Origin of the sequence: Hyphomonas sp. L-53-1-40 (assembly GCF_000682775.1) — a bacterium.
GTDB lineage: Bacteria > Pseudomonadota > Alphaproteobacteria > Caulobacterales > Hyphomonadaceae > Hyphomonas.
This window is the reverse complement of record NZ_AWFI01000015.1, coordinates 1-57,078: the sequence shown is the minus strand read 5'-3', so window position 1 is coordinate 57,078 and position 57,078 is coordinate 1. Positions and strand designations below refer to the sequence as shown.

Genomic DNA, 57,078 nt, shown 5'->3' with positions numbered 1-57,078 from the left:
GGGAGTTGAACAATTGTCTCAGATAGGGCGCCGCCGGCCCGCGCCACGGAAACTCTTTCAGGCAATCACGAAACAATTGATAGCACGGGCGATAGTCCCGGCGTTCAAAGTCGCGGATATGCCAGCCTGCTCCGGAATGTGTGTACATGTGAAAAGAGTGGGCCCGATACATGATCGGGTCCACTCTTTATCTCAGACACATTTCAGCAAATTGCCGAATGCCTACATTTGCATCGTCCAGCCTTCGATACCCATCGCCGCCTGACGGACCGCTTCCGACAGAGTGGGGTGAGCATGACACGTGCGGGCAATATCTTCCGAGGCCGCACCGAATTCCATGGCGACACAGATCTCGGCGATAAGTTCGCCAACGCCGACACCAACCATATGGACCCCAAGGATTCTGTCGGTCTTCTTGTCCGCCAGCATTTTGACGAACCCGTCTGTTTCATGGTTCGTGCGGGCGCGCGAATTGGCCATGAAGGGGAATTTGCTCTTCACATATTCCACGCCTGCTTCTTTCAGCTGCTCTTCCGTTTGACCGACCCATGCCATTTCCGGCTTGGTATAGACCACGCTTGGCACAAGGTCGTAGTTCACATGGCCTGCCTTGCCAGCGATCAACTCAGCAACGGCCGTGCCGTCGTCCTCAGCCTTGTGCGCCAGCATCGGCCCGTGAATGCAATCGCCCACAGCCCAAACGCCATCAGCCACTTTGAAGTGCCCATCGGTCACTTGCACAACGCCGCGCTTATCGGTTGTCCCTCCAACCGCTTCGAGGCCAAGGCCTTCCGTGTACGGCTTGCGACCAATCGCGACAATTACGACATCGGCGTCAAGCACCTCAGTTTCACCGCCTGCGGCCGGCTCCATGCTCAGCTTCAGTTTGGATTTGAGTTTCTCGACGCCGGTCACTTTCATGCCGAGACGGAAATTCAGGCCCTGCTTCTTAAAGATCTTCTGGGCTTCCTTGGCGACGTCCGCATCGGCACCCGGCATCACGCGGTCGAGATATTCCACCACAGTCACTTCCGAGCCGAGACGTGCCCAGACCGATCCCATTTCGAGACCGATCACCCCGGCCCCGATCAGGACGAGACGTTTGGGAATTGAGGTCAGCGACAGCGCACCGACATTCGTCACGACGCGTTCTTCATCGATCTCAATGCCTGGAAGGTTGGCTGGCTCGGAGCCCGTCGCGATCACGATGTTCTTCGTGTTCAGTGTCTGGGTCTTGCCATCGTGTCCTTTGACTTCGACTTTCCCTTTGCCAAGGATCTTGCCGCGACCTTTGATATAATCGACCTTGTTTTTCTTGAAGAGAAATTCGATGCCCTTGGTCAGGCCGTCAACCGCTTCGGTTTTCTGAGCCATCATCTGCTCGAGATCAATTTCCAGCTTGCCGGTCTTGATGCCCATGCCTTCAAACTCGTTCTGCGCTGTTGCGTAGAGTTCGGAAGCATGCAGAAGCGCCTTAGACGGGATACATCCGACATTCAGGCAGGTGCCGCCCAGCACGCCACGATCCTCGATGCACACGGTCTTCAGGCCGAGCTGTCCGGCACGAATTGCGCAATTGTAGCCGCCGGGGCCGCCACCGATAATGACGACGTCGTATGTCTCAGCCATGGGGAAATCTGCCTTGCTTAGAGGGCCCAGTAGGATTGAGCCGCCAAACTAGGCATTTTGCTTCTGAAATCAATGCGGCAGGGTCTGCTAGTTTGGATTAGCTGCGTTTCGTTACGACAAGCCCAGCGAAAAGCAGCCAAAACACACCGGTTATAACGACTTCATCCGTCCAGAGGATCGGATCAGCGCCTGACAATACCATCAGACCCGCTAGCAGGGTGAATACGAGGATTCCTGCCAGTGCGACCCAGCGTCCAAAACCTTTTCCAGCCATGATAGCGAGCCCGCCGAGCAGAATGAGCCCCGTTGCAACCAGTCGCACCAAGCTTGTAGGCGGTTGCATAAGCGCGTCCGACAGGCCACTGCCCCGATTAACCAGCATGTTGACGGTTGCTGCGCCGCCCCAGAACAGCCATCCCCCCAGCAGCGCCAGAACTAGTCCAATGATACGCCTTGCGCTCATCATGTTTGATCCTCATCCCTTTTATTGGAGAAGGTACGGCCATGACGGCACGACAGCAAATGCTATCTGGCTTTGGAACGCTCAGACGGCGCGGCGACGACGCGCATTCATCTTGCGGCCATGGGCGGCAAAGCTCGCGCGCTGACGAGCAATCGCAGCAGGCACAATGGCCGGCCGGACCGGTTTTGCCGGAACCGACCGCTTGCGCTGTTCCGGCAAGGGCTCACTGACAAGCACTGGCTGGGAAAGGACCAATGGAGCCACTTGCTCAGCGGATTCCGCCTTGCGCTGTGTCCGCAATCGCAATTCCCACACGGCGAGCATCAGAAGCACCGCACCAGCGCATGCCCCCGCAATGGCGCCTTCGGCTGCGCTGGGATCATTCCACCAACCGGGCTCGAACGTCACGAGATAAAGACACGGGATTCCCGCGACGACGCCCATAAAATACCACAGCACACCGCCCGGGCGACGCGCGGCAATCATTGCAGCCGAGCAATAGAAACACAGCGCCGCGAGCAGATAAGGCCCACCATGAGCAATGCCGAGCTGGCGCCAGTCCACGCTCTCCAAACCAGACGCGATATCATCCTGCACCACCCAGCTGAGCGCCATCATGATTGACGGCCACCGCACAGCCGTCAGCGCGCCGAAGGCAAAGGCGATGGCATATACTGTCAGCAGGATGGCAATGAGGCGGCGGAGCATCCCTCTCGCGTAACACGGCTACGGTAACTACCCGCTGAACGCGATGTTGCGAATTTGATCTATCTCGGGTCGTCGGACGGCTCGTCATTTCCTGTCCCGCAGATCCGCGAGTCGATGCAATAGTTCAGCACGCCCATGGCCAGCTTCGGTTCCGGCGGGACCGTCTCGGAGCGTACCTCGGGCTCAGCTAAGGCCACTTCGCCCGCCTCCGCAGCAGCAATGCGGAACAGCCCACGCACCGTTTGCTGTTGGCGCAATGCAGTCCGCACCAGACGGGTAATGTAATCCACCGGAGCATCAATCTGCTGAAAGCCCTGCTGGGGCGAAACCGGCAGGCGCGCATCTTCGGGCACGACCATGGCAATCATGGATTGAGGACCCAGCGGCGGCCCGGCCTGCAGGCCCGGTTCGCCGAAGATATCCTTTGCCAAGAACACGGTTTCGCCCGCCTCTCGCACCGGCCAGCGCCCCGCTGCTTCAACCGGGTTCGGATAGAGCTGGGTCAGGACTTCATCGGCATTGTAATCGAACAGAACCAGTTTTCCCCGCACGGGCAAGGTTACTTTCAGGTCGACCATTTGGCCGTTCTCGACAACAGACACGGGGTGGCCTGCCGCATTAACCAACGTGACCGGCATATCTTTGACAATAGAATCAAAATCGTGCTGCACGCTGGACACAAGGTCAGGTACGCCGCGCGTCGGCGGTGGCACCTGTGCATACTGAACAAAATTCGCATCAGGCACATAGGTGCGAATCCAGTCCGCATACGCAGATACCCGCGTATAGGCGCCGGGGCTCTCCTGCCGTCCGCACCCGACACCCCAACTGACAACGCCGATCTGGTAGGGACAACCATTCTTGTCGTATTTCACCAGCGGCCCGCCACTGTCGCCCTGACAGGCATCCTGTCCGCCCTGCTCCAGGCCGGCGCAGACCAGCGTGTTATCCACAATCAGCGACTGGTAATCCGCGGGATATCCTTCCAGCATGGAGGCCTTGCGAAGGCGCGACTGACACACCGATGCTGCCACGGTTGGGGCCGAAGTTTCCTGCAAGACGAGGCTCGGCGCAGCGAGTGCGAAATTGCGCGCATTCTGCCATTTGGTGCGTTGGCCCGGCTCCAGTTCCAACAAATTACCAAACCCGGCCACCCAAGCCTCCTCACCCGCCTTGGACAATCTGTCCGTCGTCGCATCTGTCGACAGGGTCGCAAGTGGTCCCTCCCATAGCGTGTCGAGTTTCATGAGCGCAATGTCCGCACCCTTGTAGATGTCTTCGGCGCCCGCATAAGCCGGGTGCGTGACAACCTCCGTTACGAATGAAGCTTGTGACCCTTCCGGGGTGCGCCCGAGATCGCCGGTGCCAAGCTGGACCCGAATGGCTGCGATCTTCCGCTCCGGCCCACCATCTCCTGCATCCTCGAAGGCGAAAACGCGTCCGCTCTGTTCCGAAACCCTGAAGCCTTCGACGCAATGTGCGGCGGTCAGGATCCATTCTTTCGAAATTGCTGCCGCGCCACAGACATGGAAGGCGCCCCGTTGCGTGTTCAGCTGGATCGACGCGATGCCCGGCCAGTTGGCAAGATGCGCGTTGACGCCGCCAACCACCTTGGCGCCAGTGGGCGTGTCCTCCACGCGACAGGCGCGATCCTGTGCAGATGCGCTAAAACCGGAAGAAATGGCGGCGGCCAAAAGCCCCACAGTCAAACTTGAAACTCTACGCATGTCGCTACGTCCTCCCGTACAGGAAGATTAACCATGCCAGCGCAAAAGCGCCAATATGCTTGTCGGGTCAGGCTTAGCCCGCAAAGGCCTTTTCGATGACGAATTCTGCTGGCGACGCGTTCGAGCCCTCGGTCAAGCCAGCCTTGATCATCAGATCCTTCACATCCTGGATCATCTCCATCGAGCCACAAATCATGACACGGTCGGTTTCCGGGTCCAAGGGCGGCACGCCGAGATCGTCGAACAGCTTCCCGCTTTCAATCAGGTCCGTGATGCGGCCCTTGTACTCATAGTCTTCACGGGTGCAGCTGCCATAGCGGCGCAGCTTGCCCTGAGCCAGTTCGCCGAGGAATTCATGATTCAGCGTCTCTTCCACGATTTCCTTGGAATAGTCGAGTTCAGCAGCTTCACGACAGGTATGGGTGACGATGACTTCGTCAAACTTCTCGTAAGTCTCTGGATCGCGCACAACGCTGGCGAAGGGCGCAAAGCCCGTCCCAGTCGAGAAACAATAGAGTCGCTTGCCCGGCACCAGCGCGTCATGCACCAGGGTGCCAGTCGGTTTCTTGCCCAGCAGAACCTTGTCGCCAGGCTGAATCGCTTGCAAGCGAGACGTCAACGGGCCGTCGGCGACCTTGATCGAATAGAATTCAAGCTCCTCATCCCAGCTCGGGCTGGCAATGGAATATGCGCGGAGCAATGGACGGCCGTCATCCTTGTATAGCCCGATCATCACGAACTCGCCTGACCGGAACCGGAAGGTCGACGGCCGGGTCAACCGGAACCGGAACAGCCGCTCCGTATAGTGTTTCACCTCGAGGACGGTTTCCTCGGTCGGCGCGTTCGGGTTGACCTTCTTGGCGGCAACAGGCGTCGCATCTGCAGTCATATCAGGGCATCTCGCTCTTGCATTATCTCGCGGCGTCACATGACGTCAGGCCGCACTGAATGCAATGCGTCAGATGAACAGTTGAGTTTTACTGAAGAGTTGGCGCTCTGGAAAGCCTAGAGCGGAGAGACCTCTCCCACCCAATGAATGGTGGGTTCCGCCAATGGGTAGGCTCCGTCCAGTTCATATATATTCTCGTAGCCATAGCCATAGAGATTGATGAAGGTCGGCACGTTCAACGCCAGCTCGATCCGTTTGACAGGAACAGGCGCGATATTGTCCGTGAAATTGTTGTTGCAATAAATCAGGATGCGCGTGTCTTTTGACGGGATCAGTTGTGCGAGCTTGTCATCGGTGAAGTCGGAGAAATTCAGATGAGCAGCACCGTCGATGTGTCCCAAGCGATAAGCTTCAGCGCTGCGCGTATCCAGGATAATCGTATCGCTATCGGTTTTCATTTCGCTGAACGTGTCGAGATCAATCAAACGCGAAGACCGGTAATCTGAGATTTCAGCTGAAAGGTCCACAAAGCCATCATAATCGACCTGGCTTTCCTGCGCCTGAGCCATTAGTCCGCACCCGATAAATGCGGCCAGCGTGATGAGCCCGAGAATTGCGTTTCCTTTGACACCCATGGCGTCAGTCCTCTCTGCGTACCTCTCGACAGTATCGCAGTAAGATTACCTCAAATTGAGGCGGGAATGGGCAATTTGAAAGAGTTTCCTAAGGCTATTCAGGCTCTTGGATGGGCGGCGGCATACACATCGCGCAAGCGCTCGGCATCCACGCCTGTATAGACTTGAGTGGTGGAAAGCGATGCGTGGCCCAGCAAAGTCTGGATCGCACGGAGGTCTGCGCCAGCCGCCAGAAGGTGCGTCGCGAAGGCGTGGCGTAGCGCGTGTGGCGTCGCCGTATCCGGCAAGCCGAGCACCGCGCGGAGCTTCTGCACCAACCCTTGAATCAGGCGCGGATTGAGCGCCCCACCCTTTGCGCCCCGGAACAACGCATCGTTGCGACCCAAATTGTATGGGCAAAGACTGGCATAGGTATCAACGGCCTCTCGCACTGCCGGTATCAGGGGGACGATCCTCACCTTGCCACCCTTTCCCGCAATTCTCAGTCGCTCCGGCGCCGGAACGTCTGCTCCGGTCAGCCTGAGTGCTTCAGAGATCCGCAGGCCCGCACCATAGAGCAGTGACAGTACTGCCGCGTCGCGCGCATTTATCCAGGCTTCGGAATCAGGGTCGGTCCCCGCTTCCTCAATCAAATCCTTCGCGGGCCAGCCGCTGTGGACGCTTGGGGCCCTGCAAATAGGCGATCTCCGCATTCTCAATGTCATGTGTGCGGCCCAGCCAGCGATACAGCGCCTTGATAGAGGACAGGAGCCGCGCGATTGAGGCATCTGACAATCCGTCCCGCCGGCGCTGGGCGAGGAAACTTCGCACGTCGCGAGCCTTCAGTTTGCCCAACCGGTGCGGCGTCGGTGCTTCGCCAAGATGCGTGTTCAGGAATCCCAAAAAGCCCGCAAGATCACTCTGATAAGCCTCGACCGTCTTGTCCGCCATACGGCGTTCGTCGGTCAGGTAGGCAGTAAAGGCGGCCAAGGTTTCCATCCTGCCACTCTGGCAGGCCGGTCTTAACTTTGCCTTGCGTCAGGGCATTGCGGAAACAGTCAAGGCTGGATGAGTTTTCCCGCCCAATCAAACACCTTGCCGGAATCATCTGGGTTCAGCGCGTCTACGACATCAAGCAGATGCCCTGCTGATTGCGCCGGGGAGAACAATTGCCTATCCGGAACATTGGCCTGGAACGGCTCGGACAATCCCGTCTCAACCGTGCCCGGATGGAGCCCAATGCAAATCGACTCCTTGTTTGTCCGACCACATTCAATGGCATAGTTGCGAACCAACATGTTGAGCGCGGCTTTCGATGCGCGATAGGCGTGCCAGCCGCCGAGACGGTTGCCGCTGATAGAACCGACCCGGGCTGACAGTGGCGCAAACACCCACCGGCCGGACCGAGGCATTCGACCCAGCATGTGTTTGGCAATCAATGCAGGCGCAATCGTATTCGCGGCGAATATCCGTTCGAAGGCATCCCGGCTCTGATGGCGATAGGATTTTTCGGGCTGGAGGCTCTCGCCCTCATGTAGTCGCCCGATAGCAACCATGCAGAGCCTGACATCTCCAGCTGAAGCCACCTCCTGTACGGCTGCTTCAACTGCGGCTTCATCCAGTGCGTCGGCCTTCAGGCCCTTTGCCCCCGCAGAGGCATCGCCGGAACGGGAAACACCAAATACGGTTTGATAGACCCCGCGCGTCAACAGGGCGTCCACCAAGGCGCGGCCTACACCACCTGATGATCCAAATACGACAGCATTCATGCCATTCAATCTAGGGCGAGGTGATGTGCAGGCAAAAAAGAAGGGCGACCAAACAGGCCGCCCCTCAATACTCTACCAGTTACTCTACTATCCATGAAGGTACACGAACTGTGCTTAACCTTTCATGAATATGTTGACGCACGCCTAGCTTTGTTTGGCCAGCAGGTTGCGAATTTCTTCCAGCAGCACTTCCTGGCGCGGTGGCGCAGCGGGCGCAGCCTCTTCTTTTTTCTTCATGTTGTTCATGCCCTTGATAATCATGAACATGACAAACGCCACAATGATGAAGGAGATGATCGCGGCGATGAAATTGCCCAGTTCGACGACTGCGGCTTCTTTTACCACTTCACCAGCGGCATTCACTTCAGCTGGCGTAATCGTATAGGCGATGGAGGCGAGATCAATGCCGCCCATGATGGGGGCGAGCAGGGGCAGGAATACGCCCTGAATGAAAGCCGTTACGACCGTTGCGAACGCGCCGCCCATGACGAAGCCTACGGCCATGTCGACCAGATTGCCTTTCAAGGCGAACTCTTTGAATTCCTTCAGCATCCCTATGCCCCTTTTTGCTAGGATCTTTCAATTAAGAGCGCGAACTAGGCCGTATATTTGCCAAGAGCGTCAAGTCGTCACACTCAGTGGAATAACAGTCGCAACCTAACGGGCTTCAGGATCCTCGCCGCCATTCACCCGGGCGCGCAGCTCCTTGCCAGCCTTGAAGAAGGGCACCGATTTCGCCGGAACTTCAACAGATTCCCCGGTGCGCGGGTTTCGACCTTTGCGCGCATCCCTATGGCGAACAGAGAACGCCCCAAATCCACGTAACTCGACACGATCTCCACGCGAGAGAGCGGATCCGATCTCTTCCAGAATAACATTGACCACACGCTCCAAGTCTTCCTGGCGCAGGTGACTGTATTCCACAGCGAGTTTTGCAATCAATTCGGACTTCAGCATGTCTTTGATATTACACGCATTTGCGGCGGGAGCGCTAGGCCCCCGCCGCAAACATTTCATCAATTTTAGAATACTGATCCGGAGACCGGATCAGTCGCCTCAGGCGTTGGCCAGTTCTTCCGACTGGGCCTTCCACTCAGCGCCTTTGCCGGATGTCCCGACTTCCTCTTCGAGGGTGGCGATCTGAGCATCCGTCAGCGCGGCAATCTGCCAGAAGTGGTAGATACCAGCTTCATTCAGCTTCTTCTCGAACGCCGGACCGACGCCCTTGATCTGCTTCAGATCGTCAGCATCGCCCTGAGGAGCGGACAGGCGGCCGCTCTCGTCCAGCGCAGACGCGTCGGCCGTAGCCACGCCATCCGTGCTCGGCGGGGTCGGGGTGACCTTTTCCGAGGTTTCCTTGGAGGTTCCGGACGAGGCCAGCGCTGCACCAAGGATATCGCCGAGCGACGCACCGGCATCTGCCGATCCGTACTGTGCAACGGCTTCTGCCTCTTCTGCGATTTCGAGGGCCTTGATGGACAGGGAAACACGGCGGGACGAACGGTCCACCGACATTACTTTTGCGTCAATCTTGTCGCCAACAGCAAAGCGTTCAGGACGCTGGTCTGCACGATCACGAGACAGATCGGAGCGACGGATGAAGGATTTCATCGCCGGGGAGCCGAACTCGATTTCGATACCGCCCGAGGTGATCTCGGTGACAGTACAGGTGACAATCGTGCCGCGCTTCACGCCGGAACCGCCATCTGCAGGTGCTTCGATCGGATCGCCGGACAGTTGCTTGATGCCGAGCGAGATGCGCTCTTTATCAACATCAACATCCAGGACTTTCGCCTTGACCATGTCACCCTTGTTGAAGGCTTCAATGGCTTGCTCGCCGGACTTGTCCCAAGCGATGTCGTTGATGTGCACCATACCGTCGAGGTCCGGGCCGAGGCCAACGAACAGACCGAATTCCGTGATGCCACGAACTTCGCCTTCGATTTCCGTACCGATCGGGTGCTCTGCGAGGAATGCGGTCCATGGGTTGTCCATGGTCTGCTTCAGGCCGAGCGAGATGCGGCGCTTCTCGGAATCGACGTCCAGAACTTCCACGTCGACTTCCTGAGAGGTCGAGAGGATTTTGCCCGGATGGACGTTTTTCTTCGTCCAGCTCATTTCGGAGACGTGGATCAGGCCTTCGACACCATCTTCCAACTCCACGAAGGCGCCGTAATCGGTGATGTTGGTAACCTGGCCCTTGAGGCGCGCACCAACCGGATAACGGATGTCGATGCCATCCCACGGGTCGGAACCAAGCTGCTTCATGCCGAGCGAGATACGCTGGGTGTCAGGGTTGATCTTGATGATCTGGATTTCGACTTCCTGACCAACTTCCACAACCTGCGACGGATGATTGATCCGCTTCCAGCTCATGTCGGTGACGTGCAGGAGGCCGTCGATACCACCCAGGTCAACGAACGCACCATAATCGGTGATGTTCTTGACGATACCCTTGCGGACGTCGCCCTCTGCCATGTCGGAAACGATCTCTGCGCGCTGTTCGGCACGGCTCTCTTCGAGGATTGCGCGACGCGAGACAACGATGTTGCCGCGAGCACGGTCCAGCTTGAGGATCTGGAATGGCTGGATTTCGCCCATCAGTGGGCCAACGTCGCGAACCGGGCGGATGTCCACCTGGCTGCCAGGAAGGAAGGCATTCACACCGCCAAGGTCGACCGTGAAGCCACCTTTGACGCGGCCGGAAATAGCACCTTTGACAGGCTCTTCGGCGTTGAAGCATTTTTCCAGTTTGATCCAGCGCTCTTCGCGGCGGGCCTTGTCGCGGGACAAGACAGCGTCGCCAAGGGCGTTTTCGATGCGATCAAGGTAGACATCAACGATGTCGCCGGCTTCCGGCTCCTTGTCTTCCATCGAGAATTCTTTGACCGGGATGCGGCCTTCGGTCTTCAGACCGATATCAACCAGCACGGCGTCATTGTCGATACGAATGACGGTGGCCGGAATGACCTGGCCTTCCTGCATTGCGCTGGCGGCCGTGGACGATTCAAACATTGCTGCGAAATCGTCGGTCGAGGGATTGAAGTTATCTGACATTTGGGTTCCTTCGGGCGGGTCGAACGGCTCAAGGCAGGCGTGCACTATTGCAGCCTGCTCAGAACGACCCGAGAGCGTGGTCTCTTGCATTTGAAGTGGTGCGGCCTGTTTGGATTTGAGGTCTCTCAAATGTGAGAGCAGCCCCTTCAGGCGCGGTTTCCACGGGCCATCGCCGCCTCAACAGCCGCAATCGCCTTTTCCACTGCGGCTTCTATAGTCAGGTCGGTCGTATCTATCAAGACAGCATCTGCCGCCATTTCGGCCGGGGCGTCCTTGCGAGACTGGTCTCGTTGGTCGCGAACGCGCAATTGCTCGATCACCGTTTCGAGGGCGATATCGCTTCCCTGCCCACAAAGCTCCTTCCAGCGCCGCGCACCGCGCACTTCCACGCTGGCATCCACCCAGAGCTTCGCATCCGCTTCCGGCGCAATGACCGTCCCGATATCCCGGCCGTCAAGCAGGGCACCTATCGGCTGGGTTGCAAAAGCCCTTTGCAGTTCAAAAAGAGCCCGGCGCACTTCCGGAATCGCCGCTACCACGCTCGCTGCCTTGCCAGCCTCAGCTGTGCGGAGGTCGGCCTCGTCGAAATCGGCAAGATCCAGGCTGCGGGCAACCATGGCGACGCCGTCTGCATCATCCAGCTCAACCCCGGCGCGCATCGCGGCAACACCGGTTGCACGGTACAGTCGCCCTGTATCCATGTGCGGCAAGCCGTAATGGGCTGATAGCCGCTTCGCGATCGTGCCTTTGCCCGACGCCGTAGTTCCATCAATGGCGATAATCATGGGGGCGGGAAGTGAGCGATCCAAAGGGGCAAGTCAAGCCGGGGCTGCCGTCGCCTCCACAAACCCTTTCCAGCCGCTCATATAGTCGATGAAGCTCTCGCCCAGCCCCTCCTGGCGCAGATGCGCGCGCGAAACCGGTAGCGCTGTCGGCTCGAAATCCGGATTGGCGGATACCTGTTTTGGGAAATCATGGTGCAAGATCGCCCCCCGACCGACCACAACGAAGTCGAGACCAGCCTCAACCGCTTCACGGCATTTCGCGGCTGTGGTCAGCTTTCCAGCCGCGCCCAACCGAACCTCGCCCCGCTCCAAGTCGGTGAACCAGTCGACGAGCCGGCGGTCCTGATAGGCTTCATCAACAGGCGTCTTGAACACGTCCCACAGTGAAAGATCCAGATAGTCGATTTGCCCCTCGGCCATGACCCGCCGTGCAACATCACGAACCTCCATCAGGTCCATGCCAAACCTTTCCGGCGAAAGACGCAGGCCAACCGAAAAGTCGTCCCCGCAGGCTGCGCGGATGCCGTCTACGATCTCGAAGGTCAAACGGGTCCGGTTTTCCAGATTGCCCCCGTAGTGATCATCGCGTTTGTTAATCTCGGCGCTGAGGAATTGGCAGAGCAGGTATCCATGCGCCCCATGCACTTCGACCCCATGGAATCCTGCCGCTTCGCACCGGACAGCCGCTGCAATGAAATTGTCGCGCGCCTGCTCCACTTCAGCAAGCGTCATCGCCCGCGCGCCGAATTCCTCATTGTCAGACGGACAGACTGGTTGCTGCCCCTCGATCAACTCGTGCGGCGTGCGCATGCCTGCGTGATGCAACTGCACCACTGAATGGCTGCCTGCGACATTGATGTTCGCGGCAAGTTCGCGGAGTCCCGGCAAGTGGGCATCATCATAACAACCCAACTGGCCCGGAAAACCGATACCGTGGGGATCAATCTGCGCCGCCGCCGTCATGGTCAGGCCAAAGCCGCCTTCGGCGCGCATCGAAAGCCAACGGATCTCGTCGGCGCTTAGCATGCCATCAGCATGGCTTTGTTGATTGGTGAGAGGGGCCAGCATGAACCGGTTTTTCAGGGCTGGGCCGTGCGCAAGAGTCAGGGGAGAGTTGAGGTCTGTCATACGACCAAGATGCCCGCTTATCGGGTCTGGTCAATTTTGACCCTGCGGAAATCAGCCTTCCGTTATTTCCGCGCCCAACTCGGCCATATGGCTCAGGAAGTCCGGATAGCTCGTCGCGATCATCGAGATGTCGTCAACACGCACGGGATTCTGAGACGCCGTTCCCATGACCAGCGCACTCATCGCAATCCGATGATCATGACGCGTCTCGACCAGGCCACCTCCCGGAGGCGGGCCGCCACAGCCCTGGACCGCGAACCCGTCTGGGCGTTCCTCGGCCTCAACCCCATTGGCACGCAGCATGGCAACAACAGCACCAATCCGGTCCGACTCCTTGACGCGAAGCTCTTCGGCACCGGTCACAATCGTCTCGCCATCAGCAAAGGCCGCCATGACACCAAGGATGGGGAATTCATCAATCATCGAAGGCACAAGACGTTCCGGAACCGCCTTGCCCGAGAGATGCGCCGACCCCGCATGGATATTGATCAGCCGCTCGCCAGCAGCATCCCCCAATTCTTCCGCGCCCAGATGCGCGCCCATCAGGTTTGCAACATCATAGAAGCCAGAACGCGTGAGGTTGGACATGACACCCTCAACCATCACATCGCCCTGCGGCGAGAGGATACCGGCCGCGACCAGGAAGGCGGCGGAAGACGGATCTCCTGGAATAGCCGCATCAATCGCTGACAACATCTGTCCGCCCGCCAGTGAAACGCGGACACCTTCGCTTCCAATCCGCTCGGTACCAACCGCAACACCGAAGCCGCGTAGCATGCGTTCGGTATGGTCGCGTGTCTGGCGCGCTTCTTCGACGATGGTGGTGCCTTCTGCGTTCAGTCCCGCCAGCAACACGGCCGATTTCACCTGAGCCGATGCAACAGGTGGCACATAGGTGATCGCCTTGAGACTTTCGGTCCCAACAATCGCGAAGGGCAACTGACCGTCCGGCCCCGCCGTATCCAGGCCCCGCATCAGGCGCAAGGGTTTCAAAATCCGATTCATGGGACGCGAGCGCAGGCTCTCATCCCCGGTCATCTCCACATTGATCGGATAGCCGGACACCAACCCCATCATCAAGCGCGAACCCGTGCCCGAATTGCCAAAATCCAGTACTTTGGTCGGCTGGACCAGTCCTTTTTCTCCGACACCGGTAACTTCCCAGGCGCCCGGCCCCGTCTGTTTCACCGTTGCACCCAGGGCCTCCATCGCCCAGCCTGTGCGGAGCACATCTTCGCCCTCCAGAAGTCCGGTAAATCGGCTCTTTCCTGCTGCGAGCCCCCCGAAGATAAGTGCCCTGTGAGAGCAGGATTTATCACCCGGCGCACGTATAACGCCCTTGAGACTTTTTACGGGTCGGCTGGTCCAGACCATTTCAGGTACATTCCGTGGTTGATTGACGACGTGAAATGGGGCTTTGACAGCGTGCGGCGTTCATGGCAAGCGCCCGGCCATATCAAATTCAGAGAAGACTTAAAGGAGGCTGTCTCCCATGTCGAAAGACAAACTTGGAACCAAACAGGTCTGCCCGTCCTGCGAGGCACGCTTCTACGACCTCAACAAACGCCCGTGCGTCTGCCCGAAATGTGGCGAGGAGTTTGACCCGGAAGACGAAGTCATCCGCACCACGATCACAAAAGTGAAGGCCAAGGCTGCTAAGGCCGCAGTCAAGACCGATGATGATGACGAGGATGACGACGACGAGGACGACTCAGCCGCACGCGCAAATGATGACGACGACGAGGATGATGAAGTCGACGAGGAAGCTGCCAAGGAGCTTGGCGGCGACGAAGAAGAAGTGATCCTGGAAGGCGCATCCGAAGACGACGAGGACGGCGACACACCAGCCAAGGTTCCTGCCGGCTTCAACGAGGAGGGTGTCGACGATGATGACGATGACGTCCTGCTGGATGACGACGACGATACCGACTTCGAAATCGACGCAGATGGCGATGATGATGACGACGATCTGCCGCTCGATGACGAGGATGATGAAAAATAAACTTGAATCACGGAAGCGGCGGATGTAACTGCGTCGCTTCCGGTTCGGGGCCATAGCTCAGTTGGGAGAGCGCTTGCATGGCATGCAAGAGGTCGTCGGTTCGATTCCGTCTGGCTCCACCATTTTCTTCGTTGCGCAAATCTGGCTCGCGCGGGAAGTCGATGTCCTGAACGTCACATGAATATTTCGGCTGCACAGTAGCACATCATCGTGATGCGATGCCTTCAAGATGCCCTAATGTCGGCCTTGAACGGGAACCTTTATCCCCCACCTTTATTGTGAACAGTGGAACAGATCGTTCCGACGTTCGGCATGTCTGTCTCTTGCGACGGAAAGGATTGGAGCGATGACAACAGAACTGAAAACGAACCCGTTTGAAAACGATGCCTTCGTATATATCCGCCATCTTGATGCCGGCGAGCTTTCGGGGATTCTTCCCGCGAACGCCATCGACCAGATCGACGAGCCTGAAGACTTGTTCGTCGTGGCATCTGCCGACGGAGTCCGCCTGGCCGTAGTCCAGGGGCGTGAAGCCGCCTTTGCTGCCGCCCGGTCGCACGACCTCAAACCCCTGAGCGTGCACTAGGATACGATTTCAAACTAATACTTGCCTTTCCCTCCCCTTGGATTGAAATTCGATTCAAACCAAGGGGAGGGTTGAACTTTGAAACGCATTATTCTGGGCTCTGTGTCTTTGAGTATTGCCGCGCTGGCCTCATGCGGCGATTCCGCACCAAAAGATGATGCCGCCCCTGCCGCTGGCATAGTTTCGGCCGAAGGTGATTTTGCTACAAATTTGCAGACAGCCCTCATCGAGGCTGTTTCCGGCAGCACCGTCGAGCTTCCTGAAGGCCATTTCCGACTTGAAACCGGGCTTTCCCTCGACGTGGACGGCATCACTCTCATTGGCGCCGGATCGGACAAGACGATACTCGATTTCTCCGGCCAAACCGGTGCCGGCGAGGGCCTTCTGGTTACGTCGGACGATGTCACGCTGGCGGAATTCTCCATTCGCGACACCAAGGGCGACGGCATCAAATCCAAAGGAGCGGACCGGATCACTTATCGCGACCTGATCGTGGAATGGTCTGGCGATCCCGATGAAAGTAATGGCGCGTACGGCGTATACCCGGTCGAATCACGAGACGTGCTCGTCGAGCGCGTTGTTGTACGCGGTGCATCCGATGCGGGTATCTATGTCGGCCAGTCCAAAAACATCATCGTTCGCAATTCGGTTGCGGAGTACAATGTTGCCGGCATCGAGATAGAAAATTCGATGAATGCGGACGTTTACGGAAATATTGCCCAGCACAATACTGGCGGCATTCTTGTTTTCGATCTACCTGACCTGCCGCAAACGAGCGGACATTCGACGCGCATTTTCGACAATCAGATCATCGACAACAACACCCGTAACTTCGCCCCTGCCGGTAATATTGTGGCAGGCGTGCCATCCGGAACGGGCGTCATCATCATGGCCAACCGTAACGTGCACGTGTTTTCGAACAATTTCTCAAACAATCGCTCGGCCCACATTCTGATGACAGCCTATCCTGAACCCTTCAGCGACAAAACATATAACCCTGTGCCTCGTGATGTCGTCCTTGTTGGCAATTCCTATTCTGGTGGCGGCGACGACCCCCAAGGCATGCTGCAACCCATCGCCGAAGCCATGGGAGGCATCCTGCCGGAAATCGTCAGCGATGGCGTGGTCGCATGGGAAGGCGGCAGTGTTCCGACAACCAATATCTCAATTCAGGAGGATGAGTCGGTCGGCTTCATCGATCTGGGCATTGGCAAATATCCTGCTGATCCAGCCAGCATCGCACCATCCAACCAGCGTCCCGGTGCTACCCCCGTGGAGCAGCCATCGGCAGTCGTACTGCCACAGGATGCAAACTAGCGGGCGCTACGATGATTGCGCGCCTTTCTCTGATTACCTGCCTGCTGGTATCAGCCTGTGGCGGTTATGATCGCGCGGCCGCGCCATCACTCGAAACAATCCTGAGCGACACGCCCGCCAAAACGCTATCAGAATACGGATTGTTTACAGACAGCGCCGCTGCGACGCCCGCAAAAGAGGTCTTGGCATATGACCTCGTAAATCCCCTCTTCTCCGACCACGCCGTAAAGCATCGCTTTGTTTTTGTGCCGGGTGGCGAACAGGCAGTCTACTCGGACAAGGAAGTCTTCAGCTTTCCTGTCGGTACCGTACTGGTAAAAACCTTTTCCTTCGCGCCGGACATGCGGACGCCCGACGCAGATCAGTACAAGGTGGAGACAAGGCTCCTGATTCACAAGGAAGATGGTTGGGCCGCGTTTCCTTACATCTGGAACGAGTCCGGCACCGAGGCGACCTACGCGCCCGCGGGCAAGCAAGTGAATATCGACATGATCGACCCTTCCGGAACGCCTCTGGGCATTCGCTACGCCATACCGAACAAGAACCAGTGCAAGACCTGCCACCAAAGCGGAGATACGGTTCTACCGATCGGGCCAAAAGCGCGAAACCTGAATCATGACGGGCCGACAGGCTTCAGCCAACTCTCCAACTGGCAGGCCCGCGGCATAATCGACGGTGTCCCGGCTCATCCACCCGTGGTCCCTCCCGTCTGGGATGCGAGCCTTGCTGTCGAGCCTCGCGCCCGCGCATATCTGGATATAAACTGCGCCCACTGCCACAAGGCCGATGGATCCGCCTCCAACTCCGGCCTCTGGCTCGCCTGGACCGAAACCGAGCCTGTAAAGCTTGGTCTCGGCAAACATCCGACTGCCGCCGGGCGCGGTTCAGGCGGGCTAAGCACGGTCGTCGAACCGGGTCAGCCCGACCATTCGATCCTGGTCTTCCGCATGGCCTCTGACGAAGCGGGTATCGCGATGCCGGAACTCGGCCGCAGCGTGATTGATGAAGACGGCCTGTTGCTGGTCCGGGAATGGATTGAAAGCCTCGACGGGCAGGAGTAGTTCCAGCCTTGCCCTTGTCGGACCGCGCGCATAGGGTGCGCGCGTTTTGCACCCTCAAGAATGGCTCATCATGCCCGACACCCACACACCAGATCTTCCCGTGACCCTGTCCGATATCGAAGCGGCCGCCAGCCTGCTTGAAGGCCAGATCGTTCACACACCGCTGAACCTGTCTCGGACCCTGTCTCATATTACCGGCGCAGAAGTGTGGGTGAAGTTCGAGAACCAGCAATTCACCGCGGCATTCAAGGAGCGCGGCGCGCTCAACAAGCTGTCAAAACTGACCGACGACCAGAAACAACGTGGCGTGATCGCGGCGTCTGCTGGCAACCACTCACAGGGCGTGGCCTATCATGCGCGACGCTTGGGTATCCCGGCGACCATCGTGATGGCCAAGACCACCCCGTTCAGCAAGGTCGAGCATACGCGTAGCCACGGCGCACGCGTCCTGCTGGAGGGGCTGATCTTCGACGAAGCCAAACAGTATGCCATGGAGGTTTGCGAGCGCGACAACCTTACCTTCCTGCATCCTTTTGATGATCCGGACATCATCGCGGGCCAAGGCACGATCGCACTGGAAATGCTGGCAGCCCAACCTGATCTCGACACGCTGGTTGTCCCGATTGGCGGGGGCGGACTGATCAGCGGTATCGCCATTGCGGCAAAAGCCCTGAAGCCGGATATCCAGATCATCGGCGTGGAGGCGGCAATGTATCCTTGCATGCATGCCGCTCTTCGTGGTGAGACGCCAAAAACCGGGGGCGCGACGATCGCGGAAGGCATCGCCGTGAAGGAAGCAGGTGAGTTGACCCGTCAGATCTGCGCCGAACTGGTCGACGACATCGTTCTCGTTGAAGAAGAACATCTTGAGCGCGCCATCACGCTGTACGCGGAAGTCGAGAAGACCATCGCCGAAGGCGCAGGCGCGGCCGGCCTCGCAGCCCTGATTGCTCATCCCGCCCGCTTTCAAGGCCGCAAGGTCGGTCTGGTGCTCTGCGGCGGCAACATCGACACGCGCTTGCTGTCCTCAGTGCTGACACGCGCTCTCGTCCGTGAACACCGCCTGACTTCTATCCGGATCATCGGCGACGACCGGCCCGGCCTGCTCGCACTCGTCTCCAAGATTATTGGCGACCAGGGTGCCAACATCATGGAAGTTGCGCACAATCGGATCGCGCTGGATGTGCCCGCCAAGGGGGCGGAATTCGATATCCTGATTGAGACACGCGACGCACAGCATACGCAGGAAGTGATCGATGCATTGGCGCAGGCAGGCTATCCTCCGCGCTCACTTTGATCGATATATCAGCCGCCAAGGTGACTTGGTGGCGAGACCTGACTAAACCCGCCTGAACATCCCAGCCAACTGGAGAGTTACATGATCCGGACCATAATCGCAGCCTTCGCGGCCGCTCTGCTTGTTGCCTGCGGCGGCACTCCCGACACCACTGACCTGGATGCAACATTTGAAACCTATCTACCTTGGGACGCTGAACGTTCTGACGTGGAAACCGGCATGGGCGGTCTGGAATACATCGTATTGAAAGAAGGCCCTGATGGCGGTGCCAGTCCTGTGCCGTCAGACATGGTGCGCGTGCACTATGAAGGCCGCACGGCTGGCGGCGACAAGTTCGACTCCTCCTATGATCGCGGCTCCCCCTCCATGTTCCGCCTGAATCAGGTCATCCCGGGCTGGACGCAGGGTCTGCAACAGATGACTGAAGGCGACGTCTACCTGTTCTACATTCCGAACGCTCTGGCCTATGGCAATCGCAATCGCGGTGACGTCATCAAGGCTGGTGACGATCTCGTCTTCCAGGTTGAACTGGTGGAAGTGATGGAACCGAAATCCGCCGACGCTGAAGCGTGGGAAAAGTACACACCGTGGAATTCAGAACTGCCAGAAGTGCAGAAAACAGAGTCCGGCCTGCAATACGTCGTGCTGGAGAGCGGAGATGCCGCTGGCGAGAGCCCGGTAAATGGCGAAATGGTCGCTGTCTATTATGAAGGCCGCCTTGTGGAGACCGGCGAGATGTTCGACAGCGCCTTTCAGCGCGGGCAACCGGAAACATTCCCCTCCAATCGCCTGATCCCCGGCTGGGTAGAGGCGCTCGCCATGATGAAGCCGGGTGATCGCTGGTTGATGTATATCCCGTCAGATATCGCCTATGGCGCGCAAGGCACACCGGGCGGTCCAATCCCGCCAAATGCCGACCTGATGTTCGAAGTCGAACTGCTGGACGTCATCAAGAGCAACTAAGGGTACGGGTCGGACGGCGGAGCATACGTGTCCTCCGGCCCCATCTGTGTGGTCTCGTCCTCTGGACGGATATCCGCCCGAAAAAAGATCGGCAGGTCGAGAGACGTCTGGAACCAGGGCCGTTCCGCCCCGTCCGTGCGCGCCTGAACATCCAACGCAACGCGGCGCATGACCGTCTCGATATCAATTCGGTCCTCGGACTGGATAATCCGGGAGAAGGAGCCCGCAAATTCCGAATCCGTCTGCGGGTTCAATCGATGTGTGCCCGGCGCAACCGCATATGCGACGACCACATTGTCCCGACCAAAGTCTTCGTTGAAGCCGGGATCACCGCCCCGGTGGCCCATTCCGTTAAATGGACGTCCGCAATCCGCCAAAACCATAATCGCCTGGGCGGATGAACTTTCCAGACGCGTAACCAGGTCACCAAGTCGAACCGATGACTGTGCCGCCTCGAATTTATTACGCGGCAGTTCGCCTTCCATCATGAGGTAATTGTCCCCCGAAATATCGGTGCCGTATCCCGCAAAATAGACAAGCCCCACGGCAGCCGGCCCGGCAACTCTCAAGCGATCAATGAAAGCATCCACATGACTGAAAAAGTCCGAATACTCAGTGTCGGGAACATACACTGTACTGTACCCGCTGGCTTCCAGTGCGGCGCGAACTTTTTCGCCGTCCGTATGGGTACCAGACAGAGAGAAGGTCTGTGATTCCGCATACGAATTCGCAATCACCAGGGCTTGCCGGAGCGGCCAGCGCGCTCCACCCGGCGTCATCTCGACCCGGTCCAACTCCCACGAGCCAATCTTGATGTCAGACGACCGCCGTTGCAGCCGCGAAAGATTCATGGGCTCCTGACGCTGAAAAGTCTTTTCCAACACATCGAGACGCACCTGTTCGAACATGTCCCGAACGGTGGTTGCCGGTTTGCTCAGGCGCGTGCTGAGCGCGCTGGCATAAGGCCCATTCCCGTCATCTGCGCGACCATCGCTTGCCGTTTCGCCTTCCCAGGTTGCAAAGGACAGGAACATGTTGCGCTCCCCCGCCCCGCCGGCAGTGCGGCGTAATCCTCGGAAGGATTCGCCGCCGCCAAGCGAGCGCTGCGCCTCCGGAAGCTGCAGCACATTTCGACAGGCATCAATCGCCACGACGCTTGGGGCGTCCAGCGCATCCAGTTTCTGCATCAACCAGTCGAGCGACACCGAATCATCCCACAGGGCATCGTCCAGCACGTCGCTTTCTCCGACCGGAATCAAGTAATTGCCTTCGTTCTCCCGCGCGGCCCCGTGACCGGAATAGTAGAAAAAGCCCATCGCATCCGGACCCGCTTCTTTCAGCACGTCCACATAGTCCCGGATCGCAGCCATCATGGTTGAGCGGTTCGCATCGCGGACAATGTCACCTGACACGAGTCGAAAGCCGCAACTTGCAATCCCCTGAGCCACCAACTCCGCATCATTGACCGGGTTTGCCAATGTGCCAATACCACTGGAATAGGCTGCATTCCCCATGATCAGGGCAATCCGAGGCTTTGCGGGAGTTTCCTGGGTATGCCCCGGCCACGGCATGGCAGCAGCGCCTCCAAGAAGCATCATGTGTCGACGTGAGATCATCTTCACCCTCTTTGACGACCGAGCGCCAAGTTTGCCGATGCGGACCTCCGGCGTCAACGCCGCGGGCATTTTTGGGTTGCTTCAACTCGGAGCGGCTGACAGGAAGGGCCGGAATTTGATCAGGGGACCCTACATAGTGACGATTACTGCGGACCAACTCGGCCGGATTGCCCTCGATGCCGGCAAGCTCATAATGGATATCTATGCGAGCGACTTCGGCGTGGAACACAAAGGCGATGCGTCACCAGTAACTGAAGCCGACCAGCGCGCGGAAGAATTGATCCTGAAAGGTCTCGCTGAAGCAGAACCTGATCTCGCCGTAGTGGCAGAGGAATCCTTCAGTGAAGGCAAGGTGCCCGAACATGGTTATCGGTTTGCGCTGGTTGACCCGCTCGATGGCACCAAGGAATTCGTGAACAAGAATGGCGAATTCACCGTCAATGTGGCGATCATAGAACATGGCCGCCCAGTCATGGGTGTTGTGTATGCGCCAGCCAAGAACCGGCTGTTTATTGCGGAAAGCCACAATTCCGCCTGGCAAGCCACGGCTGAACCCGGCGGCGAGCTTCCAACGGTCCGCAAAGCGCTGAAGATTCGGCCTGCGCCCGAAGTTGGCCTGACCGCTGTGGCGTCCAAATCCCACCGCTCACCTGAAACGAATGAATGGCTCAGCAAGTTCAATGTGGCCGAAACAGTTGGTGCAGGTTCTTCCCTGAAATTCTGCCTGATTGCGGCCGGAGAAGCTGACCTCTATCCCCGCATGGGTCGCACCATGGAATGGGACACCGCGGCGGGCCACGCCGTTGTGGAAGCTGCTGGTGGCCGCGTCCTGACAGAAGAAGGCGCACCCTTGCTCTATGGCAAAACCGGTCGAGGGTACGACAATCCGCATTTCATCGTATATGGCGACGTCAGCCCCGCCTGAGGCCCGATCTCGATTTTTCTCATCAAACCTGCAAGAATCGCAGGCGAAGGATTTGGATCATGGCACGACAGTATTTTGGAACCGATGGCATACGCGGGCGCGTGAACACACCGCCCATGACCGCAGAATCCGCTTTGCGGCTTGCGATTGCTGCAGCCCGCACTTTTGCTCCGAATGGCGGTCGTGAAGTCGTCATTGGTCGTGACACACGCCGCTCAGGCCAGATGATTGAAGCAGCCTTGATTGCAGGCCTGAGCAGTATAGGGCTCAAACCCGTGCTGCTGGGCATTGTCCCCACTCCTACCGTCGCCTTGATGACACGCGAGACCGGGGCCGCCCTCGGTCTGATGGTCTCGGCTTCACATAACAAATCAGACGATAACGGGATCAAACTGTTCAGTCCCGCTGGGATCAAGCTTACGGACGCCGAAGAAGAGGCTCTGGAAGCCGCCATGGCATCAGCCTTTGAAGGCGACTTCGCCCCGCCACCCGCCATTTCAACGCCGCATCACATGAAGGGCGCAACCACTCTCTACCTGGAACGCTGCCTTGAAACGGTGGGCACGGACATTGATTTCTCTGGCCTGAAGATCGTCCTGGATTGCGCGCATGGCGCGGCTTACGAAGTTGGCCCGGCGGCACTGCGCCAACTGGGCGCCGACGTAACAATCATTGGCGACACGCCCGATGGGCTGAACATAAATGCAGGGGTCGGCTCCACAGCCACCGGCCTGCTGAAGTCTACCGTCACTGAGACGGGTGCGGACATTGGCATCGCCTTCGATGGCGATGCTGACCGCGTTATCGTGATTGATGAGTTGGGTGAAGAAGTGGATGGCGATCAGGTCATGGCGCTCATCGCGGGCGAACTGCATCGCGCCAACCGTCTCAAGGGGGGTGGCATGGTCGCCACGATCATGTCGAACATGGGGCTTGCCGAATATCTCAAGGGACTGGATCTCACCCTCGCCCGTACCAAAGTGGGCGATCGCTATGTCGGCGAACATATGCGCCAACATGGTTTCAATCTGGGCGGCGAACAGTCCGGCCATATCATCCTGTCCGACGTCTCTACCACAGGCGACGGCCTGCTGGCCGCGCTGCAAGTGCTGAAGACGCTCGCCGCCAGTGATCGGCCCGCTTCCAGTATCATGCGAGTGTTTGAGCCTGCACCACAGGAATTGGTCAACATTCCCTTCAAAGGCTCCAATCCCCTTGAAAGCGCGGGCGTGGGCGATGCCCTGACGCAAGCGGACGAGCTGTTGGGCGAGCGCGGCCGGATGGTTGTACGCAAATCGGGCACGGAACCCCTGATCCGGGTCATGGCTGAGGCCCTGGATGACGAACTGATGCACCGTGCGCTTTCGCTAGTGGTCGCTGCAGTACGGGCCGAAGCCTGAGATACTTCTGACGCGACCTGATCGCGAAGTCTTTGAAGCAACAGGGTTTTTCAGTCTCGATAAGTCTTTGTCAGTATTTTCCCGATATAATCTATGTTGTATCGGGGGACGTATAATGACGTTTGACGCGCGAGGCGGGGAAAAATCATCAGGCGGAAATACGCTTGTTTTCGGAGCGATCACCCTGACCGTGGTGGCAGGCGCATTCTTCGCCGTGCTCAACCTGCCTCATTCAGCGAACCATGCTGCGCCGGGAAGCGCTCACACACTTGCCCAGGCGCAAGACGCTGCCAGCACAACAGAAATGGAATATCCGGAGTTCTCGGGAAAATCGGCCAAGTCATTCCTGTCCGCCCTCAGCCGCGTCGATCCCGCGGCACGCGCAAGTCTGGATCGGCGGCTCGCCAAAGCCGACGCATACGATCATACGAAAATTGCCATTGAAGAAGCTGGCAAAGTATTGACCCGGCACAAGTCAGACTTGGCAAAGGCTAATATGCGCCATGTCGATGACTGGCTGGATATGACCCGGTCACAGCTCAAAAGCGCTTCGCGTTCCAAGCATCGCTGGTGTGCAGGCAGCCGATATCAGGACTTCAACACAGCGTCAGGCCTGTCGGGTCAGATGGCCGCCGCATCCGACCTCGCAGATCTTGGCTCCGAACTGACCGACTATTCTTTTGCGTCAATCAGTATAGCGCTTGTGGCCATCGAAGATGCCCAAACGCGTCCCGTAAAGCACGGCAACTTGACGTCTCGCGATGAAGCGGCACTTCAGGGCGTCGCGATGTCCCTGATGTCGGATCCACAAATTATGCCACTCCTGCTGGCCTCCGGACCGGAAGGACCGTCGAAATCGGCGCTGGCTTCCCTCGATATGTGCCAATTGGGCGCGACCGCCGTAACCGCGCTGAAAACCCTGCCCCAAGGGACCAAGGGCCGCGCATTCGCTGAAATGGTTCGTTCTGCGGATTTCAGCGGCGGAGACCTCAGCCAGTTAAAGAACTTGTCGAGCTTCTAAGTTACAGGCGCTGCACGCCAGACTGTTCCAGTCGCCATTCCAGCACATCCAGACGGTCCTGACCGAAGAAGGCCTCCCCTTCGAACACCATCAGCGGCACACCCCAATGATGCGGGTCCTGAGCAGCCTGGTTCTCGGCAATCAAAGCTTCGAGCCGATCCTTCTCGGCTTCTTGCCGAGAGTCTAGATCAGCGAGGTCAAACCCTGCACGCGCCGCAGCTTCAGCCAGAGCAGTCCCTTCGGTCCAAGCCCCTCCTGACCAGATCAGGCTGGAGACTTCATCCATAAAGGCCCACCCCTCGGCGTCGCCAACCTCACATGCAAGAATGCCCATACGGGTCAGCCGTCCAATATGCGGCTGGTCCGGTGAAATCTCGCGGGTCATCATGTTCATGACGACGGGATCCGGATTGAGCGCTCCGAGCGGTAGCCCCAGATATTGCGACAGGCGGACAATATCCCTCATCAGATAAGGCACCCATTGCGGCCGTATTTCGGAGAAGAATTCCGGGGTTCGAATGGCAATCGGATAGACTGGACGCGGACGCACCTGCACATCCCAGACATTGCTCATGCTGCGAAGGCGCTTGGTCGCGAGATAGGAATAGGGCGAACGAAACGACCAAAAGACGTCAACGGTTTTCATATGGTCATCTTGGCGGCGTATTGCCGTCTTCACAAGGCCGGAATTTACCCCCATTTAGCCTGTCATGGGCTTCGATGATACCTTCCGCCAATTCATGGACAAATTCCAGATGCCGGACTTTTCCGCCGTTGACTGGAAAGGCTCGGTCGATCGTCTGCGCCAGCAATTCTATGTCGCCAGTCGCGCGATCGAGCGTGACGCCCCGGAGATGGCAAATATCTCGCTGATCACCATTCCCGGCCCCGGCGGGCCGATGAAGGCACGCATCTACACCCCCCTCGGCGCGGGCATTCCGCCCGGTCCGGGAATCATCTTCTTTCATGGCGGCGGCTTTGTGCTCGGTGACCTGGACAGCCATGACATGATCTGCAAACGGCTGGCCGAAGGCGCGCGCTCCAGGGTGATCGCGGTCGACTACCGGCTCGCGCCGGAACACAAATTTCCCGCGGCCCATGAAGATGCCCTCGCCGCATGGAACTGGATCACCACCCATGCCGAAACGTGCGGGGTTGATCCGGACCGGCTGGCGGTCAGCGGCGACAGCGCTGGCGGAAACCTGTCAGCCTTTCTGGCTCAGGAATTGTTGCGGACGGGCCAAAAGGGCCCTGCCTTCCAGCTGTTGCTCTATCCGCTTGTTCAGTTTGTGGACATCCGGACGAAGAAGATGAGCTTTCAGGAAGGTGGCTTCTTCATATCGGCCAATCTGTTCGAGTACTTCCGCGATGCCTATATCGGGAATGATGCCGAACGAATGGATCCGCGTGTCTCGCCCCTCTTCGCAGAACCAAATGCGTTCAAGGGCCTTCCGCCGGCGCACTTCGTGCTATGCGGCTGGGACCCGCTCAAGGATGAAGGTCTCGCCTATGCCGACAAGATGGCGAGTTTTGGCGTGCGCGTCAGCGTGCGCGAACACCCGGGCATGGTACATGGTTTCATGAATATGACCGCCCTGTCCGATGCCGTGCGCGTTGCGATCCGCGATGCCGGCGTTGAAGCTGGCCGGGCACTTGGCGCCATCTGACATCCCGACATAAAAAAGGGGGCGACCCAAAGGCCGCCCCCAGTGCTGCATTCGATGGCAATCAGTTGCTGCCGCCGAAACGCTTGGTCACACTGATCTTGAATGTGCGGCCAAACGGATTGTGGGTATAGGGATCATAGTTCAGATCGAACTGTGCAAATGGCGGATCTTCATCCGTCACGTTGACCACTGACAGACCAAGGTCAAGGTCCCAAGCGGTCGACTGCCAAGTGTAGTACAGATCGAACGTCGTCTGGCTATCGATCTCCGTCGTGTTGTTGCCAGTCAGGTCGCCACGCTCATCGTCATATGCATCGATGTAACGCATCACAGCGCGGAAGTTGTGATCACCGAGCTCATAGTTGCCAAAGATGTTGGCTTTGAGCTGCGGCAGCGAGCGGGAGAAGTTCGACCGGTTGAATTGGCCGACCCGATCACCACCAGCAATCATCACGCCTTCGATTTCGAAATCGTCGACATCATACTCGATTATGTAAGTCGCTTCGCCACCAAGGGTGAAGGCTGCCGAATTGTCCATGTCCCAGACCTGCTCGGCGCGAACATCGACGCCGGACGTCTTGATGTCCGGACCATTCACGACATTGGTCTCGATACGAGCAATTCCGGACGCGGCCGGATTGGCCGGATCCTGGAATGTAATCCGTGAGAGGATCGGATTCTCAGTATCACCTGCCCCAATAGCCGCAACTGCAGCGCTCACAATAGACGCCTGGTCTTCAACAATGATCGGATCAGAGAAGTCGAAATTGTAGTAGTCAAGCGACGCGGAGAAGCCGTTCTGATTGTCGAAGAGCGCCCCCACATTGAAGCTGAACGCCGATTCCGGGCTCAGTGCACCGTTGCCAAACTGGTCAACTGCCTTGAAGGCGGAGGTCGGCGCCACGAATTGCAGCGTGGTCACCGCACCGCTCAACTGGTTGAGGGTTGGTCCACGGAACGACGTCTGAGCCGAGCCGCGCAGAGCGAGGTTGTCGTTGGCCTGCCACTTGATCGCAACCTTCGGGTCGAAGGTGGATCCGACATCACCGCCATAATCCTCGTACCGCATGGCGACCTGCATATCGATGTCCTCATAGAGAGGTACCTGCAATTCACCAAAAATCGCATAGATGGTCTGGTCTTCGTCTGCTGGCGTAGTTCCAGCCAGGAACGAATAAGGGCCTGTACCACCCGGTCCGGGCGTAACCGTCAGGTCGGTCAATGCAGTGGGCTCGACCTTGTAGCTTTCCCGGCGTACTTGCGCGCCGACAGCCCAGCCGATTTCACCACCTGCCGCCTGAACACCGCTCAGGCCCGACACAGATGCGTCCCATACCAACAGGTCGGTTGTGACGGTCGTGCTGTTTCCATCCGTCAGCCAGTCGGCCAGCGTGGCAGTATTTTCGAGCCCAGCAACATAGTTTGGATTGGCAGCACCCGTGATCGCACTGGATGGAATCGCATTGGAAAACGGGTTGTAGTATTCACAGCTTCCAGCGCCTGCCACGAGGGATCCGGTGTAGCCGGCGGCAAATGGCTGGCTGCCAGTCGCCGGATCATTCCCAGTTACAGGATCTGTACAGACACCATAGCCATTCAGCGCGGCCGTAAAGCCGAGAATGTAGGTATCGTTCGTCAGACGCTCACCCTCGGTTGAGGAATAGCTGAGCGCTGTGTCCCATGTCAGGCCGTTCTCGAACTGACCCGTCAGGTCGCCTGCAAGGCGGTGGCTCTTATAGGTCCGGAAGCCCTCCTGAGCTCCGCCGGTGCCAGGGTAGCCGCCCCAACCAAAGGAACGTCCGATATAGAGCGCAGCCAGTGTGCCAGCAGGGAAGTCGCCCGGATTGTCGGCCATGTATTGCTGGAAACCAGGATTGGACACCGGCACGACCTGGGTTGCCAGCTCCTGTGGTGGGTACGAAGGTGATGTCTTCCAGGATGGCACATCGCTGTAACCGTATAGGGCTTCGAGGTGCAGATCGACGCCATTCTCAAATGTGCGGTTGTACTCAGAGAACACCTGGTAGCGTTCTTCTTCCTCAACCAGATTGTCGAACTGCGTGAACTGGAAGTTACACTGCGCGGTGTTCGGATTGATGAACCCGCCAGCATCTTCACAGCCTGCTTCGGTATTCACAGCGCCGATCACACCCGTGGCACCGAGCGCGACATAGCGGCCCGGATTCGAAAGCGAGGACCAGCCACCGACAGGGTTGTCAGCATAAGGCAAGATCGCCCAGTCTTTTTCGAGCAGCGGCACTTCGCTACGTGAGTTGTAGCCGACCGACGTCACCCAGTTCCAGCTTCCGCCCTGCATGCCGTAGGCGGCATTGATGTTGTAGTCGCCATCCGTACCGTCGAACTGCGAGTAATCCCCGCCGATTTCAAACCCGTCGAGGTCGGAGCGCGTGATAAAGTTCACAACGCCGGCGATGGCATCAGACCCGTAGATTGCGGCCGCACCGTCTTTCAGGACTTCGATCCGGCCGACAGCGGCGCTCGGGATCATATTCGTATCCACGAAGAGCTGCGCCTGCTCCCCAATCGAATAGGGGTGATAGGTCTGGCGGCGTCCGTTGATCAGGACCAGTGTCCTGGCTGGGCCAAGCCCGCGTAGGTTGACGTTGGACGTACCTTCCAGGCCGTTCGAGGCGAACTGATTGGTTTGTCCATCAACACCCGACGACACGCCGAGATTCCGGATCAGTTCCGTTATCGATGGCGAACCCTCAAGCTTCAATTCAGCGGCGGTCAGCACGTCGACTGGCAGCGCGGCATCTTCTGGCGTACCCGCGATCAACGAACCAGTAACCGTAACAGTCGACTGGCGCAGCTCGCTCCCGTCTTCCTCCTGCGCGACGGCTGGCATACCGACTGCCAGCGCAACGCAAGACGCACTTATCCACATTTTCATTTGGTGTTTCATATACTTCCTCCCGTGGTGTGAGCGGCCGAATCTAGTGTTCAGCTCATGTCTCACTCGCAGCCAGCATATGCTCGCTTACGGACGGAAACAGGGTAATTTTGTTGTGCGGTGCAACAAATCGCCGCGGCTTCCTCAAGGGAAGTTACGATTACAACGTTGTCTTACTTCGGCGCGTGATCCAGACCTGCACAATTTCTGAACATATTAGGTCGGAAATGGCCTGATTGTGGCGCAAATGTTACAGTAAAAAACAATCCCCGACAGACTCGTTATTTGAGGCTGAATCTATCGAAATAGCGATTATTTTTAACTGCACCCGCCGCCAAGAGCGGGCTCCGAAATACCCTCCCGGAACTATAATATTACAATCAGGAAACTGCTATGCATCTCAAACAATCGTTGTTTGCGACGGCTTCTGCCGTCCTTCTAATTGCGACCAATGCTCAGGCACAGGAAGCCGAAACTGAGCGCGAATCGGCAATCGATCGCGTCCTTGGAACGGTCACCGTCACCGCCACAAAGAAAAAAGACGTCGAGAATGTTCAGGACGTGCCCGTCGCGGTTACGGCCTTCAATTCCGACACACTTGACGCGCTGAACGTCACGACGCTGGAAAGCCTGTCCTACTCATCCCCGAACGTTTCGCTGGATGATGTGGGCACGTCACGCGGCACGGCGAACTTCGCCATTCGTGGTCTGGGCGTGAACTCGTCCATCCCATCGATCGATCCGGCCGTCGGTGTCTTCGTTGACGGTGTCTATCTTGGCGTGAATAGCGGCGTCGTCGTCGACCTGTTCGACGTGGACAGCATCGAGATCCTGCGCGGCCCTCAGGGCCTGCTCTTCGGACGCAACACAACAGGTGGTGCGGTTGTCATCAACTCAGGCAATCCGACCGACGAATTCACCTACAAGCTCGGTGCCAAGGTCGATGGCCCTGTGGATGAAGACCGTGGTGGCGCCAGCGCCACTGTGCAGGGTTATGTCTCCGGCCCGCTGATTGAAGGCGTGCTGAACGGCAAGATCGGCGCTTCCTATACAAGCGATGCCGGCTACTTCGAGAACCAGTACAATGGTGACAATCACGGCGAACTCCAGACCGCGACCTATCGCGGCGCGCTGGAATTCACGCCAACCGAGCGTCTCTCCTTCCTCGGCAAGATCGAATACACAGACAGCCGCGGCGACGGCCCGTCGGGCCAGAACCGGTCCTATTTCGACCGTGACACGTTTGATTTCTCGATCGACGAGCCAGGTCTGGCGGAATCCGAAACCATCTTCGGCTCCCTTCGCACCGACTATGATGTCGATTTCGGCAACGGCCGGATCACCAACATCATTGGCTATCGTGACTACGACTCCCAGTCAGTCGGCGATATTGACGCGACCCCGTTCACGCTCTTTCACTCCGGTGCAGAGCTGACACAGGAGCAGATCTCTGACGAACTGCGCTATGCCGGTACGTTCGGCAAAGCAGACGTGACGACAGGCCTGTACTATTTCGAGCAGGAAATCGCCTACACTGAAACACGCAACCTGCCGACGACCCGCCCGGCAACCCTGCCGGCATCGATTCCGTGGGGCTTCTATGGTGGTGGACGTCAGGATCACACAGTCTGGGGCGCATTCGCCAACGTCGATTACGCCTTCACGGACAAGTTGGTTGGTACTGTCGGCCTTCGCTATTCCAACGAAGAGAAAGACGCAGACGTCGTCTACATCCGCCCACGCGGCGAATGCTCTGTCGTCAGCGGCACCTGTTCGCCGGATGGCACCAACGCGCTGATCTCCTTGATCACCGGCGGTGCCGCACAGGAGCCGAACGGTTTCAGCGACAGCAATGAATGGTCGAACTGGACTCCGAAAGTCGGCGTGCAGTATTTCTGGAACGACAATCTGCAGACCTATGGTCACTACACCAAAGGCTTCCGCTCCGGTGGCTACAACTTCCGGATCACCGATATCCCGATCTTCTACCAGTTCGTGGCCGAGACCGGCGATTTCGGATTTGATGAGGAAGAAGTCGACGCCTTCGAAGTTGGTTTCAAGACCAGCAGTGAAGACGGTCGTATCCAAGTCAACGGTGCCGTGTTCCACACGGAAATCCAGAACATGCAGCGTGAGGTCAACACCGCTGGTTCATCCGGCGTGGTCCAGAACATCATCAACACTGCCGATGCGTCCATCACGGGCGTTGAAGTGGATGGCCGAGTTGCCTTCGCAGACTCCTGGCTCGCCACGTTCAATGTCGGCATGATCGATGCGTCCTATGATGACGTGTTCTTCGATCTCGATGCGGACGGTGTTGTTGGTGACAGCGATCTCGCACTCGACCTTCCACGCGTGCCACAGGCAACTTGGGGCGTCGGCCTGATCAAGGATGTCGATCTGGGTGATTCCGGTGCGCTCATCGGCCAGGTGAACTACCAGTATCGCGATCGCATCGCGTATACAGACAGCAACTTCGGCTGGGTTCAGTCGGCCAACATGCTGGACGCGAACCTGACATGGGAAACGCCTGTCGACGGCCTTGCTGCATCGATCTACGGCAAGAACCTGCTCGACGAAGTTCAGGCGGGTAACGACACCCAGCTTCCCTTCCCGGGCCCGCTCTCGACCGGTGTGAACTATACTTACCAGGCCCTTCCGGCCGGTGGTACGTTCTCCCCGCTCAAGAAAGGTCGCCTTGTTGGCCTCGAACTGACCTACGAATACTAGGATCAGTTCTTCTCAATCTTTTCGGAAAGGGCGGCCCGGCGGGTCGCCCTTTCTTCATTCAGGCCCTATGTGAGAGCGCATGACCCAGACACCCCCCATTCTCGCCATAGCCAACTTTATAGGCGATCCCGTCGATTCTGCGGATTTCCCGAAACATTCAGTACGGTACTGGAACACGCGTTGGGCTAACGAGGTAGGTCTGGGCGATCTGGATGCGGCTGATCAAGCCACCCATTTCGGCCAGTTCACGCCCCTGCCCGAAAATCTGCAACAGCCCCTCGCCCTGCGCTATCATGGCCACCAGTTCGGCACCTACAATCCGCAGTTGGGCGATGGACGCGGCTTCCTGTTTGCACAGGTCCGCGACACGGACTCACGCCTGCTCGATCTAGGCACGAAGGGGTCTGGTCAGACGCCATGGAGTCGCCAAGGCGATGGCCGCCTGACACTGAAGGGTGGCGTGCGCGAGATTCTTGCCGCGAATTACCTCGAAGCCCTTGGCGTAAACACCTCCAAGCCGTTCGCCCTCATAGAGACCGGCGAACAGCTGTCCCGGAACGATGAACCCTCCCCGACTCGCTCTGCCGTACTCACTCGCCTGTCACACAGTCACATCCGCTTCGGCAGCTTCCAGCGCCTCGCCTATCTCGAACAGCCAGATGATCTGGCCCGGCTCGTCGACTATGTGGTGACGAACTTCCATCCTCTGGCGAAGGATGAGGATGTCAGTCGCAAGACGGTAAACATGCTCTCGGCCATAGCGTCCGCGACCGGTCACATGATCGGGCAATGGATGACCGCTGGTTTCGTGCATGGCGTGATGAATACGGACAATTTCAATATTACAGGCGAGACATTCGATTTCGGTCCGTGGCGGTTCCTGCCGATTTCCGATCCGAACTTCACCGCCGCCTATTTCGACCAGCAGGGTCTGTACCGTTTCGGGCGCCAACCCCTGCAGGGTGGATGGGCACTCCAACAACTCGCCTCCGCCCTCTTGCCCCTCGCTGGGGCGGAAGACCTCGCCACTGGTCTCAAGCCTTATGAACGCGCCTATCAGGAAAGCTTCATTTCTCACACTCATGCCATGCTCGGCATTGTACCATTAGGTGATCCTGATGCGGATACGGAGTTCCTGCAGGCATTCTACGCGTGGATGACCGAGACAGGTGCGAGCTGGCCGCAAACCTTCTTCGACTGGTTTGGCGGTCATGAAAGCACCTCACGGGCCGTCGCCTCCCCCCAGGCAGCGCTCTATAACGAAGAACGATTTTCGCCTGTGCGAGACGCGCTGGTCGCTCGTAGCCCGGTCCGGCCCGAACGCCTTCAGCATGCCTACTTTCAGGCCCCTGCCCCGGTCAGCCTGGTGATCGATGAAGTCGAGGCCGTCTGGGCGCCCATCGCCGAGTCGGACGACTGGTCCGCGTTACACGCAAAGCTCGACCATATAGAACAGGCGCGCCTTGCCTATGACTGGCGCTGACCCCTTGGGTCAGCCTTCCAGTTCGATGTCCCAATACAGATAATCCATCCACGTCTCATGCAGGTGGTTCGGCGGGAATTTCCGGCCAATCTCCTGCAGCTGGTAATTGTTCGGCCGCGCCGGGGGCCGCATCAGCTGCATGTCGGTATGCTTGAGCAATTTGCCGCCCTTGCGGAGATTGCAGGGGCTGCAGGCGGCGACGATGTTTTCCCATGTCGTGCGCCCGCCCTTGGAGCGTGGGATGACATGGTCGAAGGTCAGATGCTCTGACGTGCCGCAATAAGCGCACTCAAAACCGTCGCGCAGGAAGACATTGAACCGGGTAAAGGCCGGCGGGCGGTCCTGCCGGACAAAATCCCTTAACGCGATAACGCTTGGCAGGCGGAACTCCGTGCTCGGGCTGCGGACAACATAATCATATTCCGCGATGATATCGACACGGTCGAGGAACACGGCTTTCACCACTTCCTGCCAGGGCCACAAAGAGAGGGGATAGTAAGAGAGCGGCCGAAAATCAGCGTTCAATACCAGAGCGGGCCGGCCGCTCGGGGGGGCCGAAATGATCTCAGCCATGGGTCACCGCCATGACACTGAGAAGGTATGTCTGTTTGAACCGACTGAAGGCGTAGCTCCTTTTCGTCTCGCCCCTGCTTTAGGTGATTCACATAATGAGATTATGACAGTTGCGGTGTTTTGCAACGCTGTCCAGATGGTCAGACCTGAGGGCTCGGCTGGGCCGCCTTGGTGCGCCGGTCGTTGATCCATCCCCAGAGCAGATGTGCCGCCACGCCACGATAGGGTCGCCAGCACTCGGCATGCGCGGTGAATTCCTTGATTTCCATACGGGTTTCGACCTCCAGAAGCAGTTTGTGCGCTTCCATCAAGCCAACATCACCCACCGGGAAAGCGTCCATCGCGCCGACCGAATAGAGCAGGAACAATTCCGCAGTCCACGGGCCGATTCCCTTCACCGAGACCAATTCCTTGCGCGCAACATCCAGATCAGACGTGCAAACACGCTCAAGATCGAGCCTGCCTGTGGTCATGGCGTCGGCAATCGAGATCATGTGCCGAACCTTGGGGCGGGACATGCCACACGCCCGAATATCTTCGGGATCCGCAGCCAGAACGGCTTCCGGTGTCACCTCGCCAAACATCGCCTGGGTGCGTTCCCAGATTCTGCCGGCAGCCGTGGTAGAGAGTTGTTGATAGGAAATCAGCCGGCAAAGCGCCGCATAGCAGGGCTCACCCACCCGCCATTCGGGAACACCCAGTTCGTCATAGGCTCTCGCCAGTGCGGGATCTGCAGCGGTCAGTGTCTCGCAGGCCGCACCCAGCACCCGCCGCGAGGGCGCCGTCAATATCCCGGCTCTGGCAGTGTGCCGACCGGGATCAGCCCCATCCTCACTTCACTGTCCTTGATGGTGAAGGTCAGGAAGCCGCCATCCGCAGATGAGGTTTCCAGCATGGTCAGCATGGCATTTTCCTGCTGTCCCAACTGGCCAGAGGCGCCCAGCGCGTCGCGCAACTCGTCCGCGCTTTCTATCCGCATCCCTAGAGAGCCATGCGCCAGGCCGTCATCGAACTTGATATCGCCCTTTACGCCGAGATCCAGCGGGCCCCAATCAAGCAGACCTTGCGCAATTTCGACTGCGCCATCTTCCTGCACGAGCGCGCGATGGAAGCGTTGCGGATCGCCGCCGCTGCGAATCCAGGCCGGAAAGAAGCTGCGCACTTCGCCGATCAGGCGTGATGGTCCAATCGTGTCGCCAAGAAACTCTGCACCTGCCGGGGCCGCATTGATGGTCAGTCGGTCCCATTGCAGGGCGATCATCAAATCATCTTCTGCGCCTTCGCGCGGTTTCAGGTTCAGGGAAAACCCGGTCGTCGCATAGGTCTCACCGTCAATCAGCGCAGTCGCATTGCCCATTTGCAGGCCGATGCGCTCAATTGTGTCGCTGTTCCAGGAGAGGCTGGCGGCGGATGTCTTGTCCAGTGTCACGGTCTGACGAAGTCCGCCTGCCTCCGTCAGTAGGTTCCGGCCCGGCGAATATGCGATGACATGCTGCCAGTTCCAAGGCTGCATAACGAGGCGCAATTGCTCACCTTCCCAGCGGGGTGCACCGGCCGGCTGGTAGGTCGGATCGTTCACGACCAGCTCGAACCGATAGGGAAACCCGCCCAGCGACTTGGAGGAATACTCAAGCTCAGCGCCATTGGCACGTTCAGCCGCTATCCATTCATCAATGCCTTTGTCGATTTGGCCTTTCGCAATGAACCAATAGGCTGTCCACGCGCCGACGAGGATCAGCAGCAGGACAAATGGCGCATAGAGCCAGAACCGAGATTTTTTCCGGGTGGTAGAGGGCTCGACCATTGACGTGTCCTGAAGCGAGTTAGCGGGCGAGGCGACCCTGCACGGTGCGACCCTCGGCAACAAGAGCGTCTGATGCGGTCTCGAGTTCCGATTGCAGTCGGCTCATCAATTCCTTGCGTGGCAGGCCCGCCGGAATGGGCGGCAGAATCTCGTAGATGATCGTCCCCTTGTTGCGCTTCAATCCTCGACCCGGCCAACACAGGCCTGCATTTGTCGCCACCGGCAGGATGGGCGCCTCAATACCCTTGGCGAGCGCCGAAATACCGGCGGCGTGATAGGCAGGCTCGGCCCCTGGCACCGTGCGTGTCCCTTCCGGGAAGATCACGATCTGGCGACCATCGTCGGCGCGCCCCCTTGCAGCAGCGACCATCTTCTTCAGCGTTCTCGTATTCCCCGCTCGGTCAATCGGGATCATCGCCGCCTTCAGCGCGTACCAGCCGAGGAACGGATACCAGAGCAATTCCTGTTTCAGGATGATCGCGGGCGCAGGCATCACGAGAAAAGGAACAAACACGTCCAGCATGCAATTGTGCTTGCCCGCATAAAGCACCGTGCCACGCGGCATGTTCTGGCGTCCGCGTATTTCCACGCGGATGCCACAAATCACCTTCAGCCCCCAGATCAGGCCACGCGCATACAAGCTGATCGCCCAGAACGTCACCGATTTCGGCAACAGCAATGCCGGCAGGGCCAGCAGGCCCAGAACGGCCATCAGGCCGTACATCCAAATTACGAACAGAATCGAACGAAACATCATCATTGCGCTACCAGATAACCGGTCATTCGAACGTCGTCACGCGCCACTTCGCCCATTCGAGGAATACGCCACGAAAGGAATCAGGATCGCTCCAAATTGAAGCAGGATCATTCACCGTGCGCACAGGCCACGCAACCAACTCGATATCAGGCATCGACTTTTGCAATACGATCAGGCTGCGCGGCATGTGATAGTCAGATGTCACGATGATCAGCTTCTTGTAGTCGCGCTCATATGCCCAGACGGCGGTTTCCTCGGCATTGCCCCGCGTAGATTCAGCAACATAGCCAATATCCACGCAGCACGCCCACACATCGGCGGCGCCCCCCGCCAGTGTGATCAAATCCTCCACAGGCACATCCGGGTTCACGCCTGAAATGAGCAACCGCGCGCCACGACCCCGCGTTACCAGTTCCACGCCCGCAGCAATGCGCAGGCCGGATCCTCCTGTCAGCGCTACGATCGCATCGCCAGTGACTTCTGGTGAATGGTCAGCCTTCGCGGCGCGGTTCGCAAACAGCACAAAGTCCAGCGCCGCCAACAGCAGCACCGCCACTCCGATCGCCGGCACCACGCCGGTACGTCGTTTCTTCAGTCGTTTTTCACCGCTCACATGACACTCTTCAGAGAACGGATGACAGTTACACGTGCTGCGAGGCGCGCAGCAAGCCCCGCAATCAGCGGCGTCAGGATCAGAATGATCAGGTCCAGGAAATCCAGGCTCAGCTCAGGCAGCAGGCCAGTTCGCGCCCCGCTGGAATGGACCGCAAATATCATCGCCGCTGCCGCGCCGAGGGCGAGCAAGGCTCCTACTGCCCCCGCCCGAATGCCGAGCAACCAGAAGCGTCGCTCGAACAGGCCGGCAATGTACCGATCCCGCGCGCCTGCCAGATGCAGCACATCGACAATATCCCGACGCGCCAGCAACGCGGCATGTGTTGCAAAGGCGATCACGGCGACCGCCGTTGATGCCAGAAGCGCGACAGCCGTCAGTGCCACCAGTCGGGCAATCGCCAGCATGCGTCGAACATCTCCGGCCCAATCGGCATGCTCGTCCACAGCGTTTACAAATCCCGCCTCGGTGAGACGGCGCTCAAGTGTTGGCCCGATGAACTCCACATCCGGCTCGGCGGTGACCGCGATCAGCTGTGGCAGGGGCAGGCTTTCCGGCAAGCCCCGGCTACCAAAATTCGGCTCCAGCAGCGCGTCAATTTCCGCTTTCGACAACAAGCGCGCTTCACGTATTCCATCGGTCGACTCGATCAGCTTTCGCGCGGCTTCTGCGCCGCGCCGGTCAGCATCCGGCAGCGACACGGTCAGCTCGCCTTCGACTTCTGCCGTCCAGCTGCGCGCCGCACCATAGGTCGACTTCGCTGACAGCGTCGCCAGCGCCGCAAGAAAGCACAGCGCACCAACCACGAAGAACAGGGCCATTTCGCGAGCGTCCTCAAGCGGCAGGAGGGGAGTTTCCTTCGACATGCCTATTCCACCGCCTTGGAAATGTCCGTCCGCCGTCGTGCGGCCGGTCCATATTCCACATCCTGTACCAGCAGGCCGTGCTGCAGGCGAAACACTGGCGCCTCAACCTGCCGCACAAGTCCCAGATCGTGGGTCGCGATAATCACCGTCGTAGCCCGGCGCTTGTTCAGCTCAAGGAACAGCCGCATCAGGCGCGAGCCCATCTCCGGGTCGACATTGCCCGTCGGCTCGTCCGCAATCAGGATGTCCGGCTGGGTCACCACGGCGCGGGCGATGGCCACGCGCTGCTGTTCGCCGCCCGAAAGCGTGGTCGGCCGCGCATGCATCCGCTCGCCAAGCCCGACCCAGGCCAGCAGTTCCTCGACATCGCTGCGATAGGTCGACTCTTTCCGGCCCAATACCCGCAGTGGCAATGCAACATTCTCATATGCGGTCAAATGGTCCAGCAGGCGAAACTCCTGGAAAACAACACCAACCCGGCGACGCAATGCCGACAGCTGGTCCCGCGTCAAACGGCTCGTCGGTCGGCCAAACAGGGAAACTTCTCCCCGGGACGGTTTCAGGGCCAGATAAAGCAACTTCAGCAAGCTGGTCTTGCCTGCGCCAGAGGCGCCCGTCAGAAAGCTGAATGATCCGGGTTTCAGGACCAGATCAATCCCGCTAAGGATATCCTCTGACGTGTCATAGCGCAGCGAAACACCATCGAGGCGTACGGCAACATCGTCAAACAGATCGTGGCGGGAAAGAGTCATAGGCTCCTGTCCTGTGCGCGGGCGAATGGATTATTGGGGCGAATTGCGGGAAACACCAAGACATGATCCTCACCTGTCCCAATTGTGAAACCCAGTATTTCGCCGATGACTCAACAATCGGTGAAAGCGGCCGCACTGTGAAGTGCGCCGCCTGTGGTGGATCCTGGTTTGTTGAACCGAAACATCTGGACGAGACAGTCCGGCGCACACCGGCCGCGGCCCACGAGATTTATCGCGAGAAAGTCCGTGAGCAACGCCGTCGCAAGAGCCGTACGGCCGCCCTGCTCTCCTGGCTGGTCACCGCGGGCCTGTTCTTCTCCCTCGGCGTTGGGGCCATCATGTACCGCAACGAAGTGGTGAAGCTCTGGCCGCAGGCTGGCAGCATCTACAAGCAGATCGGGTTCAATGTGAACCGGTTCGGGCTCGACTTCGAGGATATCCAGCGCAGCCGCACCTTCAACGACACGGTCCCGGTCGTCACTGTGGCGGGCAAGGCCCTCAACATTTCGCGCTCTACCGTCGACACGCCAGCGGTGCGCGTCGACCTGAAAGACGAAATCGGCGCCGTGGTAGCCACCAAGTATGGCCGCATCCGGCCGGACCAACTGGCGGCAGGCGAATCGGGAACATTTCAGGTCGTCGTCGAACAGGCGCCGATGGAAAGCTTCGAGATCGAACTCAAATTCGTCGATCTCGCCGATATGCCGCTGCGGGACGACGCCCTTGATCCCACCGCTGAAGACCTCCTGGCCACCGAAACGGAAACGCCTGCCGAATGACCGACCTGCCCAAAATCGAAGTAATCGTGCCTGAAGACGAACTGTTGGCCGAGATCGACAAGCTGGCCGACACGCTGGCCCCTCGCCTGACGGGAGAATGGACCATGGTGTCCATTCTGATCGGTGCGACGCCCTTCACGACAGACCTGATGAAGGCGCTCGCCCGGCGCGACATCCACCCGACCCTCGACGTGATCTGGCTGGAATCCTATCGCGACGCGCGCGAAAGCTCGGGCCGCGTTGTCGTGCGTGCAGACCTTGCCCGGTCCGTGAAGGACAAGGGCGTGATCATTCTGGATGATGTCTACGATACGGGTCGCACGCTCGCCTTTGCCAAGACTCATTTGCTGTCCAAGGGTGCGCGGGAAGTCATCACCTGCGCCCTGACCCAAAAGCCCTGGGCCCCACGCGGCGCAGACGGTGTCGACTATTGCGCCATCGATGCACCGGGCCGCTACCTGGTCGGCTATGGCATGGACGATGCCGGCAAATATCGCGGCCTGCCCTATATCGGCGCGCTGGACTGAGCCCGCTTTACAGAATTGCGGGGATTACGCGGTCTGGTGGGCGGTGGCCGTCGGCGAAGGTCTTGATGTTGATGATGACCTTCTCGCCCATCTCGGTACGGCCCTCAATCGTGGCTGAGCCCATATGCGGCAGCAGAACGACATTTGGCAGGCCGAACAATTCCTCATTCACCGTAGGCTCCCGCTCGAATACGTCGAGCCCCGCCCCGGCAATCTTGCCCGCCTTCAACGCGCGAGCCAGTGCAGCTTCGTCGATCACCTCGCCGCGGGCCGTATTCACGATATAGGATTCCGGCTTCATCAGCTCGATCCGGCGGGCATTCATCAGGTGGAATGTTGCGGGCGTGTGCGGGCAGTTTACCGAGACGATGTCCATGCGCGCGAGCATCTGGTCGAGGCTGTCCCAATAGGTCGCCTCCAGCAATTCCTCGATGCGCGGGCTGACCGGTTTGCGGTTATGATAATGGATCTGCAAGCCGAAGGCTTTCGCACGGCGCGCAACCGCCTGGCCGATACGACCCATGCCGATGATGCCCAGCCGCTTGCCGGCGAGTCGGCGGCCCATCATCCAGGTCGGCGTCCAGCCGTCAAAGCCGCCCGTATTCATGATCTGCGCACCTTCGAACAGGCGGCGCGGCACTGACAGGATCAGTGCCATGGCGACATCCGCCGTATCATCGGTCAGCACGCCGGGCGTGTTGGTCACGGTGATGCCGCGCTGTACGGCACTCTGCACGTCAATATTGTCCACACCCGCGCCGAACTGGGCAATCAGGCGCAACTGGTCCCCTGCCCGGGCCATGATCCGGCCGTCCAGTTTGTCAGTTACCGTGGGTACCAGCACGTCGGCGGTCTGCATCGCCTCGACCAGTTCCTCCTGCGTGAAGGGGTGATCATCATTGTTCAGCCTCGCATCGAACAATTCCTTGAGGCGCAATTCGACCGGCGCCGGGAGTTTTCGGGTGACAACGACTTTCAACTTCTTCGCGGACATAGGAACTCTTTTTGCAAATATTCTCATTCGGGCCTTAGCAGAGGGATTAGACCACGCCAACGCTTCATATTTTACACAAGATTCATTCGGCTATGGAATTCTATCCCCTCGCAGACATGGGAAAAGACTGCACATGAAGTGGGCAGCCATTATTTTAACCGGGCTCGTCTTTGCTTGCGCTTCGGCACTGGCTGAGGGTCCGACCTATGTGCGCGTGAGCAAATTTTCCGGAAAGGAAGTCCCGCGCTTCGAGACCCTGAAATACAATGCCGTGAATGGTCGGGCCGGCCCCAGCCGCGATCATCCGATCCTCTGGCGCTACGAACGCCAGGGCTTGCCCCTGCTGATCATCAAGGAGAGCCAGAACTGGCGCCGTGTACGGGATCCGTCCGGCTCAGAAGTCTGGGTCCATGCCCGCATGCTGGAACCGGAAGCCAAGGCCATGGTGCAGACCGACACGATCCTTCATCACGCGCCGGATCCGGAAAGCGCAGAGATCGCCCGCATAGAGGCGACCGTCCTGGTGGAGCTCGGCAAATGCGCGGACAATTGGTGCCGCATCGAAGCCGGAAACTATAAAGGCTTCGTCCCGGCTGCCACCCTCTGGGGCGTAACGACCAGCGAAGCCACCCTGTAAGCAAGGGCAGTCTGGACACCCTCTCCCTGTTGACAAGCCGCGCGGCACAGGCTCGTAAAGCCTCTTGCGCTGATTGAACAAGGGAACCGCCATGTCCGGACCGCACGATTACCACACGCCCCAATCCTCCTACTCCAAGGAAGACCTGCTGAAGTCAGGTGCGGGCGGCTATTTTGGCCCGGGCAATGCGCAATTGCCGATCCCGCCCATGCTGATGATGGACCGGATCATAGAGATCACCATGGATGGCGGCCAGTTCGGCAAGGGCAGCGTGATCGGCGAACTCGACATCACGCCAGACCTCTGGTTCTTCGAATGCCACTTCCCCGGTGACCCGGTCATGCCCGGCTGTCTTGGCCTTGATGCCATGTGGCAGGCCGTCGGCTACTGGCTCGGCTGGTCCGGCAGCCCCGGAAAGGGCCGTGCGCTCGGCGTCGGCGAAGTGAAATTCACCGGCGAGATCACGCCCGACAAGAAGCTCGTCCGCTATGTCATCGACATCAAGCGCGTACGCCGCGGCAAGCTCAATCTCGGCATCGCCGATGGCCGCGTCTATGTCGATGATGAGCATGTCTACACCGCGCTCGACATGAAGGTCGGCCTGAAGAACGTCCTCTAGCGCTGCGCCTGCTTGACGTGGGCAAGCGGGCTGCCTAGCCCTGATGACACGATGATATTTGAACAAGGGAGATGCCGCGATGGCTGATGACTGGACCCCGCCGGCAGGCGACCTGATGAAAGGCAAGCGCGGCATCGTGATGGGCGTCGCCAACCAGAACTCCATCGCCTGGGGCATTGCGCGCCAGCTGGCCGCCCAGGGCGCCGAGATCGCGTTCACCTATCAGGGTGACAGTTTGGAGCGCCGCGTGCGCCCGCTGGTCGAATCCATCGGCATGGACACGATGATCCCGGCCGACGTCACCGATGATGCGTCCATGGATGCCGCGTTCGACGCCATCAAGGCCAAATGGGGCAAGATCGATTTCCTCGTCCACTCCATCGCCTTTGCCGGCAAAGACGAGTTGCAGGGCTCCATGGTCGCCAACACGACCCGCGAAGGCTTCCGCCGCGCGATGGACATTTCAGTCTACAGCTTCATCGACTGCGCCCGCCGCGCCAGTGAAATCATGCCGGATGGCGGCGCGATGATCTGCATGACCTATCTCGGCGCTGAGCGCACTGTGCCCTCCTACAATGTCATGGGCGTCGCCAAGGCGGCGCTCGAAGCCGCAACCCGCTATGCGGCGCGCGACCTCGGTCCGCAGGGGATCCGCGTCAATGCGATCTCGGCTGGCGCGATGCGCACGCTGTCCCTCGCAGGCATTCGCGGCGGCAAGAGCCTGATGGGCACGGGCCGCGACTGGTCTCTGCTGAAGGAAGACACGCGCATGGAAGGCGTCGCCGGCGCGGCGCTCTACCTGCTCTCCGAACTCGGCCACTCGGTCGCCGGCGAAGTCCATCATGTCGATGCCGGCTTCCACGTCGTCGGCGTCCCGGATTTGCCAGAGGATTAGTACGCGTTCGCCCAATCTTGGCGAGCGGACTCCTAAACCTCTGCGTGTTGTGCTATGCTTCTCCTTCAAGCTGGGAGGGAGATAACCATGTTACGTATCGCGTGTTCAGCCATGACAGCAGTGCTGCTTTTGGCAGGGTGTGGAGAGACTGCCGCAGAGAACCCCGAACCTGATGTCACGGCGGAGGAAAGTCGGACGTGTCCAGCCTATGATCCGCGCGACGGAAGCGCCGTGATCGATTTCATGCCAGGCATCGTCAAACCTCCGGTACTGAAGATCCGGTTTCTGGTAGATGCACCGAATGACGGCGACGCGTACGAACTTGAATTTGAGAGCATCCAGGAGTCAGCGCCCCCAAGTTATGTTTTCGATCTTAGGCGCACTGCAACGGGCATGCTCCATGTCATCACCGAAACGTCCGTTGAATACACCCAGTCGGACTTTCCCGAGCCGGAACTCCGCTCGATCGTGATCAATTGCGAAGGCAGTTCGTTCTTTGAAATCGAACCGGTGGAAGTTGTACAGTAGCGATCACGCTTCTGTAATCGCCCGGAACTCCTGCCCGTCTGTCCTGTTGGTCTGGCGAACCCATTCTGACAGGAGACTTCCATGTCCAATATCTTCCTCATCGGCGCCACGGGCGGCGTCGGCAGCCGCCTGAGCCCGAAACTCGTTGAGGCCGGCCACACGGTCAAAGGCCTGCACCGCAAACCTGAACAGGCAGATGATCTGCGCAAGCAGGGCGTCGAGCCCGTTCTCGGCAATATCATCGACATGACCGCAGACGATCTTGCCAGCGCCATGAACGGCTGTGATACGGCCGTCTTCTCCGCAGGAGCCGCCGGCAGCGGCCGGGACAAGACGACCGCGATTGATGGAGAGGGCCCGGAAAAGCTGATCGAGGCGGCGCGCGCCACAGGCGTGAACCGCATCTATCTCGTCTCGGTCATCATGGATGCTGGCCGCGACCGCGACACGAGTGACGACTTCGAACATTACATGGCCATGAAGCGCCGCGCCGATGCGGCCCTTGCCCAGAGCGGGATCGACTATGTCATCCTGCGCCCTGGCACGCTGAAAGATGATGACGGCGATGGCAAAGTGATGGCGGGCCGCGCGATCACCTATGGAGACGTCGCGCGCGGCAATGTCGCCGCCACGCTCGCGGAGCTGATCGGCGTGCCGGAAATCACCAATGAGATCATCGAACTCACAAATGGCGAAACACCCGTCTCCGATGCCGTTGCCCGTCTGAAACGCGGCTGACACGCAGGGCGAACCCCATGCTGGCAAATTGCACCCCACACCGTTTGGGCTTGCCATCAGATCCGCATTGAAGAATAAACGTATCGTTCAATCTTATTTGGGGGGACTCTCATGCCAGCACGCATCTTTCTCTGGGTCGGCCACCCACGCGCTACATCGCTCAGCCACGGCATGGCGGACGCCTACCAGTGTGGCGCAGAAGCAAACGGTGCCGAAATCCGGCGCATGAATTTGTCGGACATGGTCTTCGACCCGGATCTCACCGAAGGCTATCACGCCCGCAAGACCCTTGAGCCATGCCCTGAAGCGTGGCGGGAGAACTTGCTCTGGGCCAATCATGTCTGCTGGGCCTACCCGCAATGGTGGGGTGGGATGCCCGCCAAGATGAAAGGCGTGATCGACCGTAGTTTCCTGCCGGGCTTCGCCATGAAATATCACGAGAAGGACCCCTTCTGGGATCGCCTGTTGGCCGGACGACGGGGCGATGTGCTGATGACGTCCGACGCGCCAGTCTGGTTTGACCGGCTATCGAATGGTCGCGCCGCCAAGTTACAGGTGCAGAAGCCCGTCATGAAATTTGTCGGCATACATCCCGCACGCATCCTGCAGGTCGGACCGGTGAAGACGGCCAAGGAGGCGACGCTCTCAAAATGGATGAAGCGGGCCGAAAGGCGCGGCGCTGATGCCGCCCGCCGGTCCCGCTGATGTGAATTGCGTCCGCCCGTCATCCTGCTAACACGGGCATCATGAAAACCAGTACCGAGACTCATGTCCCGCTCAGCGGCTTCCCGTCTTATCCCGAAGACGAGATGCGAAACCGCGCCCGCGCCTTTCACGACTCTCTGGCGACGCGCCGTTCCGTCCGCGCCTTCTCGGACAAGCCCGTCCCACGCGAAATCATTGAGGCCTGTGTCGCCGCCGCCGGGTCGGCCCCATCCGGCGCGAATCACCAGCCCTGGTTCTTTGCCTGTGTGAACAGCGCGGAGAAAAAGCGCGAAATTCGTCAGGCTGCCGAAGCTGAAGAGCGTGAGTTCTATTCAGGGCGCGCCGGGGAAGACTGGCTCGACGCGCTCGCGCCGATCGGCACCGATGCCGACAAGCCCTATATGGAAATCGCCCCCTGGCTGATCTGTATCTTCGCCCAGCGCCGCGGCGGCGTGCAAGCGGGAGAAACCCGCAAGAACTACTACATCAACGAAAGCGTCGGCATCGCCACGGGTATGCTGATGACCGCCTGTCATCAGGCCGGCCTCGCCACCCTTGTCCACACTCCCAACCCGATGAAGTTCCTGAACCGGATCTGTGATCGTCCGGAAACGGAAAAACCCTTCCTGATCCTGGTTGCGGGCTATCCAGCCAACGATGCCATGGTGCCCAAACACGCTCTGGTGAAAAAGCCACTGGACCAGATCATGCGCGTGTTCTAGCCGCCCACGGTCACAGCGGGACCGGGCAGGTAGATTGTGTAATAGCTGCGCGGCTTCTCTCCCGGTTTGCGGCCTTCGGCGGCAATGTGGATATCGCCCGATATACCCGCCGGAATACCCTGCCCCATTGGCAGCACGTCGCCGCTCGGCAATTCGGCCGCGAACTCGCGGAACTTCCAGCCGTTTAGCACGGGCATCTGCCGCAACCGGTCCCCGGTACGCATCCGGACGGGCACGTCCCGCGCAAGGCTGCCCGACAGGTTCAGGAAGTTCTGCGTCACCCAGACACCCGTCTCGGTCCGCACCACACCCATCGACACATGCGTGGCCTGTTCGCTGAGAATGTTTGCGCGATGGCCGGGGCTGTCCATGAGGTTCTGGTGCAGACGTTTCACGGCCTGCCGTTCCAGATTCCAGCGCCCCCGGACAATCTCGATCATGGCAACATTTTCAGCTGAATACTGAATGATTGCCCGCCGGTCGAAGGCCGCGATGCGGTCCTGCGGTTCGCGCCCGTCCGGCCCGACATGACCGAAGAAATCATTATACGCCATGTCGAGACTGTGAAAGCGCGCCGTATTACGCAGCGCCGCGCGATTGACCAGCGGCGGCAATCCCGCCTCCTTGCGGGCGATATTGGTCAGCCTCAGGAACTCGCCTTCCATGCGCGCGTCGAAGGCATAGCCCTCCGGCAGGTTCCCGAAGCAGGGCCGCACCTGCTCGACATAATCGGCCACTGCGACGCCCCGCCCCGTGAGGGCAAGGTCACAGGCAAATGCGGGCAGGCCAGCGGCAAGCGCGGCAAAGCCGACGAAAAGAGTGCGCAGGATCATGTCTTGCGCACCATATCCGCGCCAACATGAACAGAAGTGTTACGGCCGTTCAGGCCATGGCTGAAGCTGATCGCGTTTCATCTGCAACCGCTGGTCTTCAGGCAGACTGTAATCATGACCGAATGGCGCGCTTTCCCAGCTGCCATAACCCGGATTCGGCAGGGCAATCCATTCCCGGCCCCATTTGTCCGCATTCGCCTCATATACGGCCTGCCGTTCTGCCGGGCTGCCTTTATAGGAATCGGTGAAGTCGCCCAGATTGTCGCCCAGCATGAGCAGGATCCGATAATCCTTTGCCACCACGGCCCAGCGCGTTGCCTTGGCCGAGCCCCAATCGTCCTGCTCGCCCTTGGTCAGCAACGTGTCGACATTGCCGCCCATTGGGAAACCGAGTGCCCGCAGATTCTGCGCGGTCCCCTCTTCCGTCACTGCGTCGCGATTGGTGACGTAGAATACTTTCACACCCTTGGCCGCAGCCGCGCGGGTGAAATCCACCGCGCCCGGCACGCCCTTCGCCACACCCGCGCTGGCCCAGGCATTCCAGCGATCGGGGCTGAAAGGCTCACCCACCAGCACATCCGCCGCCGCATAGGGCGTATTGTCCAATACGGTCTCATCGGCATCAAGGATGATTGCCGGGGGAAGATCCTGATAGGCCTCGCCTTGCAGGTCCGGCGCGGCGGTCCAGTCCGGATCAGCCAGCGCCTCGTCCAATCGCATCGCCGCCAGCGCATAGATGCCGTCAGTCGTGGCCTTGTACTCTACCGCCTGCTGCGCCCAGAGCGTTGCGTTCAGCCGATCATCCTGTGCCGGACCCGTTTCAACAATGACTTCGCGCTCGACCACCACTTTGCGGACAGGTTCGGAGCCTTCATCAACATAGATACAGGCAGACAGGACAAATGGCGCCGCCAACCCTGCAACAAGAAATGAAAGTCTATGGGTCATGACGGTCTCCTGTTCCGATGCAGGCTGGTCATACCAGACTGGCCCCGAACCGGAAACGGGTCAGATCGCGCCGCAATTCTGCAGACGCGCCAGCACCGGTGCGATCATGCGTTCGATGGCTTCTTCGGTCGGGCGCACATTGCCATAGGCCGGCAGGCCTTCATCGGCAATCACGAGGTCGGCCTCGAATTTGGCCGGATAGGTCCATTGGTAATGCGCCGCGCGAACCGTGCCAAGATATTGCTGAAGTACACTTTCCAGCGAGCGACCGCGCTCGGTCACGTCCCGGCGAATTCGCCGTGCGAGGCGCAGATCGTCTGGCGTGTCCACATAGACCGACAGATCAATCAGGGAACTGATTTTCGGGAAAGACAGCGCATGGATGCCCTCCAGGATCAGGATCGGTGCAGACTTGATCTCGCGTGTCTTCTCGCTGCGGTCATGGCGCTCATAATCATAGATTGGCTGCTGGATCGTCTCGCCGGCTTTCAGCGCGCGCAAATCCTTGACCAGCCGGTCGGCTTCTTTCGAGCGAGGTGCATCATAATTGATGCCCGCAACAAGTGCCGTCCATTCTTCTTTGTTCTCCGGCTCGCCATAATGGCTCATCGGATAATAATACGCATCCTCACCAAACAGGACCGCCTGCCCCTCAGGCAAATGTTCCAGCAGGGCTTCGGCCAGCGTTGACTTGCCAGATCCGGAGCCACCGGACATGGCGACGAGGAATTGCTTGCGCTTTGTCATCATGGCTCTGGGTGTAACGGCAAACCCCGGCTGGCTTCAACGAAAAAAGGCCGCCGCCGCACTTCCTTTGCCACGCACAGTCCCGTTAGATGCCCGCTGGGGAAATTCGCCATGACTGATCCACTCGACCGCGCCACATTCCATGCCCGCCGCTGGCTGGACAGCCTGCCTGATCGGCCCGTAGGCGCCACGGCCACCGCGCGCGACCTTCGCGCCGCCCTGTCTGGCCCGCTACCGGAAACCGGGCGAGACGCCGCCGCCATTATCGACGACCTTGCCACGCACGCCGAGCCCGGCCTGCATGCCAATGCCGGGGGACGATTCTTTGGTTGGGTGATGGCAGGATCACTTCCTTCGGCACTTGCTGCCGACTGGCTGGTGTCGGCCTGGGACCAGAATGCGGGTATGTTCACCGTTGCACCCGCCGCAAGCATGATTGAAGAGATTGCTGGTGAGTGGCTGAAGCAACTGTTCGACCTGCCGCAGACATCCTCCTTCGCGTTCACCACCGGGTGCCAGATGGCGCACGTGACCGCGCTGGCAGCGGCACGGCATGGCGTGTTGCAAAAGGCCGGATGGAATGCAGAAAACGACGGCTTGTTCGGCGCACCGCGTATCCGCATCCTGACCAGTGAAAACAGGCACCGCTCCCTCGACAGCGCTATTCGCCACCTCGGTCTTGGACAGGCATCCATGACAGATGTCGCCATCAACCCCATGGGCGACATGCGCGCAGATGACCTTGCCCGCCATCTTGCCGAATGGGAGGGCCCAAAAATTGTATGCCTGAACGCGGCAGACCTGAATGTCGGCACATTCGATGATTTCCGTACATTGATTCCGATGGCCCAGGCCGCTGGCGCATGGGTGCATGTCGACGGCGCGTTCGGCCTGTTCGCCCGCACGAGCGACCGCCTCAAACACCTCACAGACGGCATCGACTTCGCTGACAGCTGGGCAACCGACGGTCACAAGTGGCTGAACGTACCTTATGATTGCGGCTTTGCCATTGTCCGCGATTCAGAGGCGCACCGCGCCGCCCTGTCACTCAGTGCGGCTTATCTCTCCCCCAGTCAGGACGTGCGTGATCCAACGGATTGGAACCTCGAACTCTCCCGCCGGGCCCGCTCCGTGCCTGTTTATGCCGCACTTCAGGAACTTGGCCGTCAGGGCGTCGCCGACCTTGTTGACCGCTCTTGTGCGTATTGCGCTGAAATTGTGAATGGGATCGGCGCCCTGCCGAACGCTCGCGCCCTGAATGACCCGATACTCAATCAGGGTCTTGTGCGGTTTGAACACGAAGGCGCGAGTGCGGAAGAGAATGATGCGTTCACCGACGAGATCATTCGCCGGGTGAACGAAAAAGGTAAAGCTTTTTTCTCCGGCACGACATGGCAGGGTCAACGCGTTATGCGCGTTAGCGTCGTCAGCTGGCGGACGAATGAGGGGGATGTCGCGCGAACAATTGCGGCTGTACGCAAGGCGCTGACGGAGGATGGGTAGTTTGTGCGACCCTAGTCACGGAGGCGCTCAAGTCCATCCAGCAACAGATCAAGGGTGAATTCGAACTCTGTCTGGCTGTCGCACCACCCCATGGCCGGCTCGTCGGATTGATGCATCTCGGACGCTACCATGGCCGAGAGGTAGGGCAGATTTTCTGCCATCTCCTCAAACTCCGCCTGCGTCTTTTGTGTGTCCAGGTTTCCACCCGACACCGGCGGACTGAACAATTCCTGCGCAAAGCCAAACATCAGACTTCCGATCGCGTGCAATGCACGATGGGCCGTTTGATAGCTGAAGCCATTGTCCACAAACAATGCAATCACCTGATCCACATAGAGGTACATGGACGGTGGTATGGACTGCCGCGCCGCAAAAAGCGCAGGCGTCCATGGGTGACGCATCACCACCGTGCGAGCGGCCAGACATCTGCTGCGCAGGTCCGATTTCCAGTCTGCCATGCATGATGCCGGACGCTCGTCAACGGCGGACGTGATCTCATTTGCCAGCGCCTCGGCGAGTCCATCAAGCAGGCCTTCCTTGCCTGGAAGATGGTGATACAGGGACATCGCTTCGACGCCCAACTCTTTGCCGAGGCGCCGCATGCTCAGACTTTGCAGGCCCTCGCGATCAACCAATGTCATCGCGGCATCAAGCACGCGCGTGTGCGTCAAAGGCTTCCGTGTACTCATTGCCAGCCATGTCTCCTTTCGGGATCCATTTGCCTTTGTGGCGATGGCGCTTGCAAGACTCTTGCACTGCATGGTAGCACATGGCCTAGACTTACATTGTAAGGTTTAAACAAATATGTCCGCCTTGCCCCCCTCCCTTCGACGCGATGCATGCCTCACTGGCCTGTTTTACCTGGGCCTCGGTTTGACCGGCGGCGCCGTTTTCATGGCGGTTCGACCTCAGCTTTTTGCGGAAGATGATCCTGTTCAAACGCTCGCCAATCTGACCGGGCAGGAAGGTCTTGCCCGCGTCGGGATCGCGCTGGAGCTTGGGTCCGCCATCTTCCAGGCGTTGACGGCGGTATGGTTCGCCAAACTGTTCAGTCACATCGACCGGCATGCCGCGAGCGTTGTGGCACTCTTCGGCATGGTCAATGCGATCGCGACGCTCGCCAGCTCGGTGATGTTGCGCGCGGCGCTCGACACAGCCTTGGGACACAGCAGCGCCGATCCGGCAATCAGCCATCTGTTTGTTCTGACCAGTCACCACTTCTGGGCCGCAGGCGCCATCTTCTTTGGGCTCTGGTTGATCCCAATGGGTTGGATCGTCCTGAAGGGGCGCTTCGGCCCTCGCCCGCTAGGCTGGATACTTATCCTTGGCGGAATTGGCTATGTCGCGAGCGTGTTTATCGCAGTGCTCGCACCGCACGCAGGCGCTTGGATCGGATTACTCACGATTCCACCAACAATTGGCGAATTCTGGATGATCGGACTGTTGTTCTGGAAAGGCCTGCGCAGAACATCCAAGTATGATCAAAAATAAAAAAGGCCGCTCCGGAGAGCGGCCTTTCGTATCCTGTTACAGGAAAAGGAAATCCTATTCCTCTTCGCCGCCCTCGTCCTTGGCAAGTTCCTTGCCGGTGGTCTGGTCGACCACTTTCATGGACAGGCGCACTTTGCCGCGATCATCGAAGCCCATCAGCTTGACCCAGACCGTGTCGCCTTCTTTGACGAGGTCTTTCGGATGGTTCACGCGCTCGTTCGCCATTTGCGACACGTGCACAAGGCCGTCCTTCGGACCAAAGAAGTTCACGAAGATACCGAAGTCTTTCAAGCCAACGACCTTGCCTTCGTAGATCTCGCCGATTTCCGGCTCTGCGACGATCTCCTTGATCATCTTCAGCGCCTTGTTGATGGATTCCTTGTCCAGCGCAGAGACCTGCACCGTACCATCATCATCAATGTTCACCTTGGCGCCGGACTCTTCCACGATGCCGCGGATGACCTTGCCGCCAGACCCGATCACGTCACGGATCTTGTCGGTTGGCACTTTGACGATTTCCATCTGTGGAGCGTTTTCCGACAGGCTGTCGCGGGACGTATCCAGCGCTTTGCCCATCTCACCCAGGATGTGCATGCGCCCACCCTTGGCCTGCTCCAGAGCTGTGTGCATGATTTCCTTGGTGATACCGGCAATCTTGATGTCCATTTGCAGGGACGTCAGGCCTTTTTCGGTACCGGCCACTTTGAAATCCATGTCGCCGAGATGATCTTCGTCGCCGAGAATGTCGGAGAGAACCGCCACGCCGTCAGCTTCCTTGATCAGGCCCATTGCGATGCCCGACACAGGACGGGTCACCGGCACGCCGGCATCCATCATGGCGAGGGAACAACCGCAAACCGTTGCCATCGAGGACGAGCCGTTGGACTCGGTGATCTCGGAAACGAGGCGGATCGTGTACGGAAACTCTTCATGCTTTGGCAGAACAGCCTGCAGCGCGCGCCAGGCGAGCTTGCCGTGGCCGGTCTCGCGGCGGTTGGTACCGCCCATGCGACCGGTTTCGCCCACCGAATATGGCGGGAAGTTGTAGTGCAGCATGAATTTGGACTTCGACGTGCCATCAAGGCCGTCGATGAACTGCTCATCATCGCTGGTGCCGAGCGTGGCCACACAGATCGCCTGCGTTTCACCACGGGTGAACAGCGAGGAACCGTGCGTGCGCGGCAGGAAGCTGGCGATTGCCTCGATCGGGCGAACCTGATCCAGCGAACGGCCATCGATGCGCTTGCCAGTTTTCAGGATGTCGCCGCGAACAACGCTTGCTTCGGCTTCCTTGAAGGCAGACTTGAACGTCTCGCCAGACATTTCGCCCGGCTCTTCTTCGGTGCCGACGAGCGCAGCCTTGGCCTTTTCGCGGGCTTCGCCCACAGCGGCCTGACGCTCCAGCTTCTCGGTCATCGAGTAGGCGGCGGAAAGATCTGCACCGACCAGTTTCTGGATTTTTTCCAGTTCGGCCGAGTGATCTTCGGCTTCGAAGTCGAACGGTTCCTTGGCGGCCTGTTCGGCCAGGTCGATGATCGCATCGATCACAGGCTGGATCGATTCATGACCCGCCATGACAGCGCCGAGCATGACTTCTTCGGACAGTTCATAAGCTTCCGATTCCACCATCATCACGGCGTCGGCGGTGCCGGCCATGACGAGGTCCAGTTCGGACTCTTCGAGTTCTTCGATCGTCGGGTTGATGATGTACTCACCATCCTTGTAGCCCACGCGCGCTGCGCCGATCGGGCCCATGAAGGGCGCGCCGGACAGGACAAGCGCCGCAGAGGCACCGATCATGCCGATCACGTCCGGATCGTTTTCTAGGTCATAGGACATCGCGGTCAGCACGACCTGGACTTCGTTCTTGAAGCCTTTGACGAAAAGCGGGCGGATCGGGCGGTCGATCAGGCGAGACGTCAGCGTCTCTTTCTCGGTCGGGCGGCCTTCACGCTTGAAGAAGCCACCTGGGATGCGGCCCGATGCGTAGTATTTTTCCATGTAGTTGACGGTCAGGGGGAAGAAGTCCTGGCCCGGCTTCGCGCTTTTCGCAAAACATGCGGTCGCGAGCACTTTTGTATCGCCATAGGTCACCATGACGGCGCCATCGGCTTGGCGGGCCACCTGGCCCGTTTCGATCGTCAGCGTGCGGCCGGCCCATTCCAGCGACACAGATTTCTTGTCAAACATCAAAATGTCTTTCTTTTTCACATACGAAAAGCCCGCCGCGGCCCTATTGCCCGGCGGGCTTGATTTTGTGCCTAGCGGCGAATGCCGAGGGCTTCGATGAGTTTGGCGTAGCGCGCCTCATCCTTGCGCTTGGTGTAGTCAAGCAGCTTCCGGCGGGTTGCGACCATGGCCAGCAGGCCCCGGCGGGAGTGGTTGTCTTTCTTGTTCGTCTTGAAGTGGTCGGTGAGGTTGTTGATCCGTTCGGTCAGGATCGCGACCTGCACTTCTGGGGAACCGGTATCGCCAGGCTTTGTGGCGAATTTTTCGATCAGTTCCTGCTTCTTCTCAGCGGTAATCGACATCGTGTATCTTTCTTGTAATCGCCTTGCGGCGGGTTTTGTCTAAGCGCCTGAATTGGCGGGGGTTTTGGGTGAGTATCTGAGGCCTCAGGCCACGGCCGGGATGTCGTCCAGCCGGGTCAGGACCCGATATCCCACCACAAGGGGCGGCTTATGGCTCATTTTCCCCCGAAATGAAAGGCCCTCAGGTGAGGTTTGGCGCAAAAGCGCCGGTGCTTAGAATCTCACCTCAAGCCCGACGGGCGCAGGCCCGCGGGGTCGATGGAGGCGACATAGGTTTCGTCGAACAGGTTTTCCGCTTTCACGCGCAGACGCAGCGTTTCGGTCAGGTCGACCCAGGCCGCCGCATCGACCAGCCAGCGCGCATCGATCCGCTCGCCCGCCGAAATGGCGCCCTGCCCGGCGCGCGCACGCGCTTCGGAGACGTGGTTGGCGGAGAAATCCATGCCCCAGCGGCTGGCTTCGATGCCCGCCATCAGGGTGATCTGCTGGTCTGAGACATAAGGCAGCTCGTCGCCCGCCTCGACATCGCCCCACGGCTCATAGCTGCTCTCGAAGCCTGACTGGAATTCCGCATCCGTCCACGTATAGACGAGGCCGACCGGCAGTGAGAGCGATGTGTCGAACAGCGCCGCCGCATCCCAGCTCGCCGTCAGCTCAAGGCCCATCACGTCCACATCGCCGCCATCGAACTGGTCGCCGATCGTGCAATTGCCACCGGACGAGGCGGTGCAGGTGCCGAGCAGGTTTGAATAGTCATTGAAGAAGGCAATCGCCTCGACATCTACGCCCTCTTTCGAGAAGCGTCCGCCGGCTTCCCAGTTCACGCTCTCTTCGGCATCGGCCTCGATTGCGCCGGGGCTGGCAATCGCAAAGCCGCGATGCACACCGGCCAGCAGAGTCACGTCCTCATTGAGTTCGTAAAGCGCACTTAGACCAGGCACAACGACCTGGTCATCCAGGGTCCGCACGCGCGTCGGCCCCGCCGCACGGGTCGGGTCTGCCGTTGAATAGTCCTCGCGCGTCAGCTCATAATCCTCAAAGCGCGCGCCGCCGGTCACGGTCAGCTTGCCGATGCTGACCCGGTCCTGCAGGAACAGGGCAACCGCTTCGCCGCTGGAGATGCGATTGGCATTGCTGCCCGCCGCGCCCGCACTGGTCAGGATCAGGCGTCCACCTTCAAGACGATAGGCATCCTCTTCCTGGAACCGGTCTTCCTCGTCCTCATGCACGCGGATACCGACAGTGACATCATGGTCGAGGCCGCCAAACGCGGTCTGCCAGTTGAGCGTGGTTTGCAGGCCTTCGCTGTAATAAGCGCGGCGGTTGGCGCGGTAGACGATGGAATCGTCGAGACCGGTTGCGCCAGTCGCCAGGCTGTACTCGGCCGAATAGGTCACCGGGTCGGCGAGCACGGAGGAAATGCCCGTATCGCCGCTCGCGCCCGTACCGTCTGCGCTGATGCCCTGCAGCTTGTACCAGTTGCGGGCAAAATCATGATGATAGGCAATTGTCGTCAGGTTCAGCGTTGGCGAGAATTCGATCTTGTGGGTCAGCTGGAACAGCTCATTCTCGCCCCGGAACTCATCATCCGCGCTCGCATCATAGCGGCGATAGGGGTTGGCCTCGAAATCTTCCAGCGTCAGGCCGAAATAGGTCTCGTTGGAGGTCTCTTCGCGCGTCTGGTATTTCAGCTCGACGCTTTGCGGCATCGGGCCGTCATCCTTGTACGCGCCGACTTTCAGCATCAGATCATCAGCGTCGAAGCCCGTCGGGCCGCCATTGTCCAGCTCCTTGAACCCGTCAGTCTCGTCGGTGAACACTTCGATCAGGCCGCCAAGTTTCCAGCCTGCGCCGACCTCCGCACGTCCGCCCGTCCAGGCGTGGACCCGCTGGCGATCATTGGTGCCAAAGAATGCCTGCGCAAATCCGGACGTCTCTTCCGGCACTGGCGTCGAGAACAGGTTCAGCGCGCCGCCCGTCGTGCGCGGACCATACAGGATCGCGGCGGGCCCCTTGGTCACTTCCACGGCGCTCATCCGCGCTGTGGTCGGGAAATAATAGGCGGACGGCGAGGCGTAGGGCGCCGGCGAGATCGGCACGCCGTCTTCCATCAGCACGATACGGGACGAGCGATCTGAACCCGACCCGCGCAGGCCGATATTCGGCCGCAGGCCATAGCCGTCTTCTTCCTGGATGTTCACGCCCGGCACGACGCGCAGCACGCGTTGGATATCGCTCTGGGCCTGCGCCGACAGGTCAGCATCCGTCAGGAAGGAGACAGACCCGGCCACTTCGTCCACTGCATCCGTCGAGCCTGTCACGACAATCGTCGACAACATCCGGTACGGGTTCTGCTCACCCGGCTCGGTGGCATTGTCAGCATAAGATGACAGGGATACGAGCGCGCTGGAGGCCAGCAGGACGGAAAGACGGGAAAACGGCATGAGGGATACCTGTTGATATTGAGAATGAGTTGCGGGTCTTTAAGAGGATGCCACGCCCCAAAACAACCTGCATTTGACATTCACTCGCACAAACTTGCCGCGTATGTGCTTTCCATGCCACGCTCGGACTCATGTGAAGCAGGATCTGCTGCGCGCTTCGCTCGTCCCCTCCCCCACTTCTCCGGCGCATGCCGGAGTCTCGTCCGGCAGGCTTCAGCAGGAGACCCCGGCATGCGCCGAGGATACGGTTCGTCGCAGAGAGACCACTCCTCCCCCGATGACCCCTGCGTAGGTAGGCAGGGGTCCATCTCGGAACGCCTC

Annotated in this window: 54 protein-coding genes, 1 tRNA gene and 2 pseudogenes (1 of these 57 only partly in view); 24 read left to right on the top strand and 33 right to left on the bottom strand. The window is 59.1% G+C overall.

Annotation, left to right across the window (positions count from 1 at the left end; translation table 11 throughout):
• The 15 genes and pseudogenes from L53_RS09400 to aroA all read right to left on the bottom strand — a co-directional run.
• A protein-coding gene (locus L53_RS09400) for a GNAT family N-acetyltransferase (protein ID WP_034814568.1) crosses the window boundary here: on the bottom strand, window positions 1–148 show its 5' end (the start). It extends 296 nt beyond the left edge of the window; 148 of the gene's 444 nt are visible here — the first part of the coding sequence; the start codon lies at window positions 146–148; its stop codon lies beyond the left edge, outside the window.
• Between the two features lie 74 nt (window positions 149–222).
• Window positions 223–1,629: a dihydrolipoyl dehydrogenase gene (gene lpdA, locus L53_RS09395; RefSeq protein ID WP_034814566.1), complete on the bottom strand. Its 1,407-nt coding sequence runs from the start codon at window positions 1,627–1,629 to the stop codon at window positions 223–225.
• A 97-nt stretch (window positions 1,630–1,726) separates the two neighbouring features.
• A complete protein-coding gene (locus L53_RS09390; protein WP_034814564.1) occupies window positions 1,727–2,095 on the bottom strand; it encodes a hypothetical protein in 369 nt (122 codons plus the stop codon).
• A gap of 78 nt (window positions 2,096–2,173) precedes the next feature.
• Window positions 2,174–2,800, bottom strand: coding sequence for a hypothetical protein (locus L53_RS09385; RefSeq protein WP_034814561.1), 627 nt, complete (start codon window positions 2,798–2,800; stop codon window positions 2,174–2,176).
• Window positions 2,801–2,859: 59 nt separating this feature from the next.
• A complete protein-coding gene (locus tag L53_RS09380; RefSeq protein WP_084333296.1) occupies window positions 2,860–4,527 on the bottom strand; it encodes a serine protease in 1,668 nt (555 codons plus the stop codon).
• A 73-nt stretch (window positions 4,528–4,600) separates the two neighbouring features.
• Entirely contained in the window at window positions 4,601–5,416 is an 816-nt protein-coding gene (locus L53_RS09375) for a ferredoxin--NADP reductase (protein ID WP_034814557.1), read from the bottom strand.
• A 116-nt stretch (window positions 5,417–5,532) separates the two neighbouring features.
• Entirely contained in the window at window positions 5,533–6,051 is a 519-nt protein-coding gene (locus tag L53_RS09370; RefSeq protein ID WP_051607771.1) for a rhodanese-like domain-containing protein, read from the bottom strand.
• Between the two features lie 98 nt (window positions 6,052–6,149).
• A pseudogene (locus tag L53_RS17755) lies at window positions 6,150–7,029 on the bottom strand (tyrosine recombinase XerC).
• Between the two features lie 59 nt (window positions 7,030–7,088).
• Window positions 7,089–7,799 (bottom strand): SDR family NAD(P)-dependent oxidoreductase, encoded by a 711-nt coding sequence (locus tag L53_RS09360; protein ID WP_034814554.1) that lies wholly within the window; start codon window positions 7,797–7,799, stop codon window positions 7,089–7,091.
• A 144-nt stretch (window positions 7,800–7,943) separates the two neighbouring features.
• Complete coding sequence (gene mscL, locus L53_RS09355; protein WP_051607770.1) at window positions 7,944–8,351, bottom strand: large conductance mechanosensitive channel protein MscL; 408 nt, start codon at window positions 8,349–8,351, stop codon at window positions 7,944–7,946.
• A 105-nt stretch (window positions 8,352–8,456) separates the two neighbouring features.
• Window positions 8,457–8,756 (bottom strand): integration host factor subunit beta, encoded by a 300-nt coding sequence (gene ihfB / locus L53_RS09350; RefSeq protein ID WP_034814550.1) that lies wholly within the window; start codon window positions 8,754–8,756, stop codon window positions 8,457–8,459.
• Window positions 8,757–9,176: 420 nt separating this feature from the next.
• Window positions 9,177–10,856: pseudogene (gene rpsA / locus L53_RS09345) on the bottom strand (30S ribosomal protein S1); the annotation flags it as partial.
• Between the two features lie 146 nt (window positions 10,857–11,002).
• Window positions 11,003–11,641, bottom strand: a complete 639-nt coding sequence (cmk, locus tag L53_RS09340) for a (d)CMP kinase (protein WP_034814547.1) — start codon at window positions 11,639–11,641, stop codon at window positions 11,003–11,005.
• Between the two features lie 33 nt (window positions 11,642–11,674).
• On the bottom strand, window positions 11,675–12,769 hold the full coding sequence (locus L53_RS09335; RefSeq protein WP_034814545.1) for an NADH:flavin oxidoreductase: 1,095 nt from the start codon (window positions 12,767–12,769) through the stop codon (window positions 11,675–11,677).
• 51 nt (window positions 12,770–12,820) lie between these two features.
• Window positions 12,821–14,143: a 3-phosphoshikimate 1-carboxyvinyltransferase gene (gene aroA, locus L53_RS09330; RefSeq protein WP_034814542.1), complete on the bottom strand. Its 1,323-nt coding sequence runs from the start codon at window positions 14,141–14,143 to the stop codon at window positions 12,821–12,823.
• A 118-nt stretch (window positions 14,144–14,261) separates the two neighbouring features.
• Here aroA and L53_RS09325 point away from each other — a divergent pair, with 118 nt between their 5' ends.
• The 7 genes from L53_RS09325 (at window position 14,262) to L53_RS09295 (ending at window position 19,995) form a co-directional block, all read left to right on the top strand.
• Window positions 14,262–14,771, top strand: coding sequence for a TIGR02300 family protein (locus L53_RS09325; RefSeq protein WP_034814540.1), 510 nt, complete (start codon window positions 14,262–14,264; stop codon window positions 14,769–14,771).
• 46 nt (window positions 14,772–14,817) lie between these two features.
• Window positions 14,818–14,893: transfer RNA gene (locus L53_RS09320), tRNA-Ala, on the top strand.
• A 224-nt stretch (window positions 14,894–15,117) separates the two neighbouring features.
• Window positions 15,118–15,357 carry a DUF1150 family protein gene (locus tag L53_RS09315; protein WP_034814538.1) on the top strand — a complete coding sequence of 80 codons (240 nt, stop codon included), beginning with the start codon at window positions 15,118–15,120 and terminating at the stop codon, window positions 15,355–15,357.
• Between the two features lie 78 nt (window positions 15,358–15,435).
• Window positions 15,436–16,674, top strand: coding sequence for a parallel beta-helix domain-containing protein (locus L53_RS09310; RefSeq protein WP_034814536.1), 1,239 nt, complete (start codon window positions 15,436–15,438; stop codon window positions 16,672–16,674).
• 11 nt (window positions 16,675–16,685) lie between these two features.
• Complete coding sequence (locus L53_RS09305) at window positions 16,686–17,735, top strand: SO2930 family diheme c-type cytochrome (protein WP_034814534.1); 1,050 nt, start codon at window positions 16,686–16,688, stop codon at window positions 17,733–17,735.
• Window positions 17,736–17,805: 70 nt separating this feature from the next.
• Window positions 17,806–19,032 (top strand): threonine ammonia-lyase, encoded by a 1,227-nt coding sequence (locus tag L53_RS09300; protein ID WP_034814532.1) that lies wholly within the window; start codon window positions 17,806–17,808, stop codon window positions 19,030–19,032.
• An 81-nt stretch (window positions 19,033–19,113) separates the two neighbouring features.
• Entirely contained in the window at window positions 19,114–19,995 is an 882-nt protein-coding gene (locus L53_RS09295) for an FKBP-type peptidyl-prolyl cis-trans isomerase (RefSeq protein WP_051607769.1), read from the top strand.
• On the opposite strand, the gene L53_RS09290 is transcribed toward L53_RS09295, so the two are convergent.
• Window positions 19,992–21,611 carry a caspase domain-containing protein gene (locus L53_RS09290; protein WP_198019781.1) on the bottom strand — a complete coding sequence of 540 codons (1,620 nt, stop codon included), beginning with the start codon at window positions 21,609–21,611 and terminating at the stop codon, window positions 19,992–19,994. The genes L53_RS09295 and L53_RS09290 overlap by 4 nt on opposite strands.
• Window positions 21,612–21,744: 133 nt before the next feature.
• Between L53_RS09290 and cysQ the strand changes: the two genes are divergently transcribed.
• The 3 genes from cysQ (at window position 21,745) to L53_RS09275 (ending at window position 24,957) form a co-directional block, all read left to right on the top strand.
• Window positions 21,745–22,536, top strand: coding sequence for a 3'(2'),5'-bisphosphate nucleotidase CysQ (gene cysQ, locus L53_RS09285; RefSeq protein ID WP_034815120.1), 792 nt, complete (start codon window positions 21,745–21,747; stop codon window positions 22,534–22,536).
• Between the two features lie 59 nt (window positions 22,537–22,595).
• Window positions 22,596–23,936 (top strand): phosphoglucosamine mutase, encoded by a 1,341-nt coding sequence (gene glmM / locus L53_RS09280; RefSeq protein ID WP_034814528.1) that lies wholly within the window; start codon window positions 22,596–22,598, stop codon window positions 23,934–23,936.
• A 115-nt stretch (window positions 23,937–24,051) separates the two neighbouring features.
• Entirely contained in the window at window positions 24,052–24,957 is a 906-nt protein-coding gene (locus L53_RS09275; protein WP_034814525.1) for a hypothetical protein, read from the top strand.
• 1 nt (window position 24,958) lies between these two features.
• Here L53_RS09275 and L53_RS09270 read toward each other — a convergent pair whose 3' ends face one another.
• Window positions 24,959–25,603 (bottom strand): DsbA family protein, encoded by a 645-nt coding sequence (locus L53_RS09270; RefSeq protein WP_034815118.1) that lies wholly within the window; start codon window positions 25,601–25,603, stop codon window positions 24,959–24,961.
• A 64-nt stretch (window positions 25,604–25,667) separates the two neighbouring features.
• On the opposite strand from L53_RS09270, the gene L53_RS09265 reads away from it, so the two are divergent.
• Entirely contained in the window at window positions 25,668–26,624 is a 957-nt protein-coding gene (locus tag L53_RS09265) for an alpha/beta hydrolase (RefSeq protein ID WP_034814523.1), read from the top strand.
• Window positions 26,625–26,685: 61 nt separating this feature from the next.
• Here L53_RS09265 and L53_RS09260 read toward each other — a convergent pair whose 3' ends face one another.
• Window positions 26,686–29,550 (bottom strand): TonB-dependent receptor domain-containing protein, encoded by a 2,865-nt coding sequence (locus L53_RS09260; RefSeq protein WP_034814521.1) that lies wholly within the window; start codon window positions 29,548–29,550, stop codon window positions 26,686–26,688.
• A 381-nt stretch (window positions 29,551–29,931) separates the two neighbouring features.
• Between L53_RS09260 and L53_RS09255 the strand changes: the two genes are divergently transcribed.
• Entirely contained in the window at window positions 29,932–32,268 is a 2,337-nt protein-coding gene (locus L53_RS09255) for a TonB-dependent receptor (RefSeq protein ID WP_034814519.1), read from the top strand.
• A gap of 79 nt (window positions 32,269–32,347) precedes the next feature.
• Window positions 32,348–33,751: a protein adenylyltransferase SelO family protein gene (locus L53_RS09250; RefSeq protein WP_051607768.1), complete on the top strand. Its 1,404-nt coding sequence runs from the start codon at window positions 32,348–32,350 to the stop codon at window positions 33,749–33,751.
• A 9-nt stretch (window positions 33,752–33,760) separates the two neighbouring features.
• Here L53_RS09250 and L53_RS09245 read toward each other — a convergent pair whose 3' ends face one another.
• From L53_RS09245 to ftsE, 7 genes are all read right to left on the bottom strand, one after another.
• A complete protein-coding gene (locus tag L53_RS09245) occupies window positions 33,761–34,324 on the bottom strand; it encodes an HNH endonuclease (RefSeq protein WP_034814517.1) in 564 nt (187 codons plus the stop codon).
• Window positions 34,325–34,464: 140 nt separating this feature from the next.
• Window positions 34,465–35,112: a DNA-3-methyladenine glycosylase gene (locus tag L53_RS09240; protein ID WP_034814515.1), complete on the bottom strand. Its 648-nt coding sequence runs from the start codon at window positions 35,110–35,112 to the stop codon at window positions 34,465–34,467.
• Window positions 35,109–36,128 carry a DUF2125 domain-containing protein gene (locus tag L53_RS09235; RefSeq protein ID WP_034814513.1) on the bottom strand — a complete coding sequence of 340 codons (1,020 nt, stop codon included), beginning with the start codon at window positions 36,126–36,128 and terminating at the stop codon, window positions 35,109–35,111. The genes L53_RS09240 and L53_RS09235 overlap by 4 nt, the downstream gene beginning before the upstream one ends.
• Window positions 36,129–36,147: 19 nt before the next feature.
• Window positions 36,148–36,888 carry a 1-acyl-sn-glycerol-3-phosphate acyltransferase gene (locus L53_RS09230; protein ID WP_034814511.1) on the bottom strand — a complete coding sequence of 247 codons (741 nt, stop codon included), beginning with the start codon at window positions 36,886–36,888 and terminating at the stop codon, window positions 36,148–36,150.
• A gap of 19 nt (window positions 36,889–36,907) precedes the next feature.
• Window positions 36,908–37,498, bottom strand: coding sequence for a YdcF family protein (locus L53_RS09225; RefSeq protein ID WP_051607767.1), 591 nt, complete (start codon window positions 37,496–37,498; stop codon window positions 36,908–36,910).
• Window positions 37,495–38,364, bottom strand: coding sequence for an ABC transporter permease (locus L53_RS09220; RefSeq protein ID WP_034814509.1), 870 nt, complete (start codon window positions 38,362–38,364; stop codon window positions 37,495–37,497). The genes L53_RS09225 and L53_RS09220 overlap by 4 nt, the downstream gene beginning before the upstream one ends.
• A 2-nt stretch (window positions 38,365–38,366) precedes the next feature.
• Complete coding sequence (ftsE, locus tag L53_RS09215; protein WP_051607766.1) at window positions 38,367–39,116, bottom strand: cell division ATP-binding protein FtsE; 750 nt, start codon at window positions 39,114–39,116, stop codon at window positions 38,367–38,369.
• A 62-nt stretch (window positions 39,117–39,178) separates the two neighbouring features.
• Between ftsE and L53_RS09210 the strand changes: the two genes are divergently transcribed.
• Window positions 39,179–39,895 (top strand): MJ0042-type zinc finger domain-containing protein, encoded by a 717-nt coding sequence (locus tag L53_RS09210; RefSeq protein WP_034814507.1) that lies wholly within the window; start codon window positions 39,179–39,181, stop codon window positions 39,893–39,895.
• On the top strand, window positions 39,892–40,422 hold the full coding sequence (locus L53_RS09205; RefSeq protein ID WP_034814505.1) for a phosphoribosyltransferase: 531 nt from the start codon (window positions 39,892–39,894) through the stop codon (window positions 40,420–40,422). The genes L53_RS09210 and L53_RS09205 overlap by 4 nt, the downstream gene beginning before the upstream one ends.
• A gap of 7 nt (window positions 40,423–40,429) precedes the next feature.
• On the opposite strand, the gene L53_RS09200 is transcribed toward L53_RS09205, so the two are convergent.
• A complete protein-coding gene (locus L53_RS09200; RefSeq protein WP_034814504.1) occupies window positions 40,430–41,416 on the bottom strand; it encodes a D-glycerate dehydrogenase in 987 nt (328 codons plus the stop codon).
• A gap of 133 nt (window positions 41,417–41,549) precedes the next feature.
• Between L53_RS09200 and L53_RS09195 the strand changes: the two genes are divergently transcribed.
• The 7 genes from L53_RS09195 (at window position 41,550) to L53_RS09165 (ending at window position 46,260) form a co-directional block, all read left to right on the top strand.
• Window positions 41,550–42,053 (top strand): SH3 domain-containing protein, encoded by a 504-nt coding sequence (locus tag L53_RS09195; protein WP_034814502.1) that lies wholly within the window; start codon window positions 41,550–41,552, stop codon window positions 42,051–42,053.
• Window positions 42,054–42,144: 91 nt separating this feature from the next.
• On the top strand, window positions 42,145–42,672 hold the full coding sequence (gene fabA, locus L53_RS09190) for a bifunctional 3-hydroxydecanoyl-ACP dehydratase/trans-2-decenoyl-ACP isomerase (protein ID WP_034814499.1): 528 nt from the start codon (window positions 42,145–42,147) through the stop codon (window positions 42,670–42,672).
• Window positions 42,673–42,751: 79 nt separating this feature from the next.
• Window positions 42,752–43,567, top strand: coding sequence for an enoyl-ACP reductase (locus L53_RS09185; RefSeq protein WP_034814497.1), 816 nt, complete (start codon window positions 42,752–42,754; stop codon window positions 43,565–43,567).
• A gap of 87 nt (window positions 43,568–43,654) precedes the next feature.
• Window positions 43,655–44,095: a hypothetical protein gene (locus L53_RS09180; RefSeq protein ID WP_156947876.1), complete on the top strand. Its 441-nt coding sequence runs from the start codon at window positions 43,655–43,657 to the stop codon at window positions 44,093–44,095.
• Between the two features lie 81 nt (window positions 44,096–44,176).
• Entirely contained in the window at window positions 44,177–44,833 is a 657-nt protein-coding gene (locus L53_RS09175; RefSeq protein WP_034814493.1) for an SDR family oxidoreductase, read from the top strand.
• 111 nt (window positions 44,834–44,944) lie between these two features.
• A complete protein-coding gene (locus tag L53_RS09170) occupies window positions 44,945–45,538 on the top strand; it encodes an NAD(P)H-dependent oxidoreductase (RefSeq protein WP_051607765.1) in 594 nt (197 codons plus the stop codon).
• A 41-nt stretch (window positions 45,539–45,579) separates the two neighbouring features.
• Window positions 45,580–46,260: a nitroreductase family protein gene (locus L53_RS09165; protein WP_034814489.1), complete on the top strand. Its 681-nt coding sequence runs from the start codon at window positions 45,580–45,582 to the stop codon at window positions 46,258–46,260.
• On the opposite strand, the gene L53_RS16385 is transcribed toward L53_RS09165, so the two are convergent.
• From L53_RS16385 to udk, 3 genes are read right to left on the bottom strand one after another with little or no spacing between them, the layout of a single operon-like run.
• A complete protein-coding gene (locus L53_RS16385; RefSeq protein ID WP_051607764.1) occupies window positions 46,257–47,093 on the bottom strand; it encodes a CAP domain-containing protein in 837 nt (278 codons plus the stop codon). The two genes, L53_RS09165 and L53_RS16385, sit on opposite strands and share 4 nt — an antisense overlap.
• Window positions 47,094–47,132: 39 nt before the next feature.
• Complete coding sequence (locus L53_RS09155; protein WP_051607763.1) at window positions 47,133–48,041, bottom strand: 5'-nucleotidase, lipoprotein e(P4) family; 909 nt, start codon at window positions 48,039–48,041, stop codon at window positions 47,133–47,135.
• 60 nt (window positions 48,042–48,101) lie between these two features.
• On the bottom strand, window positions 48,102–48,791 hold the full coding sequence (gene udk, locus L53_RS09150) for a uridine kinase (RefSeq protein ID WP_233347712.1): 690 nt from the start codon (window positions 48,789–48,791) through the stop codon (window positions 48,102–48,104).
• A 108-nt stretch (window positions 48,792–48,899) separates the two neighbouring features.
• Here udk and L53_RS09145 point away from each other — a divergent pair, with 108 nt between their 5' ends.
• Entirely contained in the window at window positions 48,900–50,291 is a 1,392-nt protein-coding gene (locus tag L53_RS09145) for an aminotransferase class V-fold PLP-dependent enzyme (protein WP_034814487.1), read from the top strand.
• Between the two features lie 11 nt (window positions 50,292–50,302).
• Here the strand turns inward: L53_RS09145 and L53_RS09140 are convergent, their stop codons facing one another.
• Window positions 50,303–50,980 (bottom strand): TetR/AcrR family transcriptional regulator, encoded by a 678-nt coding sequence (locus tag L53_RS09140; RefSeq protein ID WP_084333292.1) that lies wholly within the window; start codon window positions 50,978–50,980, stop codon window positions 50,303–50,305.
• A gap of 115 nt (window positions 50,981–51,095) precedes the next feature.
• Here L53_RS09140 and L53_RS09135 point away from each other — a divergent pair, with 115 nt between their 5' ends.
• Window positions 51,096–51,782, top strand: a complete 687-nt coding sequence (locus tag L53_RS09135) for a DUF4386 domain-containing protein (protein WP_034814485.1) — start codon at window positions 51,096–51,098, stop codon at window positions 51,780–51,782.
• 54 nt (window positions 51,783–51,836) lie between these two features.
• Here the strand turns inward: L53_RS09135 and pnp are convergent, their stop codons facing one another.
• From pnp to L53_RS09120, 3 genes are all read right to left on the bottom strand, one after another.
• Window positions 51,837–53,972, bottom strand: a complete 2,136-nt coding sequence (pnp, locus tag L53_RS09130; RefSeq protein WP_034814482.1) for a polyribonucleotide nucleotidyltransferase — start codon at window positions 53,970–53,972, stop codon at window positions 51,837–51,839.
• Between the two features lie 71 nt (window positions 53,973–54,043).
• Window positions 54,044–54,313 (bottom strand): 30S ribosomal protein S15, encoded by a 270-nt coding sequence (gene rpsO, locus L53_RS09125; protein ID WP_034814480.1) that lies wholly within the window; start codon window positions 54,311–54,313, stop codon window positions 54,044–54,046.
• Between the two features lie 221 nt (window positions 54,314–54,534).
• On the bottom strand, window positions 54,535–56,757 hold the full coding sequence (locus L53_RS09120) for a TonB-dependent receptor domain-containing protein (RefSeq protein WP_034814478.1): 2,223 nt from the start codon (window positions 56,755–56,757) through the stop codon (window positions 54,535–54,537).
• Window positions 56,758–57,078 lie beyond the last annotated feature (321 nt).

Excerpts from the sequence above, each read along its gene's own strand:
- lpdA (WP_034814566.1), bottom strand. The coding sequence starts at position 1,629 with ATGGCTGAGACATACGACGTCGTCATTATCGGTGGCGGCCCCGGCGGC.
- L53_RS09390 (WP_034814564.1), bottom strand. The coding sequence starts at position 2,095 with ATGATGAGCGCAAGGCGTATCATTGGACTAGTTCTGGCGCTGCTGGGG.
- L53_RS09385 (WP_034814561.1), bottom strand. The coding sequence starts at position 2,800 with ATGCTCCGCCGCCTCATTGCCATCCTGCTGACAGTATATGCCATCGCC.
- L53_RS09380 (WP_084333296.1), bottom strand. The coding sequence starts at position 4,527 with ATGCGTAGAGTTTCAAGTTTGACTGTGGGGCTTTTGGCCGCCGCCATT.
- L53_RS09375 (WP_034814557.1), bottom strand. The coding sequence starts at position 5,416 with ATGACTGCAGATGCGACGCCTGTTGCCGCCAAGAAGGTCAACCCGAAC.
- L53_RS09370 (WP_051607771.1), bottom strand. The coding sequence starts at position 6,051 with ATGGGTGTCAAAGGAAACGCAATTCTCGGGCTCATCACGCTGGCCGCA.
- L53_RS09360 (WP_034814554.1), bottom strand. The coding sequence starts at position 7,799 with ATGAATGCTGTCGTATTTGGATCATCAGGTGGTGTAGGCCGCGCCTTG.
- mscL (WP_051607770.1), bottom strand. The coding sequence starts at position 8,351 with ATGCTGAAGGAATTCAAAGAGTTCGCCTTGAAAGGCAATCTGGTCGAC.
- ihfB (WP_034814550.1), bottom strand. The coding sequence starts at position 8,756 with ATGCTGAAGTCCGAATTGATTGCAAAACTCGCTGTGGAATACAGTCAC.
- cmk (WP_034814547.1), bottom strand. The coding sequence starts at position 11,641 with ATGATTATCGCCATTGATGGAACTACGGCGTCGGGCAAAGGCACGATC.
- L53_RS09335 (WP_034814545.1), bottom strand. The coding sequence starts at position 12,769 with ATGACAGACCTCAACTCTCCCCTGACTCTTGCGCACGGCCCAGCCCTG.
- aroA (WP_034814542.1), bottom strand. The coding sequence starts at position 14,143 with ATGGTCTGGACCAGCCGACCCGTAAAAAGTCTCAAGGGCGTTATACGT.
- L53_RS09325 (WP_034814540.1), top strand. The coding sequence starts at position 14,262 with ATGTCGAAAGACAAACTTGGAACCAAACAGGTCTGCCCGTCCTGCGAG.
- L53_RS09315 (WP_034814538.1), top strand. The coding sequence starts at position 15,118 with ATGACAACAGAACTGAAAACGAACCCGTTTGAAAACGATGCCTTCGTA.
- L53_RS09305 (WP_034814534.1), top strand. The coding sequence starts at position 16,686 with ATGATTGCGCGCCTTTCTCTGATTACCTGCCTGCTGGTATCAGCCTGT.
- L53_RS09300 (WP_034814532.1), top strand. The coding sequence starts at position 17,806 with ATGCCCGACACCCACACACCAGATCTTCCCGTGACCCTGTCCGATATC.
- L53_RS09295 (WP_051607769.1), top strand. The coding sequence starts at position 19,114 with ATGATCCGGACCATAATCGCAGCCTTCGCGGCCGCTCTGCTTGTTGCC.
- L53_RS09290 (WP_198019781.1), bottom strand. The coding sequence starts at position 21,611 with ATGATCTCACGTCGACACATGATGCTTCTTGGAGGCGCTGCTGCCATG.
- glmM (WP_034814528.1), top strand. The coding sequence starts at position 22,596 with ATGGCACGACAGTATTTTGGAACCGATGGCATACGCGGGCGCGTGAAC.
- L53_RS09275 (WP_034814525.1), top strand. The coding sequence starts at position 24,052 with ATGACGTTTGACGCGCGAGGCGGGGAAAAATCATCAGGCGGAAATACG.
- L53_RS09270 (WP_034815118.1), bottom strand. The coding sequence starts at position 25,603 with ATGAAAACCGTTGACGTCTTTTGGTCGTTTCGTTCGCCCTATTCCTAT.
- L53_RS09265 (WP_034814523.1), top strand. The coding sequence starts at position 25,668 with ATGGGCTTCGATGATACCTTCCGCCAATTCATGGACAAATTCCAGATG.
- L53_RS09260 (WP_034814521.1), bottom strand. The coding sequence starts at position 29,550 with ATGAAACACCAAATGAAAATGTGGATAAGTGCGTCTTGCGTTGCGCTG.
- L53_RS09255 (WP_034814519.1), top strand. The coding sequence starts at position 29,932 with ATGCATCTCAAACAATCGTTGTTTGCGACGGCTTCTGCCGTCCTTCTA.
- L53_RS09250 (WP_051607768.1), top strand. The coding sequence starts at position 32,348 with ATGACCCAGACACCCCCCATTCTCGCCATAGCCAACTTTATAGGCGAT.
- L53_RS09245 (WP_034814517.1), bottom strand. The coding sequence starts at position 34,324 with ATGGCTGAGATCATTTCGGCCCCCCCGAGCGGCCGGCCCGCTCTGGTA.
- L53_RS09235 (WP_034814513.1), bottom strand. The coding sequence starts at position 36,128 with ATGGTCGAGCCCTCTACCACCCGGAAAAAATCTCGGTTCTGGCTCTAT.
- L53_RS09230 (WP_034814511.1), bottom strand. The coding sequence starts at position 36,888 with ATGATGATGTTTCGTTCGATTCTGTTCGTAATTTGGATGTACGGCCTG.
- L53_RS09220 (WP_034814509.1), bottom strand. The coding sequence starts at position 38,364 with ATGTCGAAGGAAACTCCCCTCCTGCCGCTTGAGGACGCTCGCGAAATG.
- ftsE (WP_051607766.1), bottom strand. The coding sequence starts at position 39,116 with ATGACTCTTTCCCGCCACGATCTGTTTGACGATGTTGCCGTACGCCTC.
- L53_RS09210 (WP_034814507.1), top strand. The coding sequence starts at position 39,179 with ATGATCCTCACCTGTCCCAATTGTGAAACCCAGTATTTCGCCGATGAC.
- L53_RS09205 (WP_034814505.1), top strand. The coding sequence starts at position 39,892 with ATGACCGACCTGCCCAAAATCGAAGTAATCGTGCCTGAAGACGAACTG.
- L53_RS09200 (WP_034814504.1), bottom strand. The coding sequence starts at position 41,416 with ATGTCCGCGAAGAAGTTGAAAGTCGTTGTCACCCGAAAACTCCCGGCG.
- L53_RS09195 (WP_034814502.1), top strand. The coding sequence starts at position 41,550 with ATGAAGTGGGCAGCCATTATTTTAACCGGGCTCGTCTTTGCTTGCGCT.
- fabA (WP_034814499.1), top strand. The coding sequence starts at position 42,145 with ATGTCCGGACCGCACGATTACCACACGCCCCAATCCTCCTACTCCAAG.
- L53_RS09185 (WP_034814497.1), top strand. The coding sequence starts at position 42,752 with ATGGCTGATGACTGGACCCCGCCGGCAGGCGACCTGATGAAAGGCAAG.
- L53_RS09180 (WP_156947876.1), top strand. The coding sequence starts at position 43,655 with ATGTTACGTATCGCGTGTTCAGCCATGACAGCAGTGCTGCTTTTGGCA.
- L53_RS09175 (WP_034814493.1), top strand. The coding sequence starts at position 44,177 with ATGTCCAATATCTTCCTCATCGGCGCCACGGGCGGCGTCGGCAGCCGC.
- L53_RS09170 (WP_051607765.1), top strand. The coding sequence starts at position 44,945 with ATGCCAGCACGCATCTTTCTCTGGGTCGGCCACCCACGCGCTACATCG.
- L53_RS09165 (WP_034814489.1), top strand. The coding sequence starts at position 45,580 with ATGAAAACCAGTACCGAGACTCATGTCCCGCTCAGCGGCTTCCCGTCT.
- L53_RS16385 (WP_051607764.1), bottom strand. The coding sequence starts at position 47,093 with ATGATCCTGCGCACTCTTTTCGTCGGCTTTGCCGCGCTTGCCGCTGGC.
- L53_RS09155 (WP_051607763.1), bottom strand. The coding sequence starts at position 48,041 with ATGACCCATAGACTTTCATTTCTTGTTGCAGGGTTGGCGGCGCCATTT.
- udk (WP_233347712.1), bottom strand. The coding sequence starts at position 48,791 with ATGATGACAAAGCGCAAGCAATTCCTCGTCGCCATGTCCGGTGGCTCC.
- L53_RS09145 (WP_034814487.1), top strand. The coding sequence starts at position 48,900 with ATGACTGATCCACTCGACCGCGCCACATTCCATGCCCGCCGCTGGCTG.
- L53_RS09140 (WP_084333292.1), bottom strand. The coding sequence starts at position 50,980 with ATGAGTACACGGAAGCCTTTGACGCACACGCGCGTGCTTGATGCCGCG.
- L53_RS09135 (WP_034814485.1), top strand. The coding sequence starts at position 51,096 with ATGTCCGCCTTGCCCCCCTCCCTTCGACGCGATGCATGCCTCACTGGC.
- pnp (WP_034814482.1), bottom strand. The coding sequence starts at position 53,972 with ATGTTTGACAAGAAATCTGTGTCGCTGGAATGGGCCGGCCGCACGCTG.
- rpsO (WP_034814480.1), bottom strand. The coding sequence starts at position 54,313 with ATGTCGATTACCGCTGAGAAGAAGCAGGAACTGATCGAAAAATTCGCC.
- L53_RS09120 (WP_034814478.1), bottom strand. The coding sequence starts at position 56,757 with ATGCCGTTTTCCCGTCTTTCCGTCCTGCTGGCCTCCAGCGCGCTCGTA.